The following is a 55,518-nucleotide window of genomic DNA, read 5'->3' as shown; positions in this document are numbered from 1 at the left end:
TGCGGTCGATATTGGCAAGATCGCCCTTCTTGTAGCGACCGGTGGGCAGAAAGAGGTCCACCGCGATGACGCTGTGCAGATTGGCACTGTGGTGATACCCCAGGCCGAGACCGGCGGTGATGTCGCCGAGGCCGGTTTTGCGCTGGGAGACAGCCGCCACCGACACGTCGACATCGACGATCGGCACGATCGTGTGCATCGAGAAGTCGCCGCCCAGGATCTTTTTGCCCGGCACCCAGATGAAGCGTGGTGCGACCGCGTTGACTGCTACCGTGAAGCCTGGCAGCTTCAGGTCATTGCCGTTCGAATCGTTGACGTGGTCGGCCGTGAAGCGCGAGGCGAACACCATGCCGTATGTGCCTGGCGGCGGCACCACGTCGGCAGTGAAGTTGTCGGCGCCGTGCGGATAGATCGAGCCGCCGCCTTCAGTCGCGGAAGCGGTGAGACTGGTTAGCGCAGCCAAGATGGCAATGCCGGCGCTCTGGGTCAGATGTGAACGTGAAATTGGAAGGGTCATGGTTTATCTCATTTTTTTTGGTGGGTTGAGGTCAGGGCAGTGTGAGGTCGATGCAGAGATCGGCGCAGTTCAAAGGCCGTGCATCTGGCACAGCACGTTCGAGTACATACCGCCGTCGGTCGGCAGGTTGGTGCCGCGAATCCAGGCCGAGCCGTCCGACAGCAGGAAGGCGACGACTGGTGCGATATCGGTTGGGTGGCCGGGTCGGTCCATGGTCTTCATATCTTCCTCGGCGCGTGCACCGAGCGTCTCGATGAAGTCTTTCAGGATCGGCGTGTCGACCGGGCCAGGGCTCACCGCGTTCATGCGAATGCCGCGGTCGCGCCAGGTCCAGCGGTTCTGCATCGTCCAGACGATCACGGCCTCCTTCGAGAAGAAATAGCTGCGCGCGCCTTTGATTGCGTGGCTGCGGCAGAACGCAGTCACGCCCTCGAAGTCGAGCCCGCTGCTAGCCAACACGGCTTCTTTCGCGTCGTTCCAGCCGAGACCGGCGAGCGATGCCAGGTTGACGATCGACGCGCCGTCGGCGAGCTTCGGCACCAGTTGTGTCGTCAGGTATTTCAGGCCGACGAGGTTGACCTTCAGCACCTGTTCGGCGGAACGCGTGGGCGGCAGGCCGGCGATGTTGGCGAGGCCGTGCGCGCCGACCGGCAGCGCCGCGACCAGTGCATCGATCGATGCCTTGTCCGACAGGTCGGCCTGGAAGAATCGGCCGACCGGATCAGCTGGCGGATTGACGTCAACCGAGATCACATCGGCGCCTTGCGAAGCGGCCAGCGTTGCGGTGGCCGCGCCGATGCCGGACGACGCGCCGGTGACGATGATGGTTTTGCCGTTGAGCATAGGATTAGTCTCCAGTGAGGTTGATGGCAGTCGGAGCATGATGCCGAGCGCAATCCGCTATGTATTAATAAGACTAATAATCGCCCAGGGTGCGTTCGAAGTCGAATGCAATGGGCTGGTGGAGTTATTCGTTTTGGATATATCCTCGGGTATACCCTGCCATCGTGCCAAGCAGTGGAGCTATCCACTGCGGTCATCGCAATTAAATAAGGTGACGTATGCAGGAAACAGATACGAGGAACTCGGACGGCGAAGCTGGCGATGGTCCGGGCACCGCAGTGCCGTCGGTGATCGATCAGCTCAAGGCTATGCGCTGCCTCGTCGGCGTGGTGCGCCACGGTAGCACCATCGCGGCCGCAAATGCGCTGTATATGTCGCAGCCCTCCGTGACGCGCTCGGTGCTTGACCTCGAACGTCGTCTTGCGGTCCGGTTGTTCGACCGGGGCGCGCGCGGGATGGTGCCGACCGCCGCCGGCGCGCGTGCAGCGCAGCGCGCGCGCGTACTGATCGATCACCTTGTCAAGGGCGCGCAGGAGTCGGCTGCGGCGCTGCCAGAGCGGCAGCGTCGCGCCGGCAGTGCCGAGCGCTTTGCGGCCGCCGTGGCACCAGCCGCGCTGAAGGCGCTGCTAGCAGTGGCGAAGTCGGCCAGCGAAGCGCGCGCGGCAAAGGCGCTGGCGATCAGCCAGCCTGCTGTGCACCGCTCGCTGCGATCGCTCGAACATTTGTGCAGTGCCACGCTGTTTCAGAAGTCCACACGCGGCACGCGCCTGACTGAAGCCGGAGAGGCACTGCTGCGTCGCACCAAGCTCGCGTTCGCGGAGGCGCGTGCACTTGAGTGCGACATCGCCGCATGGCGAGGTCAGCTGCGCGGTCGGGTAGTCGTCGGTGCGCTGCCGTTGTCGGTGGCGCTGGTGCTGCCGCAGGCCGCCGATGCCGTGCTGCGTCGCCATCCGGAAGTCGAAATTGCGATCGTCGACGGTACTTATGAAAGCCTGCTGCAACAGCTGTGCAGCGCGGAAATCGACCTGATTATCGGTGCGTTGCGCTCCGATCTGGGATCCGAAGAGGCATGCCAGGAAACGCTGTTTAACGATGACCTCGCCGTGGTTGCTCGCGTCGGCCACCCGTGTCTGGCGCAAAGCGACGCCAGCCTGGAATCGCTGCTGCAGTGGGACTGGATCGTGCCCCTCGAGGGCACACCTGCCAGCGCGGCGCTCGTACGGGTATTCGCCGCGCAAGGCCTGGCCATGCCGCGCGGTGCGTTGCAGGCTAGCAGCCCGGCAATGACGCGCGCGCTCGTGATGCAGACCGGGCGCCTCGCGTTGGCCTCGCGCGGCCAGGCGCGAGACGAAGATGTGGGAGGCGGACTGAAGATCGTGCCGGTACTTCTGCCCGGAACCACGCGCCACATCGGCCTAATCCTGCGCAAGGAAGGTGAGCCCTCGCCCAACCTGCGGGTGCTGCTCGATGAATTGCGCGGCGCTGCACGGAATAAGCAGAACGAATAGCTCGATCGGGTCGGCGCATTGGCGTTAACGGGGGCGTAGTGTCATCCTTGGGCTACTCCGTTTGGGCAGTCCGCCCAGTGACCCTTACCAAAAACAAAGACATCTATGAAGCAGCCAGACGCGATACGCATGCGCAGCCGGGCGCGGCAACTGAGGATCGACGTATGAGCCGACCTATGTTGGTATTGCTGCCGGGGCTAATGTGCGACGCGGCCGTGTGGGCCGAGCAGTGCGCGGCGCTGACGCATGTAGAGTGTGTCGTGCCAACCTACGGTCAGCTCAATTCGATTGAGGCGATGGCCCGCGCAGTACTCAGCAGCGATATCGACCAGCGTTTCGCGCTTGCTGGCCATTCCATGGGCGGCCGTATCGCGCTAGAGATTATGCGGCTGGCACCCGAACGCGTCTCACGATTGGCCTTGCTTGACACTGGACTCGATCGCATCGCCGCCGGGGCTGTTGGCGAGATCGAACGCCGCCAGCGCATGGCGTTGCTGGCGACGGCACGCGAGCGTGGCATGGGCGCGATGGCACGCATCTGGGCGGCTGGCATGGTGCACCCACGGCACAGTCACGGGCCGCTGTTCGAGGCCGTGGTCGCGATGGTCGCGCGCCACACACCTGGAGACTTCGAGGCGCAGATCCATGCATTGCTGGGCCGTCCCGATGCCCACGCGAGCTTCACGCAGGTACGCTGCCCAACGCTGCTGGCTTGTGGCCGGCAAGACAACTGGAGCCCGCTCGCGCGCCACCAGCAGATGCAGACGGAGCTGCCATCGGCACGCTTGGTCGTGATCGAAAACTCAGGCCATATGACGACGATGGAGCAGCCGCAAGCTGTGACCTGCGCTCTCGTCGCATGGCTGCAGCAGGAGACCTGAGCTATGGACGAATTGCAACGACTGATGATCAAGGACAACTGCCGCGAGCTCGTGCTACGGGTCGTGGCTTGCGTCGACGTGAACGACACCGTTGGCCTCGCCGCGCTTTTCACTGCCGACGCGACACTGCTGCGCCCCGATGGCAGTCTGCTACAAGGCAGCGATGCCATCATCGCGGCCTACAAGAAGCGGGCGGTAGAGCGCATTACGCGCCATCTGGTCACCAATAGTATTGTCGATATCATCGATGCCGATATCGCTCGCGTCACTAGCACAGTGCTGTTGTGGAGTGGCTCAACTCAAGACCCGATCGGGCCGCAGGGTCGGCCAGCGCATACGGTTCAGGTCGTCGGCAACTTCGACGACATTTGTATCTTCACGCCTCAGGGCTGGCGAATTTCGACGCGCAAAGCCTCCTTCATGCTGCACAGCAGTGTCTGAAGTTTTTAAACTAGACAAAAACACAAATGGCTAAAATTATTGGCGGTATCGGCACATCGCATGTACCTACTATTGGACTCGCATTTGACAGGGGGCGCCAAGACGAGCCCGCATGGGCACCTCTGTTCCAGGGCTATGAACCGGTCGCAAGCTGGCTCGCGCGCGAACGGCCAGACGTGTTGATGGTCTTTTATAACGACCACGCTAATAGCTTCTTCTTCGATTGCTGGCCGACATTCGCTTTGGGCGTGAGCCCGAAATTCGAACTCGCTGACGAAGGCGCAGGCCGACGCCCGCTCCCGAACATCAAGGGCCATCCGGATTTGGCAATCCATCTCGCCGAGCAACTTGTCAACGACGAATTCGATCTCACCATCTTTCAGGACAAGCCGCTTGACCACGGCTGTCACTCGGCGCTGCCGCTGCTGTGGCCGCATCGGCCAGACTGGCCCGGTGCGGTGGTGCCGCTGCAGATTAACGTGTTGCAGTTCCCAATGCCGACCGCGCTGCGATGCTTCAAGCTCGGTCAGGCGGTGCGCCGGGCCATCCTCTCGTATCCGGAGGACCTGCGGGTCGTTATCGTCGGCACGGGTGGCCTGTCGCACCAGATACATGGAGAGCGGACCGGCTTCAACAACACTGAGTGGGATCACCGTTTCCTTGACCTACTGCGCGATGATCCGATGCAGCTGACGGGGATCACCCATGCCGACTTCGTGCGCCTTGGTGGCGCGGAAGGCACCGAGGTGATCATGTGGCTGGCGATGCGCGGTGCACTCACCGATGCCCCGGGTGACCCGTTGCGCGAACTGCATCGAAACTACTACCTTGCGACAACCACAGCGATGGCGGTGACCCTGTACGTGCCTGCTGGCGAGGCCACCGTGCAGGTGGTGGGGGCATCAGTTTGAACCCGCAACTCGAAGGCATTGAAACGCTGGCTGGCACATACCTGTTCGACCTTCAGACCAGTGTGCGCACGCTGCGCATCAACCGCTTCTTCTGGCGGCTGGCGCAGGCCAGCTATCGCGAGCGCGTGTTGCAGGATGAGTTGACCACGTTGCGTGAAGCCGGTCTCAGCGACGAAGAGCAGCAACTGGTGCTGGCCCGAGACTGGATCGGCCTGGTGCGTCATGGTGTCAATTTCTTCGTACTCGAGAAGTTTGCGCGCGTAGTACGAATGTCCAACATGGAGGTCTATGCTTCGATGCGTGGAGAAAGTTTGGAGGAGTTTCTGAAGACGCGGCGCGTGCCTGACGCGCGCTGAGGGGGCGGCTTCGAGCTTTTTGGTTCAGCGCTATTCCTCGACCCCCGGTTCAAGATTGGTGACCTGCTCCAGCAGTGCCCGCGGCATGAGACCGATTTTCGGGGGTATCAACGCGAATGCTGCCTGAAATGACGGACACTGTGTCTGCGGTTTTCATGCACTATTCCCACCCCGCGCTCACGGACGTCTTGCGAGAACTTGTTTGACTTGTTTGTGGCCTCCACTCTTTCAAGTATTGAAGCCTTATCGAAAAACGGGGCGATTTAGGACTCGCGATCTCTACTCGTGGACCCTGATGGCGGATGGAGCCCGGCAGGCCGTCGGTGCTTGGCGCTTATTAAGACGCGAGTGCTAAATGCATTAGCACAATCCCTTATCATCGAAAAAGACTGGAGCTGTTCCAGCCTTTTTCATTGTTATGTCCACGAATCTTTCTGAAAATCTTGTCGAACTGCGAAACCTAAGCTTTGGCTACGGGGGCCGCGCCGTGTTGGATGGTGTTTCGTTCAGCATCCCGCGCGGCAAGGTTACGGCGCTTATGGGGGCATCAGGTGGGGGGAAAACGACGGTACTGCGTCTGATTGGTGGCCAACTGCAGGCAAATCGGGGCGAATTGCTATTTGACGGCAAGCCCTTACCTAACTATGCAGTAGGGCTTTACGCCGCACGCCGTCGCATGGGCATGCTGTTCCAGTTTGGGGCCTTATTCACCGACATGTCGGTGTTCGACAACGTGGCGTTTCCGCTGCGCGAGCACACCGATCTGTCCGAGGCACTGGTGCGTGACATCGTGCTGATGAAGCTGGGGGCGGTGGGCCTGCGCGGTGCACGCGACCTGATGCCTAGCGCGGTGTCGGGCGGCATGGCCCGGCGCGTAGCCCTGGCCCGCGCCATGGCGCTGGACCCCGAGCTGCTGATGTACGACGAACCTTTTGCCGGGCTGGACCCGATCTCGCTAGGCACGGCGGCCCGGCTCATACGTGACCTGAACGACACTATGGGCCTGACCAGCATCATCGTCTCGCACGATCTGGACGAAACCTTTGCGATCGCCGACAAAGTGGTGATTTTGGCCAACGGCAAAATCGCCGCCCAGGGCACGCCCGACGAGGTGCGCAACAGCACCGACCCGCTGGTGCACCAGTTCATCCACGCATTGCCCGATGGCCCGGTGCGTTTCCATTACCCCGGCCCGACCGTAGAGCAGGACTTTGGTGTGGCTTTGCAGGCAGGAGTGCCGCGATGACCTGGTACAAACCGACCGATGTAGGCTTTGCGCTGCGCACCCAATTGGCCGACATCGGCAACGCTACACGCCTGTTTGTGCGCCTGGTGGCCTCGCTGGGGCCGACTTTGAGGCGCTTTGGCCTAGTGCGCGACCAAATACATTTCTTGGGCAACTATTCGCTGGCGTTGATCAGCGTATCGGGCCTGTTTGTCGGCTTTGTGCTGGGCTTGCAGGGCTACTACACCTTGCAGCGCTATGGCTCCAGCGAGGCCCTGGGCCTGCTGGTGGCCTTGAGCCTGGTGCGCGAATTGGGCCCGGTGGTCACGGCCTTGCTGTTTGCCGGGCGCGCGGGTACCTCGCTCACGGCGGGCATTGGTTTGATGAAGGCGGGTGAGCAGCTCAGCGCCATGGAGTTGATGGCCGTGGACCCGGTGCAGCGCATTCTGGCCCCGCGCTTTTGGGCAGGTGTCATCACCTTGCCCCTGCTGGCAGCGCTGTTCAGCGCGGTGGGCATCGTCGGCGGCTGGGTGGTGGGCGTGCTGATGATTGGCGTGGATTCAGGCGCGTTCTGGAGCCAGATGCAGGGCGGCGTGGACGTATGGCGCGATGTGGGCAACGGGGTCATCAAAAGCATTGTGTTTGGTTTTACGGTGAGCTTTGTGGCCCTGCTGCAAGGCTATGGGGCCCAACCCACGCCCGAAGGCGTGTCGCGGGCGACGACGCGCACGGTGGTGGTGGCCTCGCTGGCGGTGCTGGCGCTCGATTTCCTGCTCACAGCCACCATGTTCACAATCTAAGGTACGGTTTATGCAACGCTCTAAAAACGATATTTGGGTGGGTTTGTTTGTGCTGCTGGGGGCTGCTGCGCTGCTGTTTCTGGCGCTGCAGTCGGCCAATTTGCTGTCGCTGAATTTCCAGACCGGCTACAGCGTGTCGGCCAAGTTTGACAACATCGGCGGCCTCAAGCCCAAAGCGGCGGTGAAAAGCGCCGGGGTGGTGGTGGGCAGGGTGGACAGCATCACTTTTGATGACAAAAGCTTCCAGGCCCGGGTGGCGTTGTCCATGGACCCGCGCTACGCTTTCCCCAAAGACAGCTCGCTGAAGATTTTGACCAGTGGCCTGCTGGGCGAGCAGTATGTGGGCATCGAAGCCGGTGCCGACGCCAAGAATCTGGTGGCGGGCGACACGATTTCAGCCACGCAGTCGGCGGTGGTCCTTGAGAATTTGATCAGCCAGTTTTTATACAGCAAGGCCGCCGATGGCCCGGACACCCCCGCTGCCTCTCCAGCTAAAAAATGACAATGGAGCCCACTCCATCAAACACTATGAAAAATATAGCTAGATACGCATCCCTTACCTGCGCTACCGGCATCTTTGCCATTATTTCTGGTTGTGCTACCGGCCCCCAGGCGAACCCGCGCGACCCGCTCGAGCCGATGAACCGCCAGATATTTGGCTTTAACGAGGTGGTGGACAACGCCGTGGTCAAGCCCGTAGCCAAGGCCTACACCTATGTCACGCCGTCGCTGGTGCGCCAGGGCGTGACCAATTTCTTTTCCAACCTGGGCGAGGTCTGGAGCACGGCCAACAACGCTTTGCAGTTCAAGGGCCGGGCGGCGGCGGAAAGCTGGATGCGTTTCAGCATCAACAGCGTGTTCGGTGTGGCAGGCATTTTTGACTTGGCCACCGACATGGGGCTGGAGCGCCACAAGGAAGATTTTGGCCAGACCTTGGGCTGGTGGGGCGTGCCGTCGGGCCCGTACTTGGTATTGCCGCTGCTGGGGCCATCGACCATCCGCGACACGGCTGCTTTGCCCATCGACATGCAGGGCAGCCTGCTCAATGCCGTACCGCACTCGGGTGACCGCGACCGACTGACCGGACTGAACCTGATTGACGTCCGCGCCAACCTGCTGCGTGCGGGTGCAGTGCTGGACGAGGCCGCGCTGGACAAATACAGCTTCACCCGCGACTTCTACCTGCAGGTGCGCCGCAGCGAAATCTACGACGGCAACCCGCCCGATTTATCTGCACCCGATGCTCCCAAATAGGCACCCAGGTGCGCAGCTGCTGTGTAAGCACTGTGCAAAGCGGGCTTGCAACCGCCGCTTTTGTGTCAACCTGTAGTTGCCGATTTCCATTATTGCAATGCGGGATTCCCGCCGAGAAAGTGTGTATGAAACGTCGTTTATTGGGCCAGTTGGCTGCCGGTTTGCTGTTTACTGTGGCCGCTGCCACGTCGATGGGGGCTATGGCCGCCGACGAAGCGCCCGACGCGCTGGTCAAGCGCATCTCCACCGAGGTGCTGGACACCATCAAGGCCGATAAAACCCTGCAGCAGGGCAACGTGAACAAGATCATGGTGTTGGTGGACACCAAGATCATGCCCAACGTGAACTTCCAGCGCATGACCGCCTCAGCGGTAGGCCCCGGCTGGCGCCAGGCCACGCCTGAGCAGCAAAAGAAGCTGCAAGACGAGTTCAAAACCCTGCTGGTACGCACCTACTCGGGCGCTTTGGCCCAGGTTACCAGCGACCAGGAAATCAGCATGAAGCCCTTCCGCGCAGCGGCGGACGACAAAGAGGTGCTGGTGCGCACCGAAGTCAAAGGCCGTGGCGACCCGGTCCAACTCGACTACCGGCTGGAGAAAACAGCCGGCGACGGCGCGGGCTGGAAGATCTTCAACCTGAACGTGCTGGGCGTGTGGCTGGTGGAAACCTACCGTAGCCAGTTCGCCAGCGAGATCAACGCCAAGGGTGTGGACGGTCTTATCGCCACCCTGACCGCGCGTAACCAAAGCAACGCAAAGAAATGACATGCTGGTGCTGCCCGCTGAGCTGACCCACGCGCAGGCCACGGCCTCGCTGCGCATGCTGCTGCAGAGCCTGCGCTCGCAGAGCGGTGCGGCGGTGGTAGTGGACGCGACCGCGCTGACCCGGTTTGATTCGTCGGCCCTGGCCGTGCTGCTGGAATGCCGCCGTGAAAGCTCCAAGCTGGGCCGCGCGTTTGCGGTACGCGGTTTGCCTGCGCGGTTGGCCGCGCTGGCAGGTTTGTACGGTGTGGCCGAATTGCTGCCTGCTGCGGCCTGAAAACCTTACCGGGCGGCAACTGGGGCCTGCCGTTAAAATCATCGGCCCATGCCCGCCATATCCTTCCAGCAGGTCTCCAAGACCTACCCCAGCCCCCGCGGCTCCCAAAAACCCCCACTCACCGCCCTCGACAGCGTCAGCTTCGACATCGCGCAGGGGGAATTCTTCGGCTTGCTCGGCCCCAATGGTGCGGGTAAAACCACACTGATCAGCATCCTGGCGGGTCTGAACCGCGCCACAGGTGGCAAGGTGCTGGTGCACGGCCACGATGTGGCCAAAGACTTCGCCCAGGCCCGCCGCCAGCTTGGCGTAGTGCCGCAGGAGCTGGTGTTCGACCCGTTTTTCAACGTACGCGAGGCGCTGCGCATCCAATCAGGCTACTTTGGCGTGAAGAACAACGATGCCTGGATCGACGAGCTGCTGGAAAGTTTAGGCCTGGCCGACAAGGCCAACGCCAACATGCGCCAGCTCTCTGGCGGCATGAAGCGCCGCGTGCTGGTGGCCCAGGCCCTGGTGCACAAGCCGCCCGTCATCGTGCTCGACGAGCCTACCGCCGGGGTGGACGTGGAGCTGCGCCAGACCCTGTGGCAGTTCATCGCCAAGCTCAACAAACAAGGCCACACGGTGCTGCTCACCACCCATTACCTGGAAGAGGCCGAGGCCCTGTGCTCGCGCATCGCCATGCTGAAAAAAGGCCGCATCGTCGCCCTGGACCGCACCAGCGAGCTGCTGAAAAATGCCTCCAGCAATGTGCTGCGCTTCAAAGTTGATAGCGAACTGCCCATAGCCCTGGCGCAGCAGGCCCGGATTACAGGCCGCATCGTGCAGTTCCCCGCGCACAACGCCGCCGAGATCGAGCGCTACCTGGCGGCGGTGCGCGAAGCCGGTTTGACGGCGGAGGACGTGGAGATCCGCAAAGCTGATCTGGAAGACGTGTTCCTCGACGTGATGACCAACGGCTATGTGGCCAGTGAGGTGACGGCATGATTGGTTGGCAAACCCTGCTCTATAAAGAATCGCTGCGCTTCTGGAAGGTCGGCTTCCAGACCGTGGGCGCGCCAGTGCTCACCGCCGTGCTGTACCTGCTGATCTTCGGCCACGTGCTCGAAGGCAAGGCCCTGGTTTACGGCACCATCAACTACACCGCTTTTCTGGTGCCCGGCCTGGTGATGATGAGCGTGCTGCAAAACGCGTTTGCCAACAGCTCCTCGTCGCTGATCCAGAGCAAGATCATGGGCAGCCTGGTGTTTGTGCTGCTCTCGCCCTTGTCGCACTGGGACTGGTTCTGGGCCTACGTGGGCTCGGCTGTGGCGCGCGGTCTGCTGGTGGGGGCGGGGGTGTTTGCCGTCACCGCCATCTTCACCGGTGCCAGCTTTGTTTCGCCGGTGTGGATCATCGTGTTTGCCGTGCTGGGCGCGGCGCTGATGGGCACGCTGGGCATCATCGCCGGGCTGTGGGCCGAAAAATTCGACCAGATGGCGGCGTTCCAGAACTTTGTGATCATGCCCATGACGTTTTTGAGCGGCGTGTTCTATTCCATCCATTCCCTGCCACCTTTCTGGCAAACCGTGAGCCACCTGAACCCGTTTTTCTACATGATCGACGGTTTCCGCTACGGCTTCTTTGGCGTGAGCGACGTGTCGCCCTGGCTCAGCCTGGGCATTGTCGGCACGGCCTTGCTGGTGGTGAGCGCCATCACCGTGAATCTCTTGCGCATCGGCTACAAAATCCGCGGATAACAAAAATGACTGCTGAAGAACTCCAAACCATCATCCAGGCGCACCTGCCCTGCGAGCACATTGCCCTGGAAGGCGATGGCCGCCACTGGTACGCCACCATCGTGTCGGCCGAGTTCGAAGGCCGCCGCGCCATCCAGCGCCACCAGCGGGTCTACGCCACGCTGGGTGCGAAGATGCACACCGACGAAGTGCATGCGCTGTCGATGAAAACCTACACGCCAGCCGAGTGGGCAGCCCTTCCTCGCTAGTACGCCGTTAAATTTTTTAGAACTATCTCCCCATGGACAAACTCCTCATACGCGGTGGCCGCAGCCTGACCGGCACTGTGCGCATCTCCGGCGCCAAAAACGCGGCCCTGCCCGAACTCTGCGCCGCTTTGCTGACGGCCGAGCCGGTCACCCTCACCAACGTGCCGCGCCTGCAAGACGTGTCCACCATGCTCACGCTGATCCGCAACATGGGCGTGGGCGCAGAGCGCGCCGAGGATGGCACCGTCAATATCAACGCCAGCGATTTGTCGTCGCCCGAAGCCCCTTACGAGCTGGTCAAGACCATGCGCGCCTCGGTGCTGGCCCTGGGCCCGCTGCTGGCCCGCTTTGGCGAGGCCACGGTGTCGCTGCCTGGCGGCTGCGCGATTGGCTCGCGCCCGGTGGACCAGCACATCCTCGGGATGCAGGCCATGGGGGCCGAGATCGTGGTCGAACACGGCTACATGATCGCCAAGCTGCCCGCAGGCCGCACCCGCCTCAAGGGCTGCCACATCACCACCGACATGGTCACCGTGACCGGCACCGAGAACTTCCTCATGGCCGCCACCCTGGCCGAAGGCGAAACCATTCTGGAAAACGCCGCCCAAGAGCCGGAAATCAGCGACCTGGCCGAAATGCTGATCAAGATGGGCGCCAAGATCGAAGGCCACGGCACGCACCGCATCCGCATCCAGGGCGTGGACAAACTCCACGGCTGCAGCCACCAGGTGGTGGCCGACCGCATCGAGACCGGCACCTTCCTGTGCGCCGTGGCCGCCACCGGTGGCGACGTGCTGCTGCAGCATGGCCGCGCCGACCACCTCGACGCGGTGATCGACAAGCTGCGCACGGCGGGCGTGACGGTGACCCCCGAGGCCGACGGCATCCGTGTGCAATCCGCAGGCCCGGCCCACACGCACCTCAAGGCGCAGAGCTTTCGCACCACCGAATATCCCGGTTTCCCCACCGACATGCAGGCCCAGTTCATGGCCCTGAACTGCGTGGCCCAGGGCCCGAGCAAGGTGACAGAGACTATTTTTGAAAACCGCTTCATGCACGTCAATGAGCTGGTGCGCCTGGGCGCGCACATCCAGATCGACGGCAAGGTGGCGGTGGTCGAAGGCATTGCCAAGCTCTCCGGTGCCACCGTGATGGCCACCGACCTGCGCGCTTCCGCCAGCCTGGTGATTGCCGGCCTGGTGGCCGAGGGCGAAACCGTGGTGGACCGCATCTACCACCTGGACCGGGGCTACGACCAGATGGAAGCCAAGCTGCGCGGCATCGGTGCCGATATCGAAAGAGTCAAGAAGTGATTACCTTAGCCCTTTCCAAAGGCCGCATCTTTGACGACACGCTGCCGCTGTTGCGCGCCGCCGGTATCGAGGTGCTGGACGACCCCGAAAAATCCCGCAAGCTGATTCTGGACACCAACCAGCCTGGCGTGCGCGTGCTCATCGTGCGCGCTTCCGACGTGCCAACCTACGTGGAAAACGGCGGTGCCGACCTGGGCATCACCGGCAAAGACACGCTGATCGAACACGGCGGCCAGGGCCTGTACCAGCCGCTGGATTTGCAGATCGCCAAATGCCGCATCAGCGTGGCGGTGCGCAACGACTTTGACTACGAGCGCGCCGTCAAGCAGGGCTCGCGCCTGCGGGTCGCCACCAAATACGTGGCCATCGCGCGCGAATTCTTCGCCGCCAAGGGCGTGCACGTCGATCTGATCAAGCTCTACGGCAGCATGGAACTGGCCCCGCTGACCGGCCTGGCCGATGCCATCGTTGATCTGGTCTCCACCGGTAACACGCTGCGGGCCAATCACCTGGTGGAAGTTGAACGCATCATGGACATCAGCTCGCGCCTGGTGGTGAACCAGGCCGCGCTCAAGCTCAAGCAAGCCCCCCTCCGCGCCCTGATCGATGCCTTCGCGGCGGCAGTGGCCGAACGTTCTAGAACCTGATTACTATGCAATTCATAGCTACTCCCGCACGTCTTTCCTGCGCTAGCAGCACTTTTGAAGCTGAATTCAAGGCCCGCCTGCACTGGTCTGCCGAGGCGGATACGGCGATTGAAAAGGTAGTGGCCGACATTTTGGCCGACGTGCAGCAGCGCGGTGATGTGGCGGTGCTCGAGTACACCAACCGCTTCGACGGCCTGCAAGCGAACACGCTGGCCGAGCTGGAGCTGACCCAAGCCGAACTCAAAGCCGCTTTCGACACCATCCCTGCAAAACAGCGCGAAGCCCTGCAAGCCGCCGCCGCCCGCGTGCGCAGCTACCACGAGGCGCAGAAAAAGGCCTCGGGCGAGAGCTGGAGCTACCGTGATGCGGACGGCACCCTGCTGGGCCAAAAGGTCACGCCGCTGGACCGCGTGGGCATCTACGTGCCCGGCGGCAAGGCTGCCTACCCCAGCAGCGTGCTGATGAACGCCATCCCTGCCCACGTGGCGGGCGTGGGCGAGATCATCATGGTGGTGCCCACGCCAGCCCGCAGGGATGGCTCGTCCAAGGACTCGCGGGGCGAGAAAAATGCGTTGGTGCTGGCCGCTGCCTATGTGGCCGGTGTCACCCGCGCCTACACCATTGGCGGCGCCCAGGCCGTGGCCGCGCTGGCTTATGGCACGGCCAGCATCCCGGCAGTCCACAAGATTACCGGCCCGGGCAACGCCTACGTGGCAGCCGCCAAGCGCCGTGTGTTCGGCACCGTGGGCATAGACATGATTGCCGGGCCCAGCGAGATTCTGGTGCTGGCCGACGGTAGCACCCCGCCCGACTGGGTGGCGATGGATTTGTTCAGCCAGGCCGAGCACGACGAGCTGGCGCAAAGCATCTTGCTGTGCCCCGATGCTGGGTACATTGACCAGGTGCAAGCCTCCATCGACCGCCTGCTCAATGAGATGCCCCGCGCCGAGATCATCGCCAAGTCGCTCAGCGGCCGGGGCGCGCTGATCCACACGCGCAGCATGGAAGAAGCCTGCGAGATCAGTAACCGCATCGCCCCCGAGCATTTGGAAGTCAGCAGTACCGACCCGCACCGTTGGGAGCCGCTGCTGCGCCACGCCGGGGCTATCTTTCTGGGCGCCTACACCAGCGAGAGCCTGGGCGACTACTGCGCCGGACCCAACCACGTGTTGCCCACGTCCGGCACGGCCCGCTTCTCCAGCCCGCTGGGGGTCTACGATTTCCAAAAACGCAGCAGCCTCATCGAGGTCAGCCAGGCGGGTGCCCAAGAACTGGGCCGGATTGCTGCTGAACTCGCGTACGGCGAAGGCCTGCAGGCCCATGCGCGGGCCGCAGAGATGCGTTTAGACAAAATATAGGCTTTTTTCAGGCATAAAAATAGCGGTTGGTGCAGGTGGAACCTGCACCAACCGCTATTTTTTTAATATTAAAAAAGATAGCGTATAAGTTGTTCAAGCTGTTAGCAGCCGGGCTCCGGGCACCTTGGATGCCCCCCGGTCCGGCGTCCACAAGGGGCTCTCGCCTGCTGCATGGGCCAGCGCAATGTGCAGGCAGTCGGCAAAGTCGGTACTGCTTTTTTGGTACAAGGCCAGAGCCACTTCCACCGCCGATTCGGAGCCAAACGACAACTCGGTGGCCGCCAGCAGCCGCGATAAGGCCGTCGTCACCTGCTCTTTGCTGAAGCGGTAGGCTGCGCGCAACACCCACTCCAGCTCCAGCACCACAGTGACCGGCAGGTAGAGCGTTTCACCGGCCTGCAATGTGCCGTGGACCAGGCCGTGCGCCAGAGCCGACTGGGCAGGGTCGTCTTGCACCAAGAAGCGCACCAGCACATTGGTGTCCAGGGCGGCCATAAAAAATCAGGGCCGCATGTCTTCGGTGCGCACGCTGCGGCCCTCGGGGGCTTGCAGCATGCCCGCCAAATCCAACAGCGACTGGTTTTTGACCCGCACAGTCAGGCTGCCGTCGGGCATCAAATGCCATTGCAGCTGCGTGCCGGCCTGGGCGTGCAAAGCATCACGGATGGCCTGCGGTACGGTGGTTTGGCCTTTGGCGGTGAGGGTCGAGGTAGATATGTAAATCCCTTACTTATCAGCGAATTGATATGTCAAGCAGGCATCTTGTACTCTGGCGCATGCGCCTGCAGCCACTGCTCCAGCATCATCAAAATCCACACCATCTCGCCGTAGTAGCCGGGGTGCTCCTGCAGCCGCTCGGTCAGCAGGCTGCGGATGAACTCGGGACGCACGATGTTGCGGGTGGCCAGGCTGTTCAGCGAATCAGTGGCGACGGCGCGCAGGCCGTCGTGGCGGGTGGCCCATACGCCGAAGGGCAGGCCGAAGCCCTGTTTCTTCTTGGTCAGAATTTCGTCAGGCAGAAAGCCGCGCAGGGCTTCCTTGAAGAACCAGCGCAGCTTCAGGCCCTTGAGCTTGTACTCCAGCGGCAACTTGAGCGAGAAGTCCAGCAGCGCTTCGTTGAGCATAGGAAAACCCACGTTCAGACCGGCCAGCCGGGTAGTGCCGCAGACCTTGGGCAGGTCGCTTTCGGCCAGAGTGTAGCGCCAGTCGAAGGCCAGCATGCGGTTGAGCTGGCTGCCGGTGGTGGGTAGCTTCCAGATGCCGCGCTGCTGTTCGGCCGGGCCCTGGATGTTGACCTGGCTCAGAAAAGCCGGGGTCAGCACGTCGTTCACACCCAGGCGCAGCAGCAGGTTGTACATCTGCAGGCGGTCGGGCAGCGGCACTTTGGCCTGTTCGACGTAGCTGGAAGCCTTGCTCAGCAGGGAGATGCTGCTCTCGGCGGTCTTGGCCAACAGGGGCTCCATCAGGCCGCTGCGGATGCCGCTGGGCAGCATGTTGTACCAGCCAAACACGCGCTGCTTGGCGTAGCGGCTGTTGCCGCCAAAGAGCTCGTCGCCGCCGTCACCGGCCAGGATTTTGGTCACGCCGTCGTCTTTGGCTTTGCGGGCGCAATAGTACGAGGGCAGGGCGGACGAGTTGCCGAAGGGCTGGTCGTACGAGCGGGCCACGTCGGCAATGCTAGCCACCAAGTCGTCGGGGGTGACGTAATACTCGTGGTGCTCGGTGTTGAAGTGGCGTGAAGCCAGCCGGGCGTATTCCATCTCGTCGTAGCCCTCGGCATCGAAGCCGATGGAGTAGGTGGCGGCTTTTTGGCCTTGCTTGCCGCCGATCTCGCTGAGCATGCCGGCCACGGTGGAGCTGTCGGTGCCGCCGCTCAAGAAGCAGGCTGCTGTGCCTCCGTCGAGCTGGGCACTGACGGCGTTGCGCACCAGGCCCCGAAACTCTTCGCGCAGGCTGCTGAACGAGGCGCTGCGCGGCTCAATGAAGCTGGGCACCCAGTAGGGGGCTACCGTCAGCTTGCCCTGCTCAAACAGCGCGTAGTGGCCCGGCGGCAGGCGGAACACACCTTTGAAGATGGTGCGCGGTGAGGGAATGGCGTGAAAGTACAGGTAGTCGAAGATGGCCTGCGGGTCGATGTCGGTACCGCCTGCTAGCTCGTCGGCGCGGCCCGCAAAGCGAATCTGCCCGTCCACCACCCGGTAGCACAGGCTGCGGATGGCAAAGCGGTCTACCGCCAAAAATGTGCGGCCCGAGGGCTCTTGCAGCCCTACCGCAAAGTCGCCGGTGGCCTGCAGTGCGGCGCTGCTGGCATCTGCCGCACAGGCTGCCTGCCAGGCGGCCAGTGGGCCGTCAGTGCTGGCGAGTGCGGCCAGGCGGGCATCGGTAAAGCGGGGGCTGCCGAGAACCAGGGACGGTGTGCTTAGGGACATGGAGTAGGGCGGTAAAAAGAGGGCTGAAAGAAGGTCTGAGAAAGAGCCCGCTGGGCTCAACCTCCGGGCGGTTTCAGGAGCTGCATCGCCCCGGGATTATGCGGGGCAATGTCGAGCGCAATGCTCTTGGCCGTGTGACTATATTCATGCTGCGCTTGCAGTGCTTTGTCCACGGCGATGGCTTTGCCCACCAGTGGCGAGTCCGCCCGCAGCCGGTAGTTGCCGCCGGGCGCAAAGCTGCTGCGGTCGGTGTTGAAGTTGTTGCGGTAGTCACCCGGTGTCGTCGTTTGCAGCCGCGCGGGGCCCACCAGCAGGTTGTTGACGGCAACGACCCCGTCGGCACCGGGTTTGACCCGGAGCCAGGTGCCGCCGCCGGGCCGATCGTCCACCAGGGTGTTGTTGACCAGGGTGAGCTGGTTGGACGGCCATACATAGCCTTCGGCACCAAAGTAGACCAACACCGGGTTCTCGGTCCTGGGGCTTTGTTGGATGATGTTGCCCACCACCACTGCGACCCCGCCGTTGGGAAACTCCAGCTCATAGCTGGCGCTGCCGTCCTCGTCGGTCAGTCGGTTGTAAAAAATATGGTTTAGTGCAGCACGGCTTTTGAGCAGGTGGCCGGTGCGGGCGTGGTGCAGGTAGCTGCCGGTGACCGACAGGCGCGCTATCTGGCCCACATACAGGTTGTGGTTGTGGCCGTCGGGCCGCGCGTTGAAGGCGAATTCACTGTTTTCGATTTCAAGTACTGCGGCGGGGTCGTTGCTGGTCAATAAACCCATTTCGTTGTCGGTAAAGGAGCAGTTGCGCACCACCAACCACCCTGCATCCAGGCGGATGCCTGCGCCATTGCGGTCGCTGACCCGAGCGCCTGCAAAGTCAAAACCCTCCACGGTCAACTTGGCCGAGCGTACGACCCAGATCGCTTTGTCCTCGGCCGCCATGCCGTTGGCCAGCAGGCGCACTCGACCGCCTACCGCGCGCAGCGTGAGGTTGGGCTGCGTCCAGACCGCCACATCGCCCACATAGTCGCCAGCATCGACCTCAATGACCGTATCGGCACTGGCCAAGCGGGCAGCAGCAGCGATGGTTTTGATGGCGCGTTGGGGTCCCACTTGCAGCGTCTTGACGGCGTTCTGGGCATCCGCTGGCGCGCATAGCACGGCCCATGCGGCCAGAATACTGCAACAAAAGGCAACGCGGGCTTGAACGAGAAAGCGCATAGGTATGGGGCATTTTGCCGGATGCCGTAACGTGCTGGCACCCACCGGTCTCCCCTTTATGATGCTGCTGCACCAACCAACCCAGGGCTTCGCGTGTGAAAACAGTTTTGATGATCGCTTACCACTTTCCGCCGCTGGCGGGCAGCAGTGGTATCCAGCGGACCTTGCGCTTTGTGCAGCACCTGCCCGCCCTGGGCTGGAAGCCCATCGTGTTGACCGCCGACCCGCGCGCCTATGAGCGCACCAGCCCCGATTTATTGAAGGATGTGCCCGATGGCACCGTGGTGCGCCGTGCTTTTGCGCTGGACACCGCACGCCACCTGAACATCCAGGGCCGCTACATGGGCTGGATGGCCCGGCCCGACCGCTGGATCAGCTGGCGCTTTGACGCGGTGCGCCAGGGCCTGCAACTCATCAAGGAATTCAAGCCCGATGCGATCTGGTCCACCTACCCGATTGCCACCGCCCACGTGATTGCCCAGCAGTTGCACCAAAAAACCGGTCTGCCCTGGGTGGCGGATTTCCGCGATCCGATGGCCCAAGACGGCTACCCCACCGACCCCGCCACCTGGCGCAGCTACCAGCGCATCGAGCAGGAGGCGATAGCGCGGGCCAGCCGCAGTGTCTTCACCACCCCTGGCGCGGCGCAGATGTACCGCGAGCGCTATCCCCAGGCCGCTGGCCGCATCACGGTGCTGGAAAATGGTTACGACGAAGAAAGCTTTGTCCACGCGCCCACCGCGGCGAGCCGCCCCCCGGTGCGTGTGCTCACCGCCGACCAGCCGGTGGTACTGCTGCACAGCGGCATCGTGTATCCGTCAGAGCGCGACCCGACCCAGTTGTTCCAGGCCCTGCAGCGCCTCAAGGCCAGCGGGGCGTTGACGGCCTGCCAGCTCACCATCCGTTTCCGTGCCTCGGCCATTGATGCCATGTTGACCCAGTGGGCCAGCCAGTACGGCGTGCAGGACTTCATCGAACTCTGCCCCGCCGTGCCCTACCGCGAGGCCCTGAGTGAGATGTTGTCCGTGGATGCCTTGCTGGTCATGCAGGCCAGCAACTGCAACGCCCAGATTCCCGCCAAGATTTACGAATACCTGCGTGCCGGCCGCCCCATTCTCGGCTTGACCGACCCGGTGGGCGACACCGCCGGGGTGCTGCGCGGTGCCGGGCTGGAGGCTATGGCCCGGCTTGATTCGGCGGACGAGATCGCCGCCCTCCTACCGCAGTTTGTGGCGGCGGTACGGGCCCAGACGGTGCGTTTACCCAACCCCGCAGCCGTTAAAAACGCTTCGCGCCAGGGCCGCTCGCAGGCGTTTGCGGAGCTGCTGGCGGGTTTGTAAAAACCAGCGCCACCCGCAGCCCACCCAGCGTGGGCGATGCGTCCAGCCGTAATTTAGCCCCGTGCACTTGCGCAATCGCCTGGGCAATGGCCAGGCCCAACCCGCTGCCACCCGCCGTGGCATCGGCGCTGCGGTAGAAACGGTCAAACACTTTTTCCAGATCGGCGGGCGCAATGCCGGGGCCGGAGTCTTCCACGGTCAGCACCGTAATGCCGTTGTCCGAAGTAATGGCAACGTCCACCCGGCCCTGCTCGGGGGTGTATTTCAGCGCGTTGTCCAGCAGGTTGCGCAGCAGGATGCGCAGCGCGTCGGCATGGCCTGGCACTACCACCGGGCCGCTGGGTGCGACACCCAGGTCGATGTGGCGCTCCTGGGCCTGTGGCAGCGCTTCTTCCACGGCCAGGCGCACCAGGTCATGCAGCGCGATGCGTTCAGCGGGCGTGTCGGTGGCGGATTCCTGGCGGGCCAGCACCAACAGCTGGTTCATCAGGCGCACCGCGCGGTCTATGCCCTGGTGCAGGCGGGCAATGGCGATGCTGCGGGTGGGCGCGTCAGGCGCACGGTCCAGCGCCTGGGCTTGCAGCTTCAGGGCGGTCAGCGGCGAACGCAGCTCGTGCGCGGCATTCGCCACAAAGGATTTTTGGGCATGGAAGGCGGCGTGCACCCGGCTAAACAGCAGGTTCAGCTCGCGCACCAGGGGCAAAACCTCATCGGGTAGGTCGGCTTCAGGCAGCGGCGACAGGTCATCCACCGCGCGGGCTGCTATCTGCTGGCGGGTGCGTTCCAGCGGTTTCAAGGCATGGCGTATGGCCCACCACAGCGCGATCATCAGCAGCGGGGCCATGGTGGCCATGGGCAGCATGGCGCGCGCGGCCAGGGCGCGGGCGCGGGCCTGGCGGGCGCTCAGGTCCTGGGCGATCTGGATGGTTTGCGCCGGGGTCTGGATGGAATAGACACGGTAGCGCGTGCCGTTTTGCTCCACGTCCGAAAAGCCCAGCACGGCCTGCGGAGGCAGGCGGTTGCGGTGCGACTGGAACAGTTGCACGCCGTTGGCGCTCCATATCTGCACTTCGTAGTCGGCATCAAAGGGGTCTTCCGGCGCGGTTTGGCTGGGTGCGCCGTTGCGCAGCGCGAAGGCCATTTGCTGCAGGTGGTAGTCGAACATTTCATCGGCCTGCTGCAGCGCGCCGCGGTAGGCCGATGCGGCCTGGAACAGCGCGGCCACCACGATGGCGGTCATCACCGAACCCAATAGCCGCCGACGGATCGAGTTCATGGCTTGGGCATGACGTAGCCCAGGCCGCGCACGTTCTGGATGAGTTCCGCCCCCAGCTTTTTGCGCAGGCCATGGATGTAGACCTCGACGGCGTTGCTGCTGACATCGTCTTTCCAGCTGTAGAGCTTTTCTTCCAGTTGCGCCCGCGAGAACACCACGCCGGGGCGGGCCATTAGCGCCTCCAGTACAGCCCATTCGCGTTTTGAGAGGGTGACGGGCTGGCCGTCGCGGGTGGCCTCAAAGGTGGCGGGGTTCAGGCGCAGGCCGTGCACCTCCAGTACCGGGTCGGCGCGGCCCGCGCTGCGCCGGGTCAGGGCGCGGATGCGGGCCAGCAGCTCGTCGATGTCATAGGGCTTGAGCACGTAGTCGTCGGCCCCGGCATCCAGCCCGGCAATGCGGTCGGTCACCGCGTCACGGGCGGTGACCACCAGTACCGGGGTGGTGTCTTTGCGCTGGCGCAGGGCTTTGAGCACGTCCAGTCCGTCGCGCTGGGGCAGGCCCAGATCAAGCAGCACCAAGTCGTAGGGCGCGCTGCGCAGGGCGGTGTCAGCCATCACGCCGTCTTTCACCCAGTCCACAGCGAAGTGCTCGGCGCGCAGTACGTCGAGCACGGTTTCACCGATCATGGGGTCGTCCTCTACCAAGAGTAAGCGCATAGGGGGGGCAGTATGCGCAGGCGGGCTTAGGCCGGGCTTAAAGCCTTCAGCGGGCGACCAGCACCGGCAGCGTGGATTCGGCCAAGACCTTGGTGGCGATGCTGCCCAGCACCAGGCGGACAATGCCGGTGCGGCCATGGGAGCCGACGACGATCATGTCGGCCTTTTCGGCCAGGCTGTATTCCACGATGCCGATGGCCACATCGCGTTCTTCCACCACCACGGGGTGAAAATCTACCGGGGTGCCTTGCTGGCACAGCGCGGCCACCTTGGCGTGGGCCGACGCGGCCTCTTCCTGCGCAGCCTGCTTGTAGTAGTTGAGCCCCTGGGAGTTGACTTCGCCCAGATACGGATACGGGTCCACCGCGTACAGCGCCGTCAATTTGGCTTCGAATTTACGCGCCAGATCCACCGCCATGGTGACCGCATGGTCCGAAGCGGCCGAGCCGTCGGTGGCTAACAAGATGTGTTTCAGCATGGGAAGCCTTTGCGCAAAGTGGTTGAAGAAACCCCATTGTGCGGCCTATACCGAGGCACAGCCCTTGATGTGCCGCAAGGGCGTGTACAGGCCAGGATATTTGGATAAAAAAGGCCGCTAGCGCAATATCTATCTACGCAAGCAGCTATTTATTCAATAGCAATAGGCGGATCAAGCTTTTCAGCCTAACCGCGTCCGGTGGCGGGCGATCTGCGCCCGCACCTGTGCCCAGGCGGTGCCGCCCAGGATGTTGCGGGCGTTCAGCGAGCCGCGCAGGCTCAAGCATTCGTACACGTCGGGTTCGATCTTGGCGTTAAAGCCCTGCAGCACGTCCAGCGGCAGCTCGGACAGGTCCACGCCCTTGACAATGGCCGCCTTCACCGCGTGGGCCACCACCTCGTGCGCGTCGCGGAAGGGCAGGCCTTTTTTGACCATGTAGTCGGCCAGGTCGGTGGCGGTGGCGTAGCCGCGCAGGGCGGCGCGTTCCATGGCTTCGGGCTTGACGGTGATGCCGCCGACCATTTCGGCAAAGATGCGCAGCGTGTCCTTGAGCGTGTCCACGGTGTCGAACAGCGGCTCCTTGTCTTCCTGGTTGTCCTTGTTGTAGGCCAGGGGCTGGCCCTTCATCAGGGTGATCAGGCCCATCAGGTGGCCAACCACGCGGCCGGTTTTGCCGCGCGCCAGCTCGGGCACGTCGGGGTTTTTCTTCTGCGGCATGATGCTGGAGCCGGTGCAAAAGCGGTCGGCAATGTCGATAAAGCCAAAGCTCTGGCTCATCCACAGCACCAGCTCCTCGCTCAGGCGGCTGATGTGCACCATGGCGATGCTGGCGGCGGCGGTGAATTCGATGGCGAAGTCGCGGTCGCTCACGGCGTCCAGGCTGTTTTGGCAAACGCCTTCCATGCCTAAAGTGGCAGCCACGCGCTCACGGTCCAGCGGGTAGCTGGTACCGGCCAGGGCGGCGCTGCCCAGCGGCAGGCGGTTGACGCGTTTGCGCACATCCAGCATGCGCTCGGCATCTCGGGCAAACATTTCCACGTAGGCCAGCATGTGGTGGCCAAAGCTTACCGGCTGGGCCACCTGCAGGTGGGTGAAGCCGGGCATCACCACTTCCACGTTTTTGTCGGCAATGGCTACCAAGGCCAGTTGCAGGTCGGTCAACAGGCCCTGGATCAGATCCATTTCGCCCCGCAGCCAGAGGCGCACGTCGGTGGCGACCTGGTCATTGCGGCTGCGGCCGGTGTGCAGGCGCTTGCCCGCATCGCCCACCAACTGGGTCAGGCGGGCTTCGATGTTCAGGTGCACGTCTTCCAGGTCCAGCTTCCATTCGAAGTTGCCGGATTCGATGTCGCCGCTGATCTGCGCCAGACCGCGCTGGATGGCAGCAAAGTCCTGCGCGGCGATGATGCCCTGCGCGGCCAGCATCTCGGCGTGGGCCAGGCTGCCCGCAATGTCGGCCTGCCACAGGCGCTTGTCAAAAAACACGCTGGAGGTGTAGCGCTTGACCAGATCGCTCATAGGCTCGGAGAACAGCGCCGACCAGGCTTCGGATTTTTTGTCGAGTTGGTTGTGGGAAGACATGGGATACCAAGTGGAAAGTGATTGGCATACCAGCGAGGACGAACATCCCCAATAATCGGGCCGATATGCAAGAACCGCAAATTTTATCGGGCTTCCAGCCTTTGGCCGATACGCCGCTGCCCCTGTCCCGCACGGCGCTGGTGTTCGATGCCTGCCAGGCCGGGGTGATCTTGCGCGCGGTGCTGTTTGTGGAAGTGGCCGTGGCCGTGGCGGCCTTGTTTGGTGCGCAGAACGCCTGGGACTGGTTGACGCGCCTGGCGCTGTGGACCGGCGGCGCCTTGCCCGGCGTGCTGGTGTGGCTGCTGGCCGCCTGCAGCCTGAAGCGTCCATTGGCGCGCCTGCCGCAGTACGCGCAAAACTTGGGTGGCGTGGTGCTGGGAGCGGTGGCAGGGCTGTACGGCTGCGGCATGCTGGCCTTGATCGGCCTGCTGGACCCCGTGCCCTGGCTGGCCAGTGCGGGCGCTGGGGCCTGGTTGTCGGCGCTGGTGGTGGCAGGCTTGGTGTTGCGGGCCCGCGCCCGCACCCCGGCGGCCACCACGGCGCGGTTGGGCGAGCTGCAGGCCCGCATCCGCCCGCATTTTTTGTTCAATACCCTCAACAGCGCCATCGCCCTGGTGCGTGCCGAACCGGCCAAGGCCGAGGCCCTGCTGGAAGACCTGAGCGACCTGTTCCGCCACGCGCTGGTAGACCAGGGCGAGTCCGTCACGCTGGCGCAAGAGACCACGCTGGCTGAGCGCTACCTGTCCATCGAGCAGGTGCGTTTTGGCGAGCGCCTGCGCATCCACTGGGCGCTGGACCCGCGCGCCGCCGGGGCCCAGCTGCCGCCTTTATTGCTGCAGCCGCTGGTAGAGAACGCGGTGAAGCACGGTGTGGAACCCAGCGCCAGCGGCGCGGATGTGCGCATTTCCACCGAGCGCCGGGGCAGCACGGTGGTCATCAAAATCACCAACACCGTCCCCGGTGGCCAGGGTGTACCGGGCCATGGCCTGGCGCTGGACAACGTGCGCGACCGCCTGAACCTGCTGCACGACATGCAAAGCCAGTTCCAGGCCACTTTCAAAGACGGCAGCTACCTCGTCCGTATCGAGATTCCGGCATGAAGACATTGCGCGTACTGGTGGTGGACGACGAGGCGCTGGCCCGCTCCCGCCTGCGTACCTTGCTGGGCGACTGCACCGCGCCTGCGGCCGAGGTGGCGGGGGAGGCGGCCAACGCCGAGCAGGCGCTGGCCTTGCTGCAGACCCTGCACGTGGACGTGGTGCTGCTCGACATCCACATGCCCGGCATGGACGGCGTGCAGCTGGCGCAATTGCTGCGCAGCCAGACCCCGCCGCCTGCGGTGGTGTTTGTCACCGCCCACGCCGGGTACGCGCTGCAGGCGTTCGAGGTGGAGGCGCTGGACTATCTGACCAAACCCGTGCGGCTGGAGCGTTTGCAGCAGGCGCTACAAAAAGTAGAGCGGTTTGTGCAGGTAAATAAAGCGCTAGAGCCCGATTTGGCTGAAGATGTGCTGGTTATCCATGACCGTGGCCGGACCGAACGCGTGCCGCTGTCGGGCGTGCTGTACCTGAAGGCCGAGCTGAAATACATCACCGTGCGCACCGCCAGCAAGAACTACATCCTGGACGGTGCCTTGGGCGAGCTGGAGCAGCGCTATGCCAGTGTTTTTATCCGCATCCACCGCAACGCGCTGGTGTCGCGGCGGGCCTTGCGGGCGCTGGAAAAGCACTTTGACCCCGAGGAGGGCGAAGGCTGGGCGGTCCGTCTGCACGGCCTGGGCGACCTGGAAGAGCCGCTGATGGTGTCGCGGCGGCAACTGGCGGCGGTGCGGGAGGCGATGGTGGGTTGATGGCATTTGCCAGTCGCAACGCTGCGGTAAGCTCCAACCCATGATGCACCTCGCCCGCCTCCACCATGCCGCGATCATCTGCTCGGACTACGCCCGGTCCAAAGATTTTTACACCCGCATCCTGGGCCTGCGCACCGTGGCTGAGAATCTGCGGGTGGAACGCCAGTCGGTCAAGCTGGACTTGGCGCTGGCCGATGGTTCGCAGATCGAGCTGTTTTCGTTCCCCGCACCGCCGCCGCGCCCGTCCCGTCCCGAGGCCTGCGGGCTGCGGCACCTGGCGTTTGCGGTGGCCGATCTGGATGCCAATATCGCAAGTCTGCAGGCCGATGGCGTAGTGGTCGAGCCTGTGCGGGTAGACGAATTTACGGGCCGACGCTTTACTTTCTTCGCCGACCCTGACGGCTTGCCCCTCGAACTTTATGAAATGACCCCGTGACCCCCATGAAAACAGTCTGGATCGTCGATGCCGCTTACCTGTACAACTTTGGCCGCTCGCGTCCCAACGGTTTTGACTACCTGAAGCTGAAAAATGAGCTGGTCAAGGCCAATGGTGGCCCGCTGTACGAGAGCTACTACCTCAACTCCACCGGTGACCCGCATGCCGAGGCGCAAAACGCCTTCCACACCTGGATCAAGTCCGCACCGCCCAAGGGCCCGCAGATGCGCGTGCAGCTGTACAAGCTCAAGGACCAGCACAACCAGTGCCCGTCGTGCGGCACACGGTTTGACCGCACAGTGCAAAAAGGCGTGGACGTGGCGATTGCCACCCTGATGATCAAGCTCGCGGCCCAGGGCATTTACGACCGGGTGATCTTGTCGGCGGGCGATGGCGACTTTGAAGACGCGATCTCTTACCTCAAGTCCGACCTGCGCAAAGAGGTCTGGATCAACGGTGCACAGGCCACCTTGTCGGCCGACCTGCAGTGCTACGCCGACCGCGTGCTCTGGCTGGACGATATGGGCTCCAGCATCGATAAATAGTGCTTGCTATTTAATTCGTAGCTAACGGCGCAAGTGAAATATACGCTAGAGCCCTATTTCATTCAGGTTTTTCTTTGATCGCCTTGAACCGGTTGCGCAGCTCCTGGCGCAGGTTTTTGCGCAGCACGGCCTGCTCGAAGCGGCGTTTTTCATCGGGTGTGGCGGGTTTCAGCGGTGGCACGGGCGTGGGTTTGCGGTCGTCGCCCACGGCCACCATGGTGAAAAAGCAGCTGTTCACATGGCGCACGCTGTGGGTGCGGATGTCTTCGGCCACCACCTTGATGCCGACCTCCATCGACGAGGTGCCCGCGTGGTTGATGCTGGCCAGAAAGGTCACCAGTTCGCCCACGTGGATGGGCTGCAAAAACATCACCTGGTCCACGCTGACCGTGACCACATAGCGCCCGGCGTAGCGGCTGGCGCAGGCATACGCCACCTGGTCGAGCAGCTTGAGCACCGCGCCACCGTGCACGTTGCCGGAAAAATTGGCCATGTCCGGGCTCATCAGAACCGTCATGCTGAGTTGGTGCAGGGGGAAGTCCATGGAGGGCTTTCTTTGTAAGTTTGGCAGGCATGTTAGCGGGCGCGCAAGCCCCGCCGTTCCCATTCCACCGGCCCAGGCCCCGCCAGAAGCGCAATATCGGTGAATACGTATTGGCGGGGGGAAGCTGCACCGTAGAATTTCTGCATGCGCAACCCCACACCCAACCCCTCGGCCCACCGCATCGTCATCGTGGGAGGTGGGGCTGCTGGCCTGGTGCTGGCCACCGGCCTGGGCAATTCCCTGGGCCGCAAGGGCCTGGCGGACATCACCTTGATCGACAAGGCCCGCACCCACATCTGGAAGCCCAAGCTGCATGAAATTGCCGCCGGCAGCATGGACGTGGGCCGCCACGAACTCAACTATCTAGCCCAGGCGCACTGGCACCATTTCCACTACCGCGTGGGCGAAATGAACGGCCTGGACCGTGCCACCAAACGGGTCCACGTGGCCCCGTTCGTCGACGAAGACGGTGTGGTGGTCACCGCCCAGCGCAGCTTTGCCTATGACACCCTGGTAATGGCTGTGGGCAGCCGCAGCAACGACTTTGGCACGCCCGGCGTAGACCAGCATGCCCTGAAGCTGGAGACCCTGGCCGATGCCGAGCGCTTCCACCGCCGCATGCTGGATGCCTGCGTGCGCGCCAATGCCCAAGAGACTCCGCTGCGGCCTGAGCAACTGCAAGTGGCGGTGATCGGTGCCGGGGCCACCGGCGTGGAACTGGTGGCGCAACTGCACCGCACCACCCGGGAAGTGGTGGCCTTTGGGTTGGACCGCATCGACCCCGAGCGCGACATCAAGCTGCACCTGATCGAGGCCGCCGACCGCATCTTGCCTGCGCTGTCGCCGCGCCTGTCCAAGGGGGCCCAAGACCTGCTCGACAGCCTGGGGATCAAGGTGCATACCTCGGCCCGCGTGTCGGGCGTGGGGGCCGACAACGTGCAACTGGCCAGCGGCGAAGTCATCCCCGCCGAGCTGGTGGTCTGGGCGGCAGGCATCAAGGCACCGGGCTTTTTGAAAGACATTGACGGCCTGGAAACCAACCGTATCAACCAGTTGGCGGTGCACCAAACCCTGCTGACCACCCGCGACGACAACATTTTTGCCCTGGGCGACTGCTCTGCCTGCCCCTGGCCCGAGAAAAACGGCTTTGTGCCGCCGCGTGCCCAGGCCGCCAACCAGCAGGCATCGCACCTGGTCAAGCAGATTAGGCGCCGCCTGGAAGGCAAGCCGCTGGAGCCCTACCGCTACCGCGACTTCGGCTCGTTGGTGTCGCTGGGCGACTACAGCGCGGTCGGCAGTCTCATGGGCGGGATCATGGAAGGCAGCCTGTTTATCGACGGACTGGTGGCGCGGGTGATGTACACCTCGCTCTACAAAATGCACGAACTGGCCCTGCACGGCGTTACCAAGGTCACGCTGGAAACCCTGACCCGCGCCATTACCCGGCGCACCGAATCGCACGTCAAGCTGCACTGAGCCCGAAAAGCTAAATCATTACGGAGACACGGGGTATTCCGATGTAGCATTCGGTTACTTTTTGGGCTGATTTTGGCCTCTGTTATCTGTGACGATTAAAGAGACACACCATGAAATTCAATGACATGCGCGTGTCCCACAAGCTGTGGGGCACGATTTTGGGTTTGCTATTGGCGATGTTGCTGGTGACGGTATGGACGCAAGTACGTTCTAGGCAGGTAACCGAAACCACAGAACAGCAGGTAGCGCATTACGAGGATGCCATCACCACCGTAACCGGCTGGCGTGGCATGGTCGAGATGGCGGTCAGCATGAACATTTATAGCGTGCTCACCAACGACGAAGCCCAGGCCAAGGTATTCCAGGACCGCGCGGCCGAGCTCACCGCCAAGATCAATCCGATCCAGGAGCGCATGAACAAGGCCGCCACCGCACCCGCGGACAAGACAGCGCTGGACCTGATCACCAGCACCCGTGCCGACATCCGCGGCCTGAGCGACAAGGTCAAGCAGTTGAAGGAAGCCCATGATGCTGCGGCCAGCCAGGCCTTCATGGACAAAGACTACAAGTCCCGCGCCGTGGTGTACCTGGACGCGATCGATAAATACCTGGCCCTGCAGGTCCAGCAGCGCGATGCCGCCAAGCAGGCCTCGCAGGATGCCAGCAGCACGGTAGCCATGGTGGCGATGGTCAGTGTGGTGCTGGTGTTTGCGCTGGGCGTGCTGCTGACGTTGTGGTTGGTGCGTTCCATCACCCAGCCGCTGGAGCGCGCAGTGGGTGTGGCCGATGCCATCGCGGCGGGCGACCTGACGCTGGACATCCAGGACCCGCGCAAAGACGAGTTCGGCCATTTGCTGCGCGCGTTGGGCGGCATGGTTGCCAGGCTGCGCGGCGTGGTGGCCGAGGTGCGTACCGGTGTGGATTCGGTGTCCACCGCTTCTAATGAGATCGCCACCGGTAACAATGACCTGTCGGCGCGCACCGAGCAAACCGCGTCCAATCTGCAGCAGGCCGCCGCCAGCATGGAACAGCTGACCAGCACCGTGTCCCAGGCCGCGGACACCGCCCGCCAGGCCAACCAGTTGGCCTCTACCGCCGCCCAGGCCGCCACCCGCGGCGGCGAAGTGGTGGCGCAGGTGATCACCACCATGCAGCACATCAGCACCTCGTCCAAGCGCATCGCCGACATCATCGGCACCATCGACGGCATTGCTTTCCAGACCAACATCCTGGCGCTGAATGCCGCTGTGGAAGCCGCCCGCGCCGGGGAGCAGGGCCGGGGCTTTGCCGTGGTGGCCAGCGAAGTGCGCAGCCTGGCGCAGCGCAGTGCCGATGCCGCCAAAGAGATCAAGACGCTGATCGGTGCCTCGGTGCAAACCGTCGAAGCGGGCACCCAGCAGGTTACCCAGGCGGGTGAAACCATGGGCGAAATCGTTAGCAGCGTGGGCCGTGTCAGCGACCTGATCGGCGAGATCAGCGCCGCCTCTTCCGAGCAGCGCGACGGTATTGCGCAGGTCAATCAGGCGGTCAACCACCTGGACCAGATGACCCAGCAAAACGCTGCGCTGGTCGAGCAATCTGCCGCCGCAGCAACCGGCCTGCGCGACCAGTCCCAGCGCCTGGCCGAAGTCGTGTCGGTGTTCAACGTGGGCACCCATGCAGTGGCGCTGGCGCGTCCTGTGCCCCGTGCGCTGCCGCGCCCCGTGGCCGCGCGACCGGCTGTGGCGCCCAAGCTGCCAGCCAAGCCCGCCATGAAGGCGCTGGGCATTACGGCTGCGGCAAGGCCGGCGTTGAAGGCAGCGGTGCCCGCGCCCAAGGCTGCCAAAGCGCCGCTGCCGGCCAAACACCACGCCCCGGTCGCACGCAAACCGGTCGCGCTGGCGGCCAAGCCCGCGCCCGCCAAGGGCGGCGAAGGCGACTGGGAAAGCTTTTAAAATCGAATTGCTATCAAATAGATAGCTACTGACGCTTATTTCACTGGCGCTAACGGCTAAAAACTCTGCTAATGAAGGGGCGCAATATGAGACTTTTTTCTGGCATGAACCTGGCAGGCCGTCTGACCCTGGGATTCGGAATCATCTTGGCGCTATTGCTCGGCATGGCCGCCTTGTCGTGGGTGCGCATACAGGCGTTAAGCGCCACGCTGGAAGAAATCACCGTGCGCAGCGCGGCGCGCTCCCAAACCCTGGATGCGCTGGGCGGTGGCGTGGCCCGTTATGTGCAGGGCCTGGGCGAGCTGAGCAGTACCGACTTGGCGGGCGGCGCCGCCGTGCTGGAAAAGGTGCAGGCCGCGCTGGCCGACTATGACAAGGCGCGGGCCCAGCTGGTGGGCATGTTGCCCCTGGATCCGCATGTGCAGGCCCTGTTGGGTGAGGTCACCAGCAAGGCCAGCGCAGCACGCGAACTGGTCGCCCTGGGCGAAAAACAGGCGGATGGGCGGGGGCCGACTGCGCAGGCGTTTGGCATGCGCGGCGAATATGGCAAGGACCCGGCGGCCTGGAGCGCCCGCCAGCAGGCATGGGGCAGGGCGGTTGCCGATCTGCGGGACTGGCATGGCGAGACCAACGCGGCGCTCTCGGCTGCGGCCATGGCAAATGCGGCCACCGCACGCAGCGCCATCATCGGCGGGGCATTGCTGGCCCTGGCGATCGGCAGCGGCATCGCGCTCTGGCTGGTGGGCGACACCAAGGGGGCGATCAACGCCGCCGTGGACGCCGCCCACCGCATGGCGCGGCATGATCTCTCGCAGCCTATCGAAACCCTGCGCCGTGACGAAATCGGTGGTCTGCTCCAGGCGCTGGAAGGCATGCGTCTGAACCTGCACGCCTTGGCGGCGGGCGTACGCGTTGCTTCTGACGGAATCCACAGCGCCAGCGGTGAAATTGCCCAGGGCAGCATGGACCTGAGCAACCGCACCGAAGATGCCGCCAGCACACTGCAGACGACACTGGCCGCCATTGCCGAGTTGAGCAACTCGGTGGGGGCTACCACTGCCGCGGCGCGTTCGGCCCAGGTGCTCTCCGGCGAGGCCAGCACCGTGGCCACGCGGGGCGGCGCGGTGATGGCCGAGGTGGTGGCAACCATGGGCGAGATCAACGGGGCGTCGAACAAGATTGCCGACATCATTTCCATCATCGACGGCATTGCCTTCCAGACCAATATTCTGGCGCTCAATGCGGCGGTTGAAGCTGCGCGCGCGGGCGAGCAAGGCCGTGGTTTTGCGGTGGTGGCCAGCGAGGTGCGCAGCCTGGCGCAACGCAGCGCCAGCGCGGCCAAGGAAATCAAAACACTGATCGACGCGTCGCGGGACAAGGTTGGTTCGGGTTCCGCACAGGTGACCCGGGCGGGCAGCACAGCCACCGAAGTCACGGCCTCGGTGGAGCGGGTGTCCGGCATCATCTCCACCATCGCACTCGAGGCGGGCCAACAGGTGGAGCGGATTGCCGAAGCAAACCAGTTCGTCGGACAGCTGGATGCGGTGGCCCACCAGAACGCAGCGCTGGCGGAGCAGTCGGCCGCGGCGGCGGCTTCACTGCGCCAGCAGGCCACCGAACTGACGCAACTGGTGAGCCAGTTTGATTTGGGGCCGTCGGGTTTTGCGGGGCGGAGCGCTTAGCCTTCTTCCGCCGCTTCCACCAGAAACTGCACCCGCCGCTGGCCTTGCCACTCGTTCACGTCCAGGCGGAAGGCCAGCGTCACCTTGTTGGGCAGGCTCTCGGTGTGGCCAAACCAGATGCCGTCTACCGGCTGGCCCTGGTGCTTCAGCTTCAGCGACAAATGCTTTTCGCCCACCAGGCGCTGCGACACCACCTCCAGCTCTTCGCTGAAAGTGGGCGGCGCAAAGCCCTGGCCCCAGACCTCTTTGTGCAGCACGTCCACCAGCTCGGCGCGGCGGTATTCAGAAGGCAGCGGGCCGTCGGTTTCCAGGCGGCGCGTCAAGGTGGCGGCATCCAGCCATTCCAGCGCCACCTGCTGCAGGCCTTGCTCGAATGCGGCCAGATGGTCTTCGTGCACGGTGCAGCCCGCCGCCATGGCGTGGCCGCCAAAGCGCAGCAGCACGCCGGGGTGGCGCTTGGCCACCAGGTCCAGCGCGTCGCGCAGATGGAAGCCAGGGATGGAGCGGCCCGAGCCCTTGAGCTCGTGCTCTTTGCCCGGGGCCTTGCTGGCCGCGAACACGAAGGTGGGGCGGTGCAGCTTGTCTTTAAGGCGGCTGGCCACGATGCCCACCACGCCCTCGTGGAAGTCGGGGTCGAACACGCAAATCGCCGGGGGAGGCTCTTCGGACTCGTCAAACAGCGACTCGGCCACCAGCATGGCCTGCTCGCGCATGCCGCCTTCGATCTCGCGGCGCTCGCGGTTGATTTTGTCCAGGGTGGTGGCCAGCTCGGTAGCGCGCGCCGGGTCGTCGGTCAGCAGGCATTCGATGCCCAGCGTCATGTCGGCCAGGCGGCCTGCGGCGTTGATGCGCGGGCCCAGGGCAAAGCCGAAGTCGAAGGTGGTGGCCACCTTGGCAACCCGGCCTGCTGCTACAAATAACGCAGCTAGTCCCGCAGGTTGCGCTTGGGCTCGAAGCCGTTTTAGCCCTTGGGCGACCAAGCGGCGGTTGTTGGCATCGAGCTTGACCACATCGGCCACCGTGCCCAGGGCCACCAGGGTCAGCAGCGGGTCCAGCTTGGGTTGCGTCTCGGCCGTGAACACGCCGCGTTGGCGCAGCTCGGCCCGCAGCGCCAGCAGCACGTAAAACATCACGCCGACACCGGCGATTGACTTGCTCTCGAAGCTGCAGCCGGGCTGGTTGGGATTCACGATCACATCCGCATCCGGCACGGCGATCTGGCCGTCGCGCATGGCGGGCAGGTGGTGGTCGGTCACCAGCACCTGCAGGCCCAGGGCTTTGGCCTCGGCCACGCCCTCAAAGCTGGCGATGCCGTTGTCCACCGTGACCAGCAGGTCGGCCCCGCTGTCTTTCACGCGGCGCGAGATGCTGGCGGTGAGGCCGTAGCCGTCTACCACCCGGTCCGGTACGATGTAGTCCGCAAACTGCGCCCCCAGCAGGCGCAGGCCGCGCACGCCCACCGCACAGGCCGTGGCCCCGTCACAGTCGTAGTCGGCCACGATGCAGATGCGTTTGTTCGCCGCAATCGCATCGGCCAGCAGCACGGCGGCGGCTTGGGTACCCAGCATGCTGTCCGGTGGCAGCAGGCGGCCCAGACCGTCGTCCAGCGCGTCCTTGTTGTCCACACCGCGGGCGGCGAACAGGCGGGCCAGCAGGGGGTGGACGCCGGCCTGCTCCAGCGCCCAGACGGCGCGGGGCGGGATGTCGCGTGCTGTTATTTTCATCCTAGATTCCGTAGTTGGACGCGCACGAGTGTGCCGCTGGGGGTGTGGCTGGGTAGGCGCGACAACGCAGCGGGCTCATGCCCGCCAGGCGGAGTAACAACCCCAGACGCGGCTCCAGTGGTGCAATCGGGTGTGTAGCGTGATTCAGTCAAGAGGTGCGCGATGAGAGGTTTGCAGAATTCAATAGCCATGCGATATTCCAAGCGATAACAAGCGGTCAACTACGGAATCTAGGATCACAGCTGCTCCAGCACATTGGATAAACGCAGGGGGCTTAAAAGGCTTGAAAATTTTTGCATAAAACTGCGCGATGCCAGTTCAAAAGTGTGGGCATTGCTTTCGCCGCACAGGGTGAGTTGCACGGCCTGGCCCTGGTCCAGCGCGGCCAGCAGCTCGGCGCAGGCCGCGGCGTCGATGTGCTGCCAGGCGGCGGTCCAGGCGGCCCAGTCTTCCATCTGCGCGGCCTGCACCAAAGTCAAGGGCATGGTGGGCGCAGTCTGTGGCGTGGGGGGCGATGGCAGGGCACCGCTGCCGCTGACCCAGAACGAGTTGATCGCGAACAGGCCGCGCTCGGCCCGCGCGTCGCTCACCGGGTGGGTGTAGAGCAGCATCTGCATCTCGCTCTGCAGCCGCCGCAGCGGGCCGCCTTGCTGGGTGGGCGGCATCCACTCGTCCACATTGCGCGCGCCCACGCCGCTGACCACGCGGTCCAGCGAGGCGGTGGCCAGGCTGCGAAAAATCTCGCCCTGCGCCAGCCAGCGGATGGGGGTGGCGTAGGTCAGGGTGATGCCGTCTTCTTCAAAGTAGGGTTGCACGGCGGCTAGCACGGCGCGGGATTCGGCCTCTTCCAACCCCAGCGTATCGGGCGGGGCCATCACGATGTGGTCGGTCATCACCTGCCAGTGGCAGGGCGTGACCCAGGCCCAGGCACCGTCTTGCGCTGCTTCGTGCGCCGCCCAGGGAATTTGGCCGTCGGCCACCGGCAGCCCGTAATGCCGCGCCAACGCCCGCTCGTGCGGGGGCGACAGGCTGGTGTCTTCGCCGTTGTCGCGGACGGTGGCGGTGAGGCGATTGAGCAGGCGCTCCAGATTGGGCAGGCGCAGCGTGGCCAACGCCTTGCGGCAGCCTGGCGACGCGCTGGAGGCCAGGGGAATCAGCAAATGGTGGAGGGTGGGCATGCCAGTATTGTCCCGGATGGGCTGACGCCCAACGCAAAAACGGTGGCAGCTATTTTTTAAATAGCTGCCACCGCTGGCTGGATAAGCACGAGAGGGCTAAAAGACCCTCAGGAATGTTCAGTCGTTGGTGTCGGTCGAGAAGGTGCGCACAGTGCTGTAAGCATTGGCCACGCCGGGCACGGTGCTGGCCACATAACGGGCCTTGGCTTCTTCTTGCGGGCCTTGTGCCCAGCCGTGCAGGGTCACGGTGCCGTTGTTGGCGGTGACGGTCACGTCTTTGGCATCGCTACCCAGCTGGGTGCTGATGGCGGATTGCACCGAGTTGGCCAAATCGGCATCGTTGCCGGCAGCGTGGGCGGGAAGGAAAGCGCCAGCGGCCAGGGCGAACAAAGCGGAAGCGGCAATACGGTTAATGGAGCGGGTCATGGTGGGGTCCTTTGGGTAGTTACACCAATATTGGTGCGATGTTTTGGGGTGAGGTGATCTTCCCAAGCGGCCACGCCCTTTGTGTGTCGGCAACCCGCAGGCTGTGTTGCAACTGCAATCTAGGGTGAAACCCTAGGCTTGGGGGTTGACAGGCAGGGCGAAACGCCCCGCACCAAAGCCGTGCCATCCATGTGGCACAGCCGTTGCATGGCATTGGGTGGAGTAGAAGCTGTCAGCAACCCCACCCCACAGGGCGCTGGTTGTCGGTCATTGCTCCGGTGACGAAGGTAGCGTCGCATGCACATGCCGCCCGGCGCGTGCATGGGTGTTCAGGCTTGGACACCACGGAGAACAGCTTGTGGCCGTCCGCACCCTGGTGCGGTGTTGGGGGCCAGTCTCCGCACGGTGCTTTCGTCGTTCCACAGCAACGTAGCCCAAGGACTGATCGACACCCATGCTAGTCACCCAACAACCCATTTTGCGCCGCTTCTGGTACGCGCTCATGCCCATCCACCAGCTGGACGATGGCCCAAAACCGTTCACCCTGCTGGGTGAAAATTTGGTGCTGTGGAAGCAGCAGGACGGCACGCCGGCCGCGCTGCGCGACCGCTGCTGCCACCGCACGGCCAAGCTGTCCAGAGGCTTTGTCGAAGGCGACAACATCGTCTGCGGCTACCACGGCTGGACCTATGACTGCAGCGGCAGCTGCGTGCGCATTCCGCAAAACCCCGACGGCAACATCCCCGCCGGGGCCAAGGTGCCGTCCTTCCACTGCCAGGAGCGCTATGGCTACGTGTGGGTGGCGCTGGAAGACCCGCTGCGTGATATTCCGCACTTCCCGGAAGACGGCGCGCCGGGCTACCGCCGCATCTTCCAGTTTTACGAGGAATGGAAAACCAGCCCGGTGCGGGTGATGGAAAACGCCTTTGACAACTCGCACTTCAGCTTTGTGCACAAGGCCAATTTTGGTGACATCGACCAGCCGGTGCCGCAAAAGTACGAGATCCATGGCACCGACTACGGCTTCGAGGCCGAGACCTGGGTGCCCATCAAGAATCCGCCCGCGGGCCACCGCGTGACCGGCAGCACCGCGCCCATGACGCAGCGGCACCTGACCAACCGCTACTACCTGCCGTTTGCACGCCGCTTTGGCTGCCAGTACCCCGACAGCGGCATCGACCACATCATCTACAACTGCGCTACGCCCATCGGCGACGACCGCTTGATGCTGGTGCAGTGGCTGTACCGCAACGACAGCGAGGAGGCATGCAGCACGCAGGAGCTGATAGCCTGGGACGCGGCCATCACCGCCGAAGACCGCGACATCCTGGAAGCCACCGACTTCGATGCCTGCATCGACACCACGCGCCGGCAAGAATTCCACATGCCCAGCGACAAGCCGGGCCTGATGATTCGCAAACAATTGCTCGACCTGTTGACGGCGCATGGCGAGGTGGAAGTACATAGAGAGGTGCGAAAAGATCCGCCCACCGGTAGCCGCCCAATGGCCATCCAGCCGGTGGCGCAATAAGACAACACCGCTTGCCAAAATGACCACCACCTTGATCCGCAACGCCACCGCCATCCTCAGCGGCCAATCTGGTGCCGCTGCGCGCCTTACCGGCCCCGACATCCGCCTGCGTGGTACGCGCATCGAGGCCATCGGCCCGCTGCATGCCAAGCCCGGCGAGACGGTGGTCGACGCGTCCGACTGCGTCATCTACCCCAGCTGGGTCAACACCCACCACCACCTGTTCCAGTCGCTCCTGAAGGGCGATGCAGGCGGTATCGATCTGCCGTTGACAGCCTGGCTGGCGGCCACACCGTACCGCTTCCGGGCGGCGTTTGACGAGAGCTTGTTCCGCACCGCCGCGCGCATCGGCCTGCTGGAGCTGGCCTTGTCTGGTTGCGGCACGGTAGCCGACCACAACTACCTGTACTACCCCGGCATGCCGTTCGACGGCTCGGCGATTTTGTTCGAGGAGGCCGAGCGCATGGGTTTGCGCTTTGTGCTGTGCCGCGGCGGTGCCACCCGCACCCGCCAGCTAGAGGCCGAGCTGCCCCAGGCCATGCGCCCCGAGACGCTGGACGCCTACCTGGCCGACGTGCAGCGCCTCGCCGCCCGCTACCACGACCCCGCGCCCGACGCGATGCGCCGCGTGGTCATGGCCCCCACCACGCCGCCGTATTCCCTGGCCCCCACCGAGCTGCGGGAATGCGCCCGCACCGCGCGGCGGCTGGGCATCCGCCTGCATTCGCACCTGTCGGAAACCGTCAGCTACCAGGACAGCGTGCACGCCATGCACGGCTTGTCGCCGGTGCGTTTTGTGGCGGAGCACGAATGGCTAGGCTCGGACGTGTGGTTCGCCCATCTGGTCAAGCTGGACGCGGAGGAAATTGCCTTGCTGGGCAGCACCCGCACCGGCATCGCCCACTGCCCGCAAAGCAATGGCCGCCTGGGCAGCGGCACTGCGCCCGTGATGGCCTTGCAGGCGGCGGGCGTGCCGATTTCTATCGGGGTAGACGGTGCCGCTTCCAACGAAGCCGCCGATATGATTTCTGAAGTGCACGCCGCCTGGCTGATGCAGCGCGCCGCGCTGGGCGACAAAAGCCAGCCGCTGTTCCGTGGGGGTGCCGGGGAGGGCGCGCGCGTGGCAGTCAGTGCCGACGATGTGGTGGCCTGGGGCACCTCGGGGGGCGCTACCGTGCTGGGCCTGGGCGATGTCGGTACGCTGGCCCCCGGCATGGCGGCGGACCTGGCGATCTACGCGCTGGACGACCCGCGCTACTTTGGCTTGCACGACGTGGCGCTGGGCCCGGTGGTGAGCGGCGGGCGGCCCACGCTCAAGGCATTGTTTGTGGCCGGGCAGCAGGTGGTGCGCAACGATGTGCTGCAGGGCGTGGATGTGGCTGAATTACGCCACACCGCCCGTGCGGCGGTGCGGCGCTTGATGGCCGCTGCCTGAAGACGTTTTGTGAGGCCGCTGCTTGGCGTTCTTAGCCGATGGAGCGCAGCGCGCCGTTGACGATCTTCACCCGGTCACCGGCTTGCCAGCCGGGCTGCTCGGACTGTTGCAGGGTGCGGATGGAGCCGTCGTCCAGGCGCACGGTAATTTCATAGCTGCGCGAGGCTTTCACATGGCCTTCGATCTGGTTACCGGCAAAGGCACCGCCCAGGGCACCCAGCACGGTCGCCACATCGCGGCCCCGGCCACCGCCGACCTGGTGACCCAGCACGCCGCCCACTACCGCGCCCCCCACCGCGCCCACGCCGCTGCCTTGTCCGGCAGTGGTGATTTCACGGGTGGACTCCACCACGCCGCAATTGCTGCAGATGGCAGCAACCTGCCGTGGCTCGGTGTGGGTGGTGTTGCGCACCGGCGCTGCGGCCATCTGCGGGGCCTTTACGGGGGCTCGGACCGGGGCTTCGACCGGCACTGGTGCAGTTACCGGGGCCATGGCCGCCGGTTGCGCCAGGCTGCTGGTCTCCGTGTTGCGGGCTGCGGAGTTGGGAAGCCAGCCCATGATGGCGGCCGTGCCCACGGCGCAGACCAGCACCACGGCCGAGCAGGCGGCGATGACCATGGGGTGCAGACGGGGCTTTGAAACGGAATCGGTAGGTGTGTTCATGGTGTTGATCGCAAATAGGTTGCTGCGTTGGCAAAAAGTAAAACTGTATTCGGGTTGTGCAGAAAGGTGTTTTCAGCTTACCCAAACCCCTAGGCATAGGTTTTAAACGCCGCAATCTTGGCCGTGGTTGACGTGGCGGGCCAGACGCCCCGTTTCTTGTCGGGGGCTTACCGTTCTTATTTGCTATCTAAAAAATAGCTGCTTGTGTAGGAATTTATTGCGCTAGAGGCCTAAAAGGCTATAAAACTAGCTGCGCGCCAACAAGGTCGCCACCTCCGCCGCCGAGCGCACGCCCAGTTTGGCGTAGACCCGGGCGCGGTACACCTCCACGGTGCGCATGGAGACGTGCATTTCGTCGGCTATCACTTTGTTGAGCTTGCCTGCGGCCACGCGGTGCATTACGTCTTGCTCCCGCGGGGTGAGTCCGGCCAGCTTGGCACCGCGCGCATCGCCCTCGGCCAGGCGCTGTTGCTGGGCGGCTTCGGCAGCCAGCGCGTCGCGCACCCGGTCCACCAGGGCGGCATCGCCAAAGGGTTTTTCCACAAAGTCGAACGCGCCTTTTTTCAGCGCCTCCACCGCCATCGGGATGTCGCCGTGGCCGGTCAAAAATATCACTGGCACGGGCACGCCGCGCGCTACCAGGGTGTCGTGCACCTGCAGGCCCGACATCGGCTCCATGCGCACGTCTAGCAGGATGCAGCCGCGCACGGGCGTGGGGCCGTCCAGCGCGGCCAAGAATGCAGGACCGCTGGCGTAGCTGCGCACATTGAAACCGTGGGAGCTGAACAAAAACTCCAGCGCGTCGCGCACCGGGGCTTCGTCGTCCACCAGGTGTACGGCGACCGTATCAGCGGAGTTGGTCATAGGGTGGTTTCCTCGTCCATGGTGGTGTGCAGAGTGGCGTCGAACACCGGCAGACTAAAGGACAGGCGCGCGCCGCCCCACGGGCTGGTGTCGGCCTCCATGCTGCCGTGGTGCAGCTCGATGATGGAGCGGCAGATGGCCAGCCCCATGCCCATGCCGTCGGCCTTGGTGAAATAGAAGGCGGTGGTCAGTTGCTCGATGCTGCGGCCTTCCAACCCGGGGCCATCGTCGCCCACGGCCAGGCGCACCTGCTGCGGGGCTGTTAGCGTGATGGCGATCTGGATACGGCTGCCAGGGCCCTGGGCCGCCAGCGCATCGGCAGCGTTGCGCACCAGGTTGATCAGCACCTGCTCGATGAGGATGGGGTCGGCAAAGACCAGCGGCAGCCCGGGCTGCACATCCCAGTCGATCTGGATGTGCTGGCGTTGCAGGTCGCGTTGCAGCAGTTCCACCGCGCGGTGCGCCACGGCGGCCAGGTCGCAGGGCTCGCGCTGGGGTGCGCGGCGGGTGAGGAATTCGCGGATGCGTTGCACGATGCGCCCGGCCTCGGCGGCCTGTTCGCCCTGGTTTTTGAGGGCTTTGAGCAGCGACGGGCTGGCGCTGGCATCCTGGCCCAGCATGCGCTGCAGGCCGGCGTTGTAGCCAATCACGGCGGTCAGCGGCTGGTTCAGCTGGTGGGCCAGGGCCGAGGCCACTTCGCCCAGTGTGGTCAGGCGCGACTGGGTGGCCATGGCCTCGGCCTGGTGGCGTTGGCGTTCTTCCAACTGCTTGCGGGCGGTGATGTCGATGATGGAGCCCATCCAGCCGATCTGCGTGCCGTAGGCATCGATGAGCGGCGACTCGAACACCATCACGTTGAGCTGGTGGCCGTCCTGGTGGCACCACACGGCTTCGTAGCCGTCGCGCGGGGCGTTGCCCGCCAGATTGCGGAGGTTGCGCACCATCACTTCGTCCAGCGACTCTAGGGGCCAGTACGGCATGGGCGGGGCCAGGCCCACCAGTTGCTGCGCGGTCAAACCCACCATATCGCACAGGGTGCGGTTGACAAACAGGATGCGGCCATCGGCATCGCGTGCGCGCAGCCCCACCAGGGCCGAGTCTTCCATGGCTTGGCGCCAGGCGGCTTCGGTGCGCCAGGCATCTTCGGCCCGCGAGATCTGCCGCATCTGGCGGCGCAGCAGGGCGGTGGCCACCAGCATCAGCGCCAGGAATCCGCCCACCAGCACGATGGGCAGGCTGCGCCAGAACGGGCGCTGCACTTCACGCAGGTTCAGCTCCAGGTAGGTGCCGGGCATGTTGCCGCCGACCAGCACCTTGTAGCTCTCGTGCAGGGTGGGGTCGAGCCGCAGGGGGACTTCGTCTACCGATGCAATCGCCTGGTCGGAGCTGTCGATCAGCTCCACGTCGTACTTGCGGGTCAGCCACCAGGGCGCGCCGTGGCGCAGCAGCAGGGCGGCGGAATAGCGCACCACCAGCCTGTCGGCCCCGGCGGGCTGCACCAGGTGGGCCGACACGCCCGCGCTGTCCAGCGTTTCGCGGATGGCGGTATCGCTCATGGGGTGCTGCTCGGGCACGTGGGCGACGATGCGGTTGTTGGCATCCAGCCATGTCACGCTGAGCCATAGGCGGCGCAGCCCTTCGGCCACATCGGTATTGGCCGCCAGGGCCCGGGCGTTGCGCGGCAGCTTGGGGATTTGCTTGGCCAGGTCTTGCAAGTGGGCCATTTCCACATCCACGCGGCCGCGCAACTGGGCTTCGGTGCTGAGCGCGTCGGCAATCATCGTGGCGCGGCGGTCGGCCTCTTCGTTCAGATCGGAGCGCCAGGCCCACACGATCACCCCCGCCACAAACAGCACCGAGGCCAGCAACGGCAGGGCCCACAGCTGGCTGCGCGCATCGCGGCGCGGTGCGGTGTGGGGGATGGGGTTGGCAGACATGGCCGCAGTCTAGCGTTTGCCCTTTTTTGCAGGGCCTGCAAACCCAGGGAAAACCCGTAATTCAACCCGCTGCAGGGTGATAAATGTGGAAGTCCACACTACCCGCGCGGTGGCCCGCAGAACACACTGCGTTTCATAGCAATATTCCCCTCTGGAGACATCCCCATGCACCCATTAGCCCGCCGTACCCTGGTCCAGGCCGTTATCGCCGCCGCCACCCTGTGTGCCGCCACCGCCGCTTTCGCGCAGGCTCCCATCGTCATCAAGTTCAGCCACGTGGTCGCCCCCGACACCCCCAAGGGCAAGGGCGCACAGCGCTTCAAGGAACTGGCCGAAGAACGCACCCAGGGCAAGGTAAAGGTCGAGCTATACCCCAACAGCCAGCTCTACAAAGACAAGGAAGAGCTGGAGGCGCTGCAACTCGGTTCGGTGCAGATGCTGGCGCCGTCGCTGGCCAAGTTCGGCCCGCTGGGCGCGAAAGAATTCGAGGTGTTTGACCTGCCGTTTTTGTTCAAGGACGACGCGGCGTTTCGGGCTATCACCGAAGGCCCGCTGGGTGCCGAGCTGTTCAAGAAACTGGAGCCCAAGGGCATCCACGGCCTGGCCTACTGGGACAACGGTTTCCACATCATGAGCGCCAACAAGCCGCTGCACACCGTGGCTGATTTCAAGGGCATGAAGATGCGCATCCAGAGCTCCAAGGTGCTGGACGCGCAGATGCGTGCCCTGGGCGCGATCCCACAGGTGATGGCCTTCAGCGAGCTGTACCAGGCGCTGCAGTCGGGCGTGGTGGATGGCACCGAAGGCGTGCCGTCCAACTTCTACACCCAAAAAACCTATGAGGTGCAAAAGCACATCACTATCTCCAACCACGGCCACCTGGCCTATGCGGTGATCGTCAACAAGAAGTTCTGGGACGGCTTGCCCCCCGACATCCGCACCACGCTCGAAGGCGCGGTCAAGGATGCCACCACCTACGCCAATGCAATTGCCGCCACCGAAAACGCCGTCGCCCTGGACAAAATCAAGGCCAGCGGCAAAACCACCGTTTACACGCCGACCCCGGCCGAACTAAACGAGTGGAAAAAAGCACTGATGCCGGTGCACAAGGAAATGGAATCCCGCGTGGGCAAAGCCACCATCGAAGCCGCCTACAAAGCCTCCGGCTTCACTGCCCCCAAGTAATCCATCCTGGCCCTGGAACAGCCACGCAGGTCGTGGCTGTTTCATTTTTGGAGCTTTCATGTTCAATCGAATCCTTAACCACCTGGAAGAGTGGCTCATCACCTTCCTGATCGGTGCCGCCACCCTGGTCATCTTCATGGCGGTGGTGCACCGCTTTTTGAGCGGCGTGCCCTACATCCAAGACTATGCCGTGCGCATGGACGTGAGCTGGGCGCAAGAGCTGTGCATCTACATGTTTGTGTGGATGGCCAAATTCGGCGCGGCCTACGGTGTGCGCAACGGCACCCATGTGGGCGTGGACGTGCTGGTGCGCCTGTTGCCACCCGAAAAAGCCAAATGGCTCGTATTGTTTGGTTTGCTGGCGGGTGCGCTGTTTACCGGCGTGGTGGCCACGCTGGGCGCACATTTCGTGTGGGACAACGGCTTCCACTACGCGCTGTTCCATACGCTGGGCCTGGAGTTGGGCGATGTGCCTGAAGGCCCGACCTCGCCCGACATGGAAATCCCTACCTGGATCGCCTATTCCTGCGTGCCGCTGGGTTCGTCGCTGATGTGCTTTCGCTTTCTGCAAGTGGCTTGGCAGTTCTGGCAGACCGGTGAAGTGCCCCATGCCGCACATACCGTGGCCGGTGTTGGCGAAGAAGCCCATGGGCCATCACGTTAAAGCCGCCGGAGACTGTTTATGAATACCCTTATCATTTTTTCCCTGCTTGTACTGTTGATGATTACAGGCATGCCGATTTCGATCGCGCTGGGCCTGACGGTGCTGACCTTTCTGTTCACGCTGACCGACGTGCCCGTGGCCTCGGTCGCCTTGAAGCTGTTTACCGGCATCGAGAAGTTCGAAATCATGGCGATTCCGTTCTTCATCTTGGCGGGCAACTTTCTGACGCACGGAGGCGTGGCCAAACGGATGATCAACTTCTGCACCTCCATGATCGGCCACTGGTACGGCGGCATGGGCCTGGCCGGTGTGCTGGCCTGTGCCCTGTTTGCAGCCATCTCCGGCTCGTCGGTGGCCACCGTGGTGGCGGTGGGCTCCATCATGCTGCCCGCCATGGTCAAGCAGGGCTATCCCAAGCAATTCGGGGCGGGCGTGATTGCCACCTCGGGTGCCTTGGGTATCTTGTTCCCCCCGTCGATCAACCTGGTGATCTACTCCATCGCCACCGCCGGCATGAACGGTGTCGGCCCGAATGGCGAAGCCGTCAGCTCGGCCTCGGTGGGCCAGCTGTTCCTGGCCGGTATCGTGCCCGGTCTGTGCCTGTCCTTTTTGCTGGGCGTGACCACCTGGTGGCGTGCCAAGAAGCTGGACTATCCGCGCATGCCCAAGGCCACCTGGCGTGAGCGCTACCAGGCCTTCCGCGACAGCATGTGGGGCCTGCTGCTGATCGTGGTGGTGATTGGCGGCATCTACAGCGGCAAATTCACCCCTACCGAGGCGGCCGCCATGGCGGCGGTGTATGCGTTCTTTATCTCGGTGTTTGTCTACAAAGACCTGAAGCTGCGCGACGTGCCCAAGTCGCTGCGCAGTGCCGCAGCCATGAGCTCCATGCTGCTGTACATCATCACCAACGCGGTGCTGTTCTCGTTTTTGATGACCTCTGAGCAGATTCCACAGGCCATGGCCGCGTGGATGAGCGCCCAGGGCTTCGGCCTGGTGGCTTTCTTGCTGCTGGTGAATGTGATTTTGCTGGCCGCTGGCAACTTTATGGACCCGGCTGCCATCGTGCTGATCATGGCCCCCATCCTGTTCCCGGTGGCCGTCAAAATGGGCATCCACCCGGTGCACTTCGGCATTTTGATGGCCGTCAACATGGAGGTCGGCTTGTGCCACCCACCCGTCGGCCTGAACCTGTATGTGGCATCGGGCATCACCAAAATGGGTATCAGCGAGCTGACCATTGCCGTTTGGCCCTGGCTGAAAACCATGATCGGCTTCTTGCTGGTGGTGACCTTCTGGCCCAGTCTGACCCTGTGGCTGCCCCGCCTGCTGGGCATGGTGACCTAGCCCAGCCCTTGCCAAGCTACCTTGTGTGCCCGGCTCAGCCCCCTGCGGGCCGCCGGGCCGCCCCAAGCCATCCCCCGCGGGATGGTTTTTTTTTCGGTCCCACCGTTGTTTTATAAGGGAAAACAGGGTCTAGCGCATATTCCGCCTGCACTACTAGCTATCAAATGCATAGTATTGGGTAAGCGGCGGCCTGCTTCATGGATAATAAGAGTAATTCTTATTTAGATTGGCGCCGTTGTCGGGGCCTCTTGTCACCCGTGACCCCCCTGCGCCCCGCGTCCCTTCCCAGTGCCGAAAGCCTCTACGGCGACCACCACGGTTGGCTGCGCGGCTGGCTGTGGCGCAAGCTGGGCTGCGCCCAGAACGCGGCGGACCTGAGCCATGACACTTTTGTGCGGCTGCTGGAGCTGCCCACCCAGCCTGCGCTGCGTGAACCCCGTGCCTACCTGGTGGTGCTGGCCAGCCGCCTGCTCATCAACCGCTACCACCGCCAGCGGGTAGAGGACGACAGCTTGCGCACCCTGGCCATCCTGGCCGAAGGCAAGCTGCACGCCAGCGCCGAAGACGCGGCGGCCGCCCAGCAGGCGCTGGGCCAGATCGTCGCGCTGCTGGTGCACGAGGTGGGAGAAAAGCCCTGCACCGCCTTTGTGTGGGCCCGCCTGCATGGCGAAAGCTACAGCACCATCGCCCAGCGCCTGGGCGTGTCCGAAACCCGGGTCAAGCAGTACCTGGCCATGGTGCTGGCCCATTGCCATGCCCGGCATGCCTGCCCGGCGCAGACCGGGATCCGGCAGTGAGCGACAGCGCCGCATACCCGCTACAGCAGATCCGCCTGCAAGCTGCCGAATGGGTGGTCGCGCTGGCCGAGCCTGGCCCGCCAGACGCAGCGCGGGTGCGCGCGCACGCCCAGTGGTGTGCAGCGCATCCAGACCATGCCACCGTGTACGCCGAAATCGCCCGCCTGTGGCACGCTGCCACCCCCGAGGCGCTGGAAGCTGCCTGTGCGGATTTCGCTGCGGTATCCCCAGCCCAAGATCGGATGCGCAACGCGGTGCTGGGCCTGGCGGGCCTGGCCATGGTTGCGGTGGTCGCTTGGGCGGGCTTGCAAACTGGCACCGGTGCCAGCCTGCTGGCCCGGTACGGAGCCGACCAGCACACCGCTGCGGGCGAGGTGCGCAGCTTCACCCTGGACGACGGCAGCCGCATCACCCTCAACACCCTCAGTGCGGTGGACATCGACTACAGCGCCCAGCGCCGCGTTCTGCGGTTGCGCCAGGGCGAAGTGCTGGTGCAGGTGGCCAAAGATGGCCGACCGTTCGAGGTGCAGGGCCGCGACGGCACGGTGCGCGCGATGGGCACCCGCTACGCCGTTCGCCAGGATGCCGCCGACAGCCGTGTGACGGTTACCGAATCCACCGTGCAGATCACGCCGGCCCAAGCGCCCGCCCAGGCCATGCCGCTCAGCGCGGGCCAATCTGCCAGGTTCGATGCGCAACGGGTGCTGCCGCTGCCGGATGGTGCAGGCCCAATGGCCATCGGCTGGGCCCAGGGCATTCTGGTGTTCTACGACGCGCCCCTGCCCGAGGTGCTGGCCGAGCTAGCCCGCTACCGGCCTGGCGTGCTGGACGTGGATGCCCCGGCCTCGCAGACGCTGCGCTTCACCGGCGTACTGCCGGTGGCCCAGCCGCGCGAGGCGCTGGCCCTGCTGGTCCAGGCCTTGCCGATCCAGGTCACTTTTTACACCGACTACCTGGCCCTGGTCCGGCAGCAAAAATAAATGCCCGCCCGCCCTACCCGAAATGCCGCGCCGCTTGTCATGGGAAATGAAGACCTTTTGTTTTTATTCCACCCTTTGAAAGTAGCGCATGCCCAAAACCCTTTTTCGTACCCCGCCCATGCTGGCTTGTAAGCTGCGCCTGTCGGTGTTGAACACGGCGCTGGTCACGGCCCTGGCACTGCCGTTCGCAGCCGCCCAGGCCCAGACCCAGACCGCCCAACCCGGCACCCGCCTGCTGTTGCAGCAAAGCGCCCAGCCGCTGGACCGCGCATTGACGGCGCTGGCGGCCAGCACCGGCATCCTGGTCGGCGTGGATGCAAACCTGGTGCGCGGCAAGCAAGCCGCGGCCTTGAATGGGCATTACACCCCCGAGCAGGCACTGGCGGCGCTGCTGGTGGGCAGCGGCCTGGAGGCGGGCAAAACCGGCGACAAGTCCTACACCGTGCGTGCGGCCAGCGCACCGGGCGAGCCACCGGCCAGCCCTTTGACCCCAGTACCTTCCACCCCAGGAGCGGCGGTGTTGCCGGCCGTGACCGTCACCGCCAGCGCGACTGCCGACGCCGCACCGGGCCTGCAGGCCAAGCTGGGCGGCGGAGCCCTGGGCACGCGCACGCAGCTGGAAACTCCGCTGTCGACCACGGTGGTAACGCGCGAAGAGTTGCAGCAGCGCCAGATCAGCAAGCTGGGCGATGTGTTCGCCCTCGACGCCTCGGTCACCGACAACAGCGGTGCCTACAGCAGCTGGGCCACTTACGTGACGGTGCGCGGCCTGGACCTGGACTGGCAGAACGCCTACCGCATCGATGGCAAGCCGTTTCTGAGCTATGCCATCACGCTGCCGTACGAGCACTTTGAGCAGATCGAGTTGTTCAAAGGTGCGTCGGGTTTTCTGTACGGCTTTGGCTCGCCGGGCGGACTCATCAACTACGTCACCAAGCAGCCCACGGACGAGCCGCTGCGCAGCATCGAGCTGGGCTACAAGTCGAACAGCATCTGGAGCCAGAGCGTCGATCTTGGGGGGCGTTTTGGCGAAGACAAAAGGTTTGGCTACCGCCTGAACGTGGTGAATGAAAACGGCAAGACCTTCAACGACGGCACGGTGGACCGGCAGTCGGTGTCGCTGGCGCTGGACGCGCGGCTGACCTCGGACCTGACCTGGAACTTCGACGCGCTGCACCAGAAGCGCAAGACCGAAGGGCAGGGGCCTTCCATCTCTGCCGGGCAACTGGTCGGCGGCAGTCTGCCGGGCACGGTGCCGGGCGACAGCCAGAGCCTGCTCAGCGGCGGGCAGTTTCTTGACACCGCATTTTTGTTTACCTCCACCGGGCTGAAGTACCGCATCTCGCCCGACTGGACGGCCAGCACCCATTACAGCTACAGCACCTCGCAGCGCAGCCGCAACGAGAGCATCCTGTACCTGCAAGATGCTGCCGGTAACTACAACGAGAACCGATCGGACTCGCGCGAAGGCCACCGCTTTGACCAGTGGCAGGCGATGCTGGAAGGCCGGGCCATGGCCGGTGGCTTGGAGCACCAACTGGTGTTGGGCACCGCTTGGCAAAAGCAGTTGAACGACTACAGCGCCAACGGTGCCTGGATCACCCTCGGCCCGGGCAATATCTTTGCGCCCAATACCCGCAGCTACACCAGCCAGGGCAACCTGAACCTGTACCGCGCTGGCGACATCACGCAGAAAGCTGTCTTTGCCAGCGATACGGTCAAGCTGTCGGAGCGCTGGTCGGTGCTCGGCGGTCTGCGCCACACCCGCTACGCGCAGAACGACTACAACGTCGACGGCAGCCTGCAAAGCAACTACTCCGACAGCGTGACCACCCCCACCGTGGCGCTGATGTTCCGGCCCGCCGCCAATACCATGGTCTACACCAGCTACATGCAATCGCTGGAGCCGGGCAAGACCGTTGGCAGTACCTATGCGAATGCGAATCGGCTGCTCGACCCGCTGACCAGCAAGCAGTACGAGATCGGCGTCAAATCCGAGCAGCAGCGCTGGAACGCCACGGCGGCGCTGTTCCGCATCGAGCGGCCCAGCGAGTACGCCAACAGCAGCAATGTGCTGGTGCAGGACGGTGCCTCGCGCTACCAGGGCCTGGAACTCGGCGCGGCCACGCGCGTCGGCGCGCAGTGGCAGCTGTCTGGCAACCTGATGCTGCTCAACACCGCGTACAACAAGGGCAATGCCAACATCGGCAACCGCGTCGCGGGTGCGCCCAAGTCGATGGCCACGGCCCGCGTGCGCTACCAGATGCCGCAGGCCACCGGGCTGGAGCTGTCGGCCGATGCCAAGTTCACCGGCAGTGTGCTGCTGAATGCCGCCAACAGCGTGCAGGTCGGTGCGCACACCGTCTACAACCTCGGTGCCAGCTACAGCCTGAACCTGGGCGGCTATGCCACCACGCTGCGCGCCGGTATCAACAACGTTACCAATGCGCGCTTCTGGGAATACCAGTACGCCAACTGGACCAAACCCGCCGATCCGCGCAGCCTCAGCCTGAGCGCGCGGTTCGACTTCTGACAAGGCCTGACACATGCGTTTGCTACTTGTCCTGGTCCACCGCTGGGTGGGCCTTTTCATCGCCGGTTTCCTGTTCATCTCCGGCGTCACCGGCGCGGTGATTTCCTGGGACCACGAACTCGACGGGTGGCTGAATCCGCATCTTTTGGACGCGCGCGCCGAAGGCCCGGCGCTGCCGGTGCTGGAGCTGGCGCAGCAGATCGAAGCCCGGCACCCTAGCGTGCAGGTCAGCTTTGTTCCGCTGGCCGCCGAGCCCGGCCATTCGCTGGCCTTTGGTGTCGAGGGCCGGGTCGATCCGGCCAGCGGCGAGCTGCTCAAGCCGGGCTTCAACCAGGTGTTTGTGGACCCGGTGTCTGGCGAGGAACTGGGGCGGCGCGAATGGGGCGCGGTCTGGCCCATCCGCGAAGAAAATTTCATCTCCTTTTTGTACGTGCTGCACTACAGCCTGCACATGCCGGAGATATGGGGCATAGACCGCTGGGGCGTGTGGCTGATGGGCGTGGTGGCGCTGGTCTGGACAGTGGACTGCTTCACTGGTTTCTACCTGACGCTGCCGGTGCGCCCGGCCGGGTCGGGCGCGCCGCGCAAGAGCGGCTGGCAGCGCTGGATGCCGGCCTGGCGGGTGCGCTGGCGCGGCGGGTCGTACAAGCTGAATTTTGACCTGCACCGCGCGAGCAGCCTGTGGACCTGGGGGCTGTTGTTCGTGGTGGCCTTCACGGCGTTCTCGCTGAACCTGTACCGCGAGGTGTTTTTTCCGGTGATGTCGCTGGTGTCCAACGTCACGCCATCGCCCTTCGATGTGCGCACCCCAACCGAAGAGAACCGGCCCATCCTGCCGCAGCGCGGCTACGCCCAGGTGCTGGATGCCGCCCGCGCCGAGGCCGCGCAGCGCGGCTGGAGCGAGCCCGTTGGTTCGGTTTTTTACGCCCGCAATTTCGGCATTTACGGCGTACAGTTTTTTGAGCCCGAAGACGCGCACGGCTCTGGCGGTGTCGGCCCGCGCACGCTCTACCTGGACGGCGGGGACGGGCGCATGCTGGGCACCCGCGAGCCCTGGAAGGGCACGGCCGCCGACATTTTTGTGCAGGCGCAATTCCCGCTGCACTCAGGCCGCATTCTGGGCCTGCCGGGGCGGATCTTGATCTCGCTGATGGGCCTGGTGGTGGCCATGCTCAGCGTCACCGGCGTAGTGATCTGGTGGAAGAAGCGCAAGTCGCGCAGCCAGTCTGCCGTTAGATCGGCCAACCCATCTTCCCTGTCTGCCCAGGATGCGCTCATGGCTATTAAAATTTATAAGAAATAGGGCGTTAGCGAATACAGAACGTGCGCTAACCGCTATCAAATAAATAGTATTTGCAAGCCGTACTGCGTCCTTCGTATAATCTGAACTCTCCGAGGAGCGCTGCAACCCCTGGCCTGGTAACAACCGGCACGGGTGTGAGGCTCGGAAACTATCTATCAATTGATAACCGCGCTCACCCACTGCCTGCTAGGCTGAGATTCGGGTGAGTCCCGGTTCGCCGTCTGCGCAGTGGCCCTACCAACATGTACCAACCTGTTTTGGAGCCCTCCATGAATGCAGTCCTCAAATCTGTCCCCGTATCGACCCCTGACCAAGCCATTGCCGACCTGTCCCTGGCAGGCTGGGGCCAGCGCGAAATCCGCATTGCCGAAACCGAAATGCCCGGCCTGATGGCCATCCGCGAAGAATTCGCTGCGGCCCAGCCGCTCAAAGGCGCGCGCATCACCGGCTCGCTGCACATGACGATCCAGACCGCCGTGCTGATCGAAACCCTGCAGGCCCTGGGTGCGCAAGTGCGCTGGGCTTCGTGCAACATCTTCTCCACGCAAGACCACGCCGCCGCCGCCATCGCTGCGGCCGGTACGCCGGTGTTCGCCATCAAGGGCGAGTCGCTGAAAGACTACTGGGACTACACCCACGCCATCTTTGACTTCGGTGCCAAGGGCACCCCTGGCGAAGGCCCGAACATGATTCTGGACGACGGCGGCGATGCCACGCTGCTGATGCACCTGGGCCAGCGCGCCGCAAAAGACGCTTCGTTGATCGCCAACCCCACCAGCGAAGAAGAAACGCTGCTGTACGCTGCCATCAAGGCCAAGCTGGCCGTGGACCCTACCTGGTACGCCCGCAAGGCCGCTGAAATCATCGGTGTGACCGAAGAAACCACCACTGGCGTCCACCGCCTGAACGAAATGTCGGCCAAGGGCACGCTGCTGTTCCGTGCCATCAACGTCAACGACTCCGTCACCAAGAGCAAGTTCGACAATCTGTACGGCTGCCGCGAATCCCTGGTGGACGGCATCAAGCGCGCCACCGACGTGATGATTGCAGGCAAAGTCGCAGTCGTTGCCGGCTACGGCGACGTGGGCAAGGGCTCGGCCCAGGCCCTGCGCGCGCTATCGGCGCAAGTGTGGGTCACCGAGATCGACCCCATCAACGCCCTGCAAGCCGCCATGGAAGGCTACCGCGTGGTCACCATGGACTACGCCTGCGAACACGCCGACATCTTCGTCACCACCACCGGCAACAAGAGCGTCATCACCCACGACCACATGCTGCGTATGAAAGACCAGGCCATCGTTTGCAACATCGGCCACTTCGACAACGAAATCGAAGTTGCGGCGATCGAGCAGTACCAGTGGGAAGAAATCAAGCCGCAAGTCGATCACATCACTTTCCCCAGCGGTAAGAAAATCATCTTGCTGGCCAAGGGCCGTTTGGTCAACTTGGGTTGCGGCACCGGCCACCCCAGCTTTGTGATGTCGGCCAGCTTCGCCAACCAGACCATCGCCCAGATCGAGCTGTTCACTAAGAAGGACGCGTACGAAAACGGCAAGGTCTACGTGCTGCCCAAGCACCTGGACGAAAAAGTCGCCCGCCTGCACCTGAAGAAGGTCGGCGCGATGCTGACCGAGCTGACCGACGAGCAAGCCGCGTACATCGGCGTGAGCAAAGCCGGCCCGTACAAAGCCGACGCTTACCGCTACTAATAGCAATAACCACTGAAAGAAAGCAGCGCTCTCCATTCCAGGAACCCATGGGACTGGCTTTGCCAGACCATAGGGTTCGCCCCCGGTAGGGGGTTGGCGGCCACATGCGCTCTCGGCTTTACAAGCCGAGTTCGGGGCAGTGGGCAAGCCTGGGGGAGGGCCAAAAATTATGCGTGCAGACCAATTGTTAGTAGAACGCGGCATGGCCGCATCCCGCTCCCAGGCCGTGCGCCTCATCACCGGGGGGATGCGCTGGTTTGACGGCATCAAATGGCGCGACGTGGTCAAGAACAAGGACGACATCCCCGAAGACGCGCAGTTGGAGCTGCTCAACGATGCCGAGGCGCGCTACGTTTCGCGCGGCGGGCTCAAGCTGGAAGCCGCGCTCAAGCACACCGGCCTGGACGTGACGGGGCTGTATGTACTGGACGTGGGCCAAAGCACCGGTGGCTTTACCGACTGCCTGCTGCAGGCGGGCGTGGCCCAGGTTACGGGTGTGGACGTGGGGCATGCCCAGCTGCACCCCAAGCTGCGCGTCGATGCCCGGGTGCTGTGCGTGGAGGGGCTGAACGCCCGCTCCCTCACCCCCGAATCGCTGCAAGAGGCCTGCGAGTTGGTCTTGTCTGAGCACTGGGTGCCGCCCACCGTAGACGACCCCGAGCCCGAGGCCCCCTACGGCTGGATGCGCGGCGGCGGCGAAGTTACCGACTACGACGACAGCGACGACGCAGACGATGCCGAGATCGAGGCGCACATCGCCCAGGCCACCGGCAAAGTCAATGCGCGACCGCTGGAGGCTGAACCCACCGCCGATGCCGCCCCCAAGCGCCACCGCCGCAAGGCCGGGCTGGACGGGGTGGACACCACGCCCGAGTTCGACCTGGTCACGGGCGATGTGTCCTTCATCTCGCTCACCCACATCCTGCCCGCGCTGGTGCCCCTGCTACCGCCCGAAGGCCATCTGCTGATGCTTGTCAAGCCCCAGTTTGAACTGCAGCCCGGCCAGGTCGGCAAGGGCGGCATCGTGCGCGACCCCGCCCTGTACGCCGTGGTGGAGGCGCGCCTGCGCCAATGCTGCGCCGAGGTGGAGCTGGAAGTGCTGGACTGGTTTGACAGCGTGCTCGAAGGCGGCGACGGCAACCGTGAATTCTTCATTTATGCAAAAAAGGTGGCATGAGCCATGGCCAAGAATATTCCCCTGAGTCTGGAGTTTTTTCCTCCCAAAACGCCTGAAGGCGCGGCCAAGCTGCGCACCGTGCGCCAGGCCCTGTATGCGCTGAAACCCGAGTTCTGCTCGGTCACCTTCGGTGCCGGTGGTTCCACCCAAGAAGGCACCTTTGGCACCGTGGCCGAGATCCTGGCCGAGGGCGTGTCTGCCGCCAGCCACTTCTCGTGCGTGGGTGCCACCAAGGCCACTGTGCGGACACAGCTCGCCACATTGCAAGGCATGGGTGTGAAGCGCCTGGTAGCTCTGCGCGGCGACCTGCCCAGCGGCTACGGCGCTGGCGGTGAATTCCACTACGCCAGCGACCTGGTGGCCTTTATCCGCGCCGAGACCGGCGACGCTTTCCATATCGAGGTGGCCTGCTACCCCGAGGTGCATCCCCAGGCCAAGTCGGCCGATGCCGACTTGAACGCCTTCGCCATCAAAGTCCACGCCGGGGCCAACTCGGCCATGACCCAGTACTTCTACAACTCCGACGCGTATTTCCGTTTGGTGGACGATGCCCGCAAACTGGGCGTGACCATCCCGGTGGTCCCCGGCATCATGCCCATCGCCAGCTCGTCGCAGCTCATGCGCTTCAGCGATGCCTGCGGCGCCGAAATCCCCCGCTGGGTCCGCCTGCGCCTGCAAGGCTACGGCGACGACACCGCCAGCATCAAGGCCTTCGGCCTGGAAGTGGTCACCGACCTGTGCGAACGCCTGATAGCCGGTGGCGCACCCAGCCTGCATTTCTACACCATGAACCAGAGTGTGGCGACGCTGGAGATTTGCAAGCGGTTGGGGTTGGATTCATAAGCTGAACGCAGCTTGGCGGGAGCAGCCTGGTGCAGTCAGATTCCGACTGCGCGGCTGACCGTGGCGGTGCGGGAACAGCCGTAGCCGGGTGGGGTCAGATCCCAATTGCGCGCACGATCACGACGGTAAAAGAACAGTCGTAACCCGCATTTGGGCTCTGACCCCTCCCGGCGGTTGCCCGTGACGGACGGTCAAAGTCAACCCGGTACCCTGGTGGTTCAGCCCAACTGCGGGTGGCATCGGCAAAATTTCAAGAGAAAAGTGTCCCTGGCGCTTATTCCATATGCGGTTATAGCTATAAAAAATAGAGCATTTCCCTTATCCACCTTTTGATGGACTAATGCCGTAGCGTGGAGGTTTTCAAAGCATCGCCTCGCTGCATACTTGGCCGTTGTTTGGCTGCGGGGTTTAGCGGAATTTTTATACCTGTATAAACAATCACTTATTTTGCAAATACCCAGCCTGCAAGCCACTTCCAGGAGATTTCAATGGATGATTTAAACCTCAGTAGCCGAATTAAACCGCAGGTTTTGCGGTGTACATCACGTTGAACTAAACCGCTGACGCGGTGGCAGGTCCTCACAGGCCGCCACCGCGTTTTTGTTTGCGTGTGACTTGCGACGAAGGGCGTTGAGGGTAAGCCTTCTGGCTGGGGAATATTCCCTGGCCCTGAAGGAGATGTGCCATGCCCCCCTT

The 55,518-nt window shown here is 63.8% G+C and carries 54 protein-coding genes and 1 riboswitch (1 of these 55 only partly in view); of the genes, 37 read left to right on the top strand and 17 right to left on the bottom strand.

Annotated features, from left to right (window positions below; translation table 11 throughout):
* On the bottom strand, positions 1 to 517 hold the 5' portion of the coding sequence (locus tag AC097L_RS20160; protein WP_479588504.1) for a SphA family protein. It extends 50 nt beyond the left edge of the window; only the first 517 of its 567 coding nucleotides appear in the window; the start codon lies at positions 515 to 517; its stop codon lies off the left edge, out of view.
* Positions 518 to 586: 69 nt separating this feature from the next.
* Entirely contained in the window at positions 587 to 1,360 is a 774-nt protein-coding gene (locus AC097L_RS20155) for a coniferyl-alcohol dehydrogenase (RefSeq protein ID WP_479588503.1), read from the bottom strand.
* Positions 1,361 to 1,578: 218 nt separating this feature from the next.
* On the opposite strand from AC097L_RS20155, the gene AC097L_RS20150 reads away from it, so the two are divergent.
* The 17 genes from AC097L_RS20150 to hisD all read left to right on the top strand — a co-directional run bounded on the left by AC097L_RS20150 (position 1,579) and on the right by hisD (position 15,079).
* Complete coding sequence (locus tag AC097L_RS20150; protein ID WP_479588502.1) at positions 1,579 to 2,868, top strand: LysR family transcriptional regulator; 1,290 nt, start codon at positions 1,579 to 1,581, stop codon at positions 2,866 to 2,868.
* A gap of 164 nt (positions 2,869 to 3,032) precedes the next feature.
* Positions 3,033 to 3,749 (top strand): alpha/beta fold hydrolase, encoded by a 717-nt coding sequence (locus AC097L_RS20145; RefSeq protein WP_479588558.1) that lies wholly within the window; start codon positions 3,033 to 3,035, stop codon positions 3,747 to 3,749.
* 3 nt (positions 3,750 to 3,752) lie between these two features.
* Positions 3,753 to 4,190: a nuclear transport factor 2 family protein gene (locus tag AC097L_RS20140; RefSeq protein ID WP_479588501.1), complete on the top strand. Its 438-nt coding sequence runs from the start codon at positions 3,753 to 3,755 to the stop codon at positions 4,188 to 4,190.
* A 26-nt stretch (positions 4,191 to 4,216) separates the two neighbouring features.
* Positions 4,217 to 5,101, top strand: coding sequence for a gallate dioxygenase (locus tag AC097L_RS20135; RefSeq protein WP_479588500.1), 885 nt, complete (start codon positions 4,217 to 4,219; stop codon positions 5,099 to 5,101).
* A complete protein-coding gene (locus AC097L_RS20130; RefSeq protein ID WP_479588499.1) occupies positions 5,098 to 5,457 on the top strand; it encodes a protocatechuate 3,4-dioxygenase in 360 nt (119 codons plus the stop codon). The genes AC097L_RS20135 and AC097L_RS20130 overlap by 4 nt, the downstream gene beginning before the upstream one ends.
* A 418-nt stretch (positions 5,458 to 5,875) precedes the next feature.
* Entirely contained in the window at positions 5,876 to 6,703 is an 828-nt protein-coding gene (locus AC097L_RS20125) for an ABC transporter ATP-binding protein (RefSeq protein ID WP_479588498.1), read from the top strand.
* Positions 6,700 to 7,482 (top strand): lipid asymmetry maintenance ABC transporter permease subunit MlaE, encoded by a 783-nt coding sequence (mlaE, locus tag AC097L_RS20120; RefSeq protein ID WP_479588497.1) that lies wholly within the window; start codon positions 6,700 to 6,702, stop codon positions 7,480 to 7,482. The genes AC097L_RS20125 and mlaE overlap by 4 nt, the downstream gene beginning before the upstream one ends.
* A 10-nt stretch (positions 7,483 to 7,492) precedes the next feature.
* Positions 7,493 to 7,984 (top strand): outer membrane lipid asymmetry maintenance protein MlaD, encoded by a 492-nt coding sequence (gene mlaD / locus AC097L_RS20115; protein WP_479588496.1) that lies wholly within the window; start codon positions 7,493 to 7,495, stop codon positions 7,982 to 7,984.
* A 26-nt stretch (positions 7,985 to 8,010) separates the two neighbouring features.
* Entirely contained in the window at positions 8,011 to 8,736 is a 726-nt protein-coding gene (locus AC097L_RS20110) for an MlaA family lipoprotein (RefSeq protein WP_479588495.1), read from the top strand.
* A gap of 125 nt (positions 8,737 to 8,861) precedes the next feature.
* Positions 8,862 to 9,500 carry an MlaC/ttg2D family ABC transporter substrate-binding protein gene (locus AC097L_RS20105; protein WP_479588494.1) on the top strand — a complete coding sequence of 213 codons (639 nt, stop codon included), beginning with the start codon at positions 8,862 to 8,864 and terminating at the stop codon, positions 9,498 to 9,500.
* A gap of 1 nt (position 9,501) precedes the next feature.
* Positions 9,502 to 9,774: an STAS domain-containing protein gene (locus AC097L_RS20100; protein ID WP_479588493.1), complete on the top strand. Its 273-nt coding sequence runs from the start codon at positions 9,502 to 9,504 to the stop codon at positions 9,772 to 9,774.
* A gap of 48 nt (positions 9,775 to 9,822) precedes the next feature.
* On the top strand, positions 9,823 to 10,761 hold the full coding sequence (locus AC097L_RS20095) for an ABC transporter ATP-binding protein (protein WP_479588492.1): 939 nt from the start codon (positions 9,823 to 9,825) through the stop codon (positions 10,759 to 10,761).
* A complete protein-coding gene (locus AC097L_RS20090) occupies positions 10,758 to 11,513 on the top strand; it encodes an ABC transporter permease (RefSeq protein WP_479588491.1) in 756 nt (251 codons plus the stop codon). The genes AC097L_RS20095 and AC097L_RS20090 overlap by 4 nt, the downstream gene beginning before the upstream one ends.
* Positions 11,514 to 11,518: 5 nt before the next feature.
* Complete coding sequence (locus AC097L_RS20085) at positions 11,519 to 11,761, top strand: BolA family protein (RefSeq protein WP_479588490.1); 243 nt, start codon at positions 11,519 to 11,521, stop codon at positions 11,759 to 11,761.
* A gap of 32 nt (positions 11,762 to 11,793) precedes the next feature.
* Positions 11,794 to 13,074 carry a UDP-N-acetylglucosamine 1-carboxyvinyltransferase gene (gene murA, locus AC097L_RS20080; RefSeq protein ID WP_479588489.1) on the top strand — a complete coding sequence of 427 codons (1,281 nt, stop codon included), beginning with the start codon at positions 11,794 to 11,796 and terminating at the stop codon, positions 13,072 to 13,074.
* Positions 13,071 to 13,721 (top strand): ATP phosphoribosyltransferase, encoded by a 651-nt coding sequence (hisG, locus tag AC097L_RS20075; RefSeq protein WP_479588488.1) that lies wholly within the window; start codon positions 13,071 to 13,073, stop codon positions 13,719 to 13,721. The genes murA and hisG overlap by 4 nt, the downstream gene beginning before the upstream one ends.
* Before the next feature lie 5 nt (positions 13,722 to 13,726).
* Positions 13,727 to 15,079 carry a histidinol dehydrogenase gene (gene hisD / locus AC097L_RS20070; RefSeq protein WP_479588487.1) on the top strand — a complete coding sequence of 451 codons (1,353 nt, stop codon included), beginning with the start codon at positions 13,727 to 13,729 and terminating at the stop codon, positions 15,077 to 15,079.
* 93 nt (positions 15,080 to 15,172) lie between these two features.
* On the opposite strand, the gene AC097L_RS20065 is transcribed toward hisD, so the two are convergent.
* From AC097L_RS20065 to AC097L_RS20050, 4 genes are read right to left on the bottom strand one after another with little or no spacing between them, the layout of a single operon-like run.
* Positions 15,173 to 15,574, bottom strand: coding sequence for a PIN domain-containing protein (locus AC097L_RS20065; RefSeq protein ID WP_479588486.1), 402 nt, complete (start codon positions 15,572 to 15,574; stop codon positions 15,173 to 15,175).
* 6 nt (positions 15,575 to 15,580) lie between these two features.
* The gene (locus AC097L_RS20060) at positions 15,581 to 15,796 is read right to left on the bottom strand and encodes an AbrB/MazE/SpoVT family DNA-binding domain-containing protein (RefSeq protein ID WP_479588557.1); all 216 of its coding nucleotides are present in this window, start codon (positions 15,794 to 15,796) and stop codon (positions 15,581 to 15,583) included.
* Positions 15,797 to 15,828: 32 nt separating this feature from the next.
* Complete coding sequence (locus tag AC097L_RS20055) at positions 15,829 to 17,508, bottom strand: asparagine synthetase B family protein (RefSeq protein ID WP_479588485.1); 1,680 nt, start codon at positions 17,506 to 17,508, stop codon at positions 15,829 to 15,831.
* A 56-nt stretch (positions 17,509 to 17,564) separates the two neighbouring features.
* Positions 17,565 to 18,728, bottom strand: coding sequence for a right-handed parallel beta-helix repeat-containing protein (locus AC097L_RS20050; RefSeq protein ID WP_479588484.1), 1,164 nt, complete (start codon positions 18,726 to 18,728; stop codon positions 17,565 to 17,567).
* 110 nt (positions 18,729 to 18,838) lie between these two features.
* On the opposite strand from AC097L_RS20050, the gene AC097L_RS20045 reads away from it, so the two are divergent.
* A complete protein-coding gene (locus tag AC097L_RS20045) occupies positions 18,839 to 20,068 on the top strand; it encodes a glycosyltransferase (protein ID WP_479588483.1) in 1,230 nt (409 codons plus the stop codon).
* Here AC097L_RS20045 and AC097L_RS20040 read toward each other — a convergent pair.
* From AC097L_RS20040 to argH, 4 genes are all read right to left on the bottom strand, one after another.
* A complete protein-coding gene (locus AC097L_RS20040; protein WP_479588482.1) occupies positions 20,007 to 21,344 on the bottom strand; it encodes an ATP-binding protein in 1,338 nt (445 codons plus the stop codon). The two genes, AC097L_RS20045 and AC097L_RS20040, sit on opposite strands and share 62 nt — an antisense overlap.
* The gene (locus AC097L_RS20035) at positions 21,341 to 22,000 is read right to left on the bottom strand and encodes a response regulator (protein ID WP_479588481.1); all 660 of its coding nucleotides are present in this window, start codon (positions 21,998 to 22,000) and stop codon (positions 21,341 to 21,343) included. The genes AC097L_RS20040 and AC097L_RS20035 overlap by 4 nt, the downstream gene beginning before the upstream one ends.
* A gap of 46 nt (positions 22,001 to 22,046) precedes the next feature.
* Entirely contained in the window at positions 22,047 to 22,478 is a 432-nt protein-coding gene (locus tag AC097L_RS20030) for a universal stress protein (protein WP_479588480.1), read from the bottom strand.
* 180 nt (positions 22,479 to 22,658) lie between these two features.
* On the bottom strand, positions 22,659 to 24,059 hold the full coding sequence (gene argH, locus AC097L_RS20025) for an argininosuccinate lyase (protein ID WP_479588479.1): 1,401 nt from the start codon (positions 24,057 to 24,059) through the stop codon (positions 22,659 to 22,661).
* 65 nt (positions 24,060 to 24,124) lie between these two features.
* On the opposite strand from argH, the gene AC097L_RS20020 reads away from it, so the two are divergent.
* Genes AC097L_RS20020 through AC097L_RS20005 form a run of 4 tightly spaced genes read left to right on the top strand, consistent with a single transcriptional unit; the run spans position 24,125 to position 26,889 of the window.
* Positions 24,125 to 25,159: a histidine kinase gene (locus AC097L_RS20020; protein WP_479588478.1), complete on the top strand. Its 1,035-nt coding sequence runs from the start codon at positions 24,125 to 24,127 to the stop codon at positions 25,157 to 25,159.
* A complete protein-coding gene (locus AC097L_RS20015; protein ID WP_479588477.1) occupies positions 25,156 to 25,908 on the top strand; it encodes a LytR/AlgR family response regulator transcription factor in 753 nt (250 codons plus the stop codon). The genes AC097L_RS20020 and AC097L_RS20015 overlap by 4 nt, the downstream gene beginning before the upstream one ends.
* Before the next feature lie 43 nt (positions 25,909 to 25,951).
* Positions 25,952 to 26,344 carry an SMU1112c/YaeR family gloxylase I-like metalloprotein gene (gene gloA2, locus AC097L_RS20010; RefSeq protein WP_479588556.1) on the top strand — a complete coding sequence of 131 codons (393 nt, stop codon included), beginning with the start codon at positions 25,952 to 25,954 and terminating at the stop codon, positions 26,342 to 26,344.
* Positions 26,345 to 26,349: 5 nt separating this feature from the next.
* Positions 26,350 to 26,889, top strand: a complete 540-nt coding sequence (locus AC097L_RS20005) for an NYN domain-containing protein (RefSeq protein WP_479588476.1) — start codon at positions 26,350 to 26,352, stop codon at positions 26,887 to 26,889.
* A 58-nt stretch (positions 26,890 to 26,947) separates the two neighbouring features.
* Here the strand turns inward: AC097L_RS20005 and AC097L_RS20000 are convergent, their stop codons facing one another.
* On the bottom strand, positions 26,948 to 27,433 hold the full coding sequence (locus AC097L_RS20000) for an acyl-CoA thioesterase (RefSeq protein WP_479588475.1): 486 nt from the start codon (positions 27,431 to 27,433) through the stop codon (positions 26,948 to 26,950).
* Between the two features lie 144 nt (positions 27,434 to 27,577).
* On the opposite strand from AC097L_RS20000, the gene AC097L_RS19995 reads away from it, so the two are divergent.
* The 3 genes from AC097L_RS19995 (at position 27,578) to AC097L_RS19985 (ending at position 32,525) form a co-directional block, all read left to right on the top strand.
* Positions 27,578 to 28,909 carry an NAD(P)/FAD-dependent oxidoreductase gene (locus AC097L_RS19995; RefSeq protein WP_479588474.1) on the top strand — a complete coding sequence of 444 codons (1,332 nt, stop codon included), beginning with the start codon at positions 27,578 to 27,580 and terminating at the stop codon, positions 28,907 to 28,909.
* A 110-nt stretch (positions 28,910 to 29,019) separates the two neighbouring features.
* The gene (locus AC097L_RS19990; protein WP_479588473.1) at positions 29,020 to 30,843 is read left to right on the top strand and encodes a methyl-accepting chemotaxis protein; all 1,824 of its coding nucleotides are present in this window, start codon (positions 29,020 to 29,022) and stop codon (positions 30,841 to 30,843) included.
* Positions 30,844 to 30,929: 86 nt separating this feature from the next.
* Positions 30,930 to 32,525 (top strand): methyl-accepting chemotaxis protein, encoded by a 1,596-nt coding sequence (locus tag AC097L_RS19985; RefSeq protein WP_479588472.1) that lies wholly within the window; start codon positions 30,930 to 30,932, stop codon positions 32,523 to 32,525.
* Here the strand turns inward: AC097L_RS19985 and recJ are convergent.
* The 3 genes from recJ to AC097L_RS19970 form a co-directional block, all read right to left on the bottom strand.
* The gene (recJ, locus tag AC097L_RS19980; RefSeq protein WP_479588471.1) at positions 32,522 to 34,249 is read right to left on the bottom strand and encodes a single-stranded-DNA-specific exonuclease RecJ; all 1,728 of its coding nucleotides are present in this window, start codon (positions 34,247 to 34,249) and stop codon (positions 32,522 to 32,524) included. The genes AC097L_RS19985 and recJ overlap by 4 nt on opposite strands.
* Positions 34,250 to 34,485: 236 nt before the next feature.
* A complete protein-coding gene (locus AC097L_RS19975) occupies positions 34,486 to 35,427 on the bottom strand; it encodes a phosphoglycerate mutase (protein ID WP_479588470.1) in 942 nt (313 codons plus the stop codon).
* Positions 35,428 to 35,544: 117 nt separating this feature from the next.
* Complete coding sequence (locus AC097L_RS19970; RefSeq protein ID WP_479588469.1) at positions 35,545 to 35,853, bottom strand: BON domain-containing protein; 309 nt, start codon at positions 35,851 to 35,853, stop codon at positions 35,545 to 35,547.
* A gap of 454 nt (positions 35,854 to 36,307) precedes the next feature.
* Here AC097L_RS19970 and AC097L_RS19965 point away from each other — a divergent pair, with 454 nt between their 5' ends.
* Both AC097L_RS19965 and AC097L_RS19960 read left to right on the top strand, forming a co-directional pair.
* Entirely contained in the window at positions 36,308 to 37,384 is a 1,077-nt protein-coding gene (locus AC097L_RS19965) for an aromatic ring-hydroxylating dioxygenase subunit alpha (protein WP_479588468.1), read from the top strand.
* Positions 37,385 to 37,403: 19 nt separating this feature from the next.
* Positions 37,404 to 38,819: an amidohydrolase family protein gene (locus tag AC097L_RS19960; protein ID WP_479588467.1), complete on the top strand. Its 1,416-nt coding sequence runs from the start codon at positions 37,404 to 37,406 to the stop codon at positions 38,817 to 38,819.
* 31 nt (positions 38,820 to 38,850) lie between these two features.
* Here AC097L_RS19960 and AC097L_RS19955 read toward each other — a convergent pair whose 3' ends face one another.
* From AC097L_RS19955 to AC097L_RS19945, 3 genes are all read right to left on the bottom strand, one after another.
* Positions 38,851 to 39,483, bottom strand: a complete 633-nt coding sequence (locus AC097L_RS19955) for a glycine zipper 2TM domain-containing protein (RefSeq protein ID WP_479588466.1) — start codon at positions 39,481 to 39,483, stop codon at positions 38,851 to 38,853.
* Between the two features lie 246 nt (positions 39,484 to 39,729).
* Complete coding sequence (locus AC097L_RS19950; RefSeq protein WP_479588465.1) at positions 39,730 to 40,347, bottom strand: response regulator transcription factor; 618 nt, start codon at positions 40,345 to 40,347, stop codon at positions 39,730 to 39,732.
* Positions 40,344 to 42,284, bottom strand: coding sequence for a sensor histidine kinase (locus tag AC097L_RS19945; RefSeq protein ID WP_479588464.1), 1,941 nt, complete (start codon positions 42,282 to 42,284; stop codon positions 40,344 to 40,346). Before AC097L_RS19945 ends, AC097L_RS19950 begins: the two co-directional genes overlap by 4 nt.
* Positions 42,285 to 42,449: 165 nt before the next feature.
* On the opposite strand from AC097L_RS19945, the gene AC097L_RS19940 reads away from it, so the two are divergent.
* The 10 genes from AC097L_RS19940 to metF all read left to right on the top strand — a co-directional run bounded on the left by AC097L_RS19940 (position 42,450) and on the right by metF (position 54,822).
* Entirely contained in the window at positions 42,450 to 43,469 is a 1,020-nt protein-coding gene (locus AC097L_RS19940) for a TRAP transporter substrate-binding protein (protein WP_479588463.1), read from the top strand.
* 58 nt (positions 43,470 to 43,527) lie between these two features.
* A complete protein-coding gene (locus AC097L_RS19935) occupies positions 43,528 to 44,133 on the top strand; it encodes a TRAP transporter small permease (protein ID WP_479588462.1) in 606 nt (201 codons plus the stop codon).
* Positions 44,134 to 44,151: 18 nt separating this feature from the next.
* Complete coding sequence (locus AC097L_RS19930) at positions 44,152 to 45,480, top strand: TRAP transporter large permease (RefSeq protein ID WP_479588461.1); 1,329 nt, start codon at positions 44,152 to 44,154, stop codon at positions 45,478 to 45,480.
* 257 nt (positions 45,481 to 45,737) lie between these two features.
* Positions 45,738 to 46,277, top strand: coding sequence for a sigma factor (locus AC097L_RS19925; RefSeq protein ID WP_479588460.1), 540 nt, complete (start codon positions 45,738 to 45,740; stop codon positions 46,275 to 46,277).
* Complete coding sequence (locus AC097L_RS19920) at positions 46,274 to 47,257, top strand: FecR family protein (RefSeq protein WP_479588459.1); 984 nt, start codon at positions 46,274 to 46,276, stop codon at positions 47,255 to 47,257. Before AC097L_RS19925 ends, AC097L_RS19920 begins: the two co-directional genes overlap by 4 nt.
* Before the next feature lie 88 nt (positions 47,258 to 47,345).
* Entirely contained in the window at positions 47,346 to 49,790 is a 2,445-nt protein-coding gene (locus tag AC097L_RS19915; protein WP_479588458.1) for a TonB-dependent siderophore receptor, read from the top strand.
* 13 nt (positions 49,791 to 49,803) lie between these two features.
* The gene (locus AC097L_RS19910; protein WP_479588457.1) at positions 49,804 to 51,093 is read left to right on the top strand and encodes a PepSY-associated TM helix domain-containing protein; all 1,290 of its coding nucleotides are present in this window, start codon (positions 49,804 to 49,806) and stop codon (positions 51,091 to 51,093) included.
* An 85-nt stretch (positions 51,094 to 51,178) separates the two neighbouring features.
* A riboswitch (S-adenosyl-L-homocysteine riboswitch) is annotated at positions 51,179 to 51,274 on the top strand.
* An 88-nt stretch (positions 51,275 to 51,362) separates the two neighbouring features.
* The gene (gene ahcY / locus AC097L_RS19905) at positions 51,363 to 52,802 is read left to right on the top strand and encodes an adenosylhomocysteinase (RefSeq protein WP_479588456.1); all 1,440 of its coding nucleotides are present in this window, start codon (positions 51,363 to 51,365) and stop codon (positions 52,800 to 52,802) included.
* A 169-nt stretch (positions 52,803 to 52,971) separates the two neighbouring features.
* The gene (locus AC097L_RS19900) at positions 52,972 to 53,979 is read left to right on the top strand and encodes a TlyA family RNA methyltransferase (RefSeq protein ID WP_479588455.1); all 1,008 of its coding nucleotides are present in this window, start codon (positions 52,972 to 52,974) and stop codon (positions 53,977 to 53,979) included.
* Positions 53,980 to 53,982: 3 nt separating this feature from the next.
* Entirely contained in the window at positions 53,983 to 54,822 is an 840-nt protein-coding gene (gene metF / locus AC097L_RS19895) for a methylenetetrahydrofolate reductase [NAD(P)H] (RefSeq protein ID WP_479588454.1), read from the top strand.
* Positions 54,823 to 55,518: the final 696 nt, after the last annotated feature.

The sequence above is a fragment of the Rhodoferax sp. RT5P35 genome (genome assembly GCF_056521385.1).
This window is presented reverse-complemented; position numbering and strand designations above follow the sequence as displayed.

Bases quoted from the DNA above. Each gene is read 5' to 3' on its own strand.
- AC097L_RS20100 (WP_479588493.1), top strand. From the start codon at position 9,502: ATGCTGGTGCTGCCCGCTGAGCTGACCCACGCGCAGGCCACGGCCTCG.
- AC097L_RS20090 (WP_479588491.1), top strand. From the start codon at position 10,758: ATGATTGGTTGGCAAACCCTGCTCTATAAAGAATCGCTGCGCTTCTGG.
- AC097L_RS19995 (WP_479588474.1), top strand. From the start codon at position 27,578: ATGCGCAACCCCACACCCAACCCCTCGGCCCACCGCATCGTCATCGTG.
- AC097L_RS19955 (WP_479588466.1), bottom strand. From the start codon at position 39,483: ATGAACACACCTACCGATTCCGTTTCAAAGCCCCGTCTGCACCCCATG.
- AC097L_RS20125 (WP_479588498.1), top strand. From the start codon at position 5,876: ATGTCCACGAATCTTTCTGAAAATCTTGTCGAACTGCGAAACCTAAGC.
- AC097L_RS20005 (WP_479588476.1), top strand. From the start codon at position 26,350: ATGAAAACAGTCTGGATCGTCGATGCCGCTTACCTGTACAACTTTGGC.
- AC097L_RS20035 (WP_479588481.1), bottom strand. From the start codon at position 22,000: ATGCGCTTACTCTTGGTAGAGGACGACCCCATGATCGGTGAAACCGTG.
- AC097L_RS19965 (WP_479588468.1), top strand. From the start codon at position 36,308: ATGCTAGTCACCCAACAACCCATTTTGCGCCGCTTCTGGTACGCGCTC.
- AC097L_RS19945 (WP_479588464.1), bottom strand. From the start codon at position 42,284: ATGTCTGCCAACCCCATCCCCCACACCGCACCGCGCCGCGATGCGCGC.
- AC097L_RS19910 (WP_479588457.1), top strand. From the start codon at position 49,804: ATGCGTTTGCTACTTGTCCTGGTCCACCGCTGGGTGGGCCTTTTCATC.
- AC097L_RS20095 (WP_479588492.1), top strand. From the start codon at position 9,823: ATGCCCGCCATATCCTTCCAGCAGGTCTCCAAGACCTACCCCAGCCCC.
- metF (WP_479588454.1), top strand. From the start codon at position 53,983: ATGGCCAAGAATATTCCCCTGAGTCTGGAGTTTTTTCCTCCCAAAACG.
- AC097L_RS19990 (WP_479588473.1), top strand. From the start codon at position 29,020: ATGAAATTCAATGACATGCGCGTGTCCCACAAGCTGTGGGGCACGATT.
- AC097L_RS20055 (WP_479588485.1), bottom strand. From the start codon at position 17,508: ATGTCCCTAAGCACACCGTCCCTGGTTCTCGGCAGCCCCCGCTTTACC.
- AC097L_RS20020 (WP_479588478.1), top strand. From the start codon at position 24,125: ATGCAAGAACCGCAAATTTTATCGGGCTTCCAGCCTTTGGCCGATACG.
- AC097L_RS19970 (WP_479588469.1), bottom strand. From the start codon at position 35,853: ATGACCCGCTCCATTAACCGTATTGCCGCTTCCGCTTTGTTCGCCCTG.
- AC097L_RS20000 (WP_479588475.1), bottom strand. From the start codon at position 27,433: ATGGACTTCCCCCTGCACCAACTCAGCATGACGGTTCTGATGAGCCCG.
- mlaD (WP_479588496.1), top strand. From the start codon at position 7,493: ATGCAACGCTCTAAAAACGATATTTGGGTGGGTTTGTTTGTGCTGCTG.
- AC097L_RS19935 (WP_479588462.1), top strand. From the start codon at position 43,528: ATGTTCAATCGAATCCTTAACCACCTGGAAGAGTGGCTCATCACCTTC.
- AC097L_RS19940 (WP_479588463.1), top strand. From the start codon at position 42,450: ATGCACCCATTAGCCCGCCGTACCCTGGTCCAGGCCGTTATCGCCGCC.
- AC097L_RS20155 (WP_479588503.1), bottom strand. From the start codon at position 1,360: ATGCTCAACGGCAAAACCATCATCGTCACCGGCGCGTCGTCCGGCATC.
- AC097L_RS20040 (WP_479588482.1), bottom strand. From the start codon at position 21,344: ATGAACTCGATCCGTCGGCGGCTATTGGGTTCGGTGATGACCGCCATC.
- AC097L_RS19960 (WP_479588467.1), top strand. From the start codon at position 37,404: ATGACCACCACCTTGATCCGCAACGCCACCGCCATCCTCAGCGGCCAA.
- AC097L_RS20065 (WP_479588486.1), bottom strand. From the start codon at position 15,574: ATGGCCGCCCTGGACACCAATGTGCTGGTGCGCTTCTTGGTGCAAGAC.
- gloA2 (WP_479588556.1), top strand. From the start codon at position 25,952: ATGCACCTCGCCCGCCTCCACCATGCCGCGATCATCTGCTCGGACTAC.
- recJ (WP_479588471.1), bottom strand. From the start codon at position 34,249: ATGAAAATAACAGCACGCGACATCCCGCCCCGCGCCGTCTGGGCGCTG.
- AC097L_RS20085 (WP_479588490.1), top strand. From the start codon at position 11,519: ATGACTGCTGAAGAACTCCAAACCATCATCCAGGCGCACCTGCCCTGC.
- AC097L_RS19950 (WP_479588465.1), bottom strand. From the start codon at position 40,347: ATGACCAACTCCGCTGATACGGTCGCCGTACACCTGGTGGACGACGAA.
- AC097L_RS19915 (WP_479588458.1), top strand. From the start codon at position 47,346: ATGCCCAAAACCCTTTTTCGTACCCCGCCCATGCTGGCTTGTAAGCTG.
- AC097L_RS19975 (WP_479588470.1), bottom strand. From the start codon at position 35,427: ATGCCCACCCTCCACCATTTGCTGATTCCCCTGGCCTCCAGCGCGTCG.
- ahcY (WP_479588456.1), top strand. From the start codon at position 51,363: ATGAATGCAGTCCTCAAATCTGTCCCCGTATCGACCCCTGACCAAGCC.
- AC097L_RS20135 (WP_479588500.1), top strand. From the start codon at position 4,217: ATGGCTAAAATTATTGGCGGTATCGGCACATCGCATGTACCTACTATT.
- murA (WP_479588489.1), top strand. From the start codon at position 11,794: ATGGACAAACTCCTCATACGCGGTGGCCGCAGCCTGACCGGCACTGTG.
- AC097L_RS19900 (WP_479588455.1), top strand. From the start codon at position 52,972: ATGCGTGCAGACCAATTGTTAGTAGAACGCGGCATGGCCGCATCCCGC.
- AC097L_RS20045 (WP_479588483.1), top strand. From the start codon at position 18,839: ATGATCGCTTACCACTTTCCGCCGCTGGCGGGCAGCAGTGGTATCCAG.
- AC097L_RS20105 (WP_479588494.1), top strand. From the start codon at position 8,862: ATGAAACGTCGTTTATTGGGCCAGTTGGCTGCCGGTTTGCTGTTTACT.
- AC097L_RS19930 (WP_479588461.1), top strand. From the start codon at position 44,152: ATGAATACCCTTATCATTTTTTCCCTGCTTGTACTGTTGATGATTACA.
- mlaE (WP_479588497.1), top strand. From the start codon at position 6,700: ATGACCTGGTACAAACCGACCGATGTAGGCTTTGCGCTGCGCACCCAA.
- AC097L_RS20030 (WP_479588480.1), bottom strand. From the start codon at position 22,478: ATGCTGAAACACATCTTGTTAGCCACCGACGGCTCGGCCGCTTCGGAC.
- hisD (WP_479588487.1), top strand. From the start codon at position 13,727: ATGCAATTCATAGCTACTCCCGCACGTCTTTCCTGCGCTAGCAGCACT.
- AC097L_RS20050 (WP_479588484.1), bottom strand. From the start codon at position 18,728: ATGCGCTTTCTCGTTCAAGCCCGCGTTGCCTTTTGTTGCAGTATTCTG.
- AC097L_RS20150 (WP_479588502.1), top strand. From the start codon at position 1,579: ATGCAGGAAACAGATACGAGGAACTCGGACGGCGAAGCTGGCGATGGT.
- argH (WP_479588479.1), bottom strand. From the start codon at position 24,059: ATGTCTTCCCACAACCAACTCGACAAAAAATCCGAAGCCTGGTCGGCG.
- AC097L_RS20015 (WP_479588477.1), top strand. From the start codon at position 25,156: ATGAAGACATTGCGCGTACTGGTGGTGGACGACGAGGCGCTGGCCCGC.
- AC097L_RS19985 (WP_479588472.1), top strand. From the start codon at position 30,930: ATGAGACTTTTTTCTGGCATGAACCTGGCAGGCCGTCTGACCCTGGGA.
- AC097L_RS20145 (WP_479588558.1), top strand. From the start codon at position 3,033: ATGAGCCGACCTATGTTGGTATTGCTGCCGGGGCTAATGTGCGACGCG.
- AC097L_RS20140 (WP_479588501.1), top strand. From the start codon at position 3,753: ATGGACGAATTGCAACGACTGATGATCAAGGACAACTGCCGCGAGCTC.
- AC097L_RS20110 (WP_479588495.1), top strand. From the start codon at position 8,011: ATGAAAAATATAGCTAGATACGCATCCCTTACCTGCGCTACCGGCATC.